Here is a 54744-nt window from a genome sequence, read left to right as displayed (position 1 = left end):
TTGCCGATCCCGCCCCCGTGCTGCAGGCCGTCATGGGCAACCCGGTACTCGCTCATTCCTTCAGCCTCGATGGCGTCATCACCGTCGTCGATGCGGCCAACGGCCTCTCGACGCTCGCCAACCATCCCGAAGCCGTCAAGCAGGTCGCCGTCGCCGATCGCGTGCTGATCAGCAAGACGACGCTTGCCGATGCGGCGACGCTGGAGGCGGTGAAACGCGAGATCGCCGCGCTCAATCCGCGCGCCCTCGTCTCCGATGTCGATACGCCCGGCCTCGTCGGCCCCGACCTGCTGGCCAACGGCCTCTACGATCCCGGCAGCAAGATTCCCGACGTCCGCCGCTGGCTGCATGACGAAGCGCATGGCCATGCCGGCCATCACCACCATCACGAGCATGACCACGGGCATGATCACCACCACCATGAGCACGGTCATCACCATGAGCGCGGCCACCAGCATGCCCATGACGTGACGCGCCACGACGCGACGATCCGCTCCTTCAGTATCGTGCACGACCGCGCCATCGACCCGATGGCGCTCGACCTGTTCGTCGATCTCTTGCGCTCCGCCCATGGCGACAAGCTGCTGCGCATGAAGGGCATCGTCCAACTCTCGACCAATCCGGATCGCCCGGTCGTGCTGCATGGCGTGCAGAGCGTCTTCCACCCGCCGGAGCGGCTGGCCGCCTGGCCGGACCCTGCCGATCGCCGCACGCGGCTCGTGCTGATCACCAAGGATCTGCCTGAAGCCTTCGTGCGCGACCTCTTCGACGCCTTCACCGGCACGCCGAAGATCGACCGGCCGGATCGGGCGGCCTTGGAAGACAACCCGCTCGCGGTTCCGGGTTTTCGGTTCTAGAGGGCGGCCGCCAGCGAGGTCCGCCGGGAGGAAAGGAAGTTTCGCATGGCAAAGCTCGTCTATGCCTTGAACCAGTCCCTGGACGGCTATGTCGATCACATGGCATTCGCGCCCGAACCCGCGCTCTTTCGCCATTTCATCGATGACGTGCGCGGCCTCGCCGGCAGCATCTACGGCCGCCGCATGTACGAGGTGATGCGCTACTGGGACGACGATCACGCCGAATGGGACGCGGAGAAACATGCCTATGCAGAGGCGTGGCGCAGCCAGCCGAAATGGGTCGTATCACGCTCACTGACATCAGTCGGACCGAATGCCACGCTCATCGCTGGCGATCTCCCAGCGGCAATCAACGGCCTTAAGACACAGCTGGACGGGGTGATTGAAGTGTCCGGCCCTGAACTGGCGCAAAGCCTGACCGACCTTGGCCTTGTCGATGAATACAGGATGTACCTGCACCCCTTCGTGATCGGAAGCGGGAAACGGTATTTCTCCGGCCCGCGACCGCCGCTGCGCCTTACGGCTAGCGACCGCATCGGCGAAAACGTTATCCGGCTGACCTACATTCCCGCATAATTGTGCGAAGCCTCCGAAGGCTCAGATCTTCTTGCGGATCAGGAAACGATGCCCGGCTTCGACGCGCTCGCTGGCTTCCAGCGCGTGGCCATCCTCATGGCAGAAATGCGGGATATCGATCACCGCAAGCGGGTCCGTCGTCTCGACCCAGAGGCTTGCACCGGCGGCCATTGTCGACAGGCGTTTGCGCGTCTTCATCACCGGCAGCGGACATTTCAGCCCGCGCAGGTCATAGACCTCGGCTTCGCCTGCCGCCGTCATTTCTGCCAGAACTTCCAGAACGGCTTCTTCGCGGCCTCTTCAACGACCTGCTGGCCCGCCTCGCCGCCCGCAACGGGAAGGGTGGCAACGGCCTCAGTGTTGGTCGCAACGGTTTTATTGGCGGCGATGGCCGTTTCGCCGGCCTTCACCGGCTGCTGGCCGTTCTGGAAGGCCGCCTGCCCGGCGTTCTCGGTTACCACAGGCCGGGCCTCTTCAACCCTGCGCGGCTGGCTTCCTCCGGTCAAAGTTTGCCAGAAGGACTTCTTTTCCTTCTTCTCGACGGCCGCCATGCCGGGATTTTGTTCCGGCACCGGCAGGGCGCCCTCGCCCTTGGCCAGCTTTTCCGCCTTTTCGGCGGCGACATCGGCGGCAAAATCGGCGGCGGCCTTGTTCTTGGCTTCCTCGGCTTCGCGCACGGCGCGCTCGGCGGCTTCGACCTTGCGCTGCTCGGCCTCTTCGGCCTTGCGCTTCTGCTCGGCGATCTCGCGCTCGGTCATCAGCTTGCCGGCATCGAGCGAATTGCCCGTTGGCGCATAGGCGAGTTCGCGGCCCTTGCGCTGGTCGGCGACGATCGCTTTGCGCTGCGCTTCCGACGGCTCGATCCACACCGTGCCGTTATATTTGCGCATCGCGGTGGCGTAGGACGCGGCATAGGTCTTGTTGTAGCTGGCGAGCGCGGATTCGAGCGCACCGGGGGTCGTCATGGCCGGGCAGGCGCCGCCGGCCGAGAACGGCTTGTCGGACTGCTGGTTGAAGACGTATTTCTTCTCGCAGACATTGACCTCCGGCGCCCGCTTGGTCACTTCGAAATGGTCGTAGCCGACCTTCAGCATCTTCCAGAATTCGATATTGGGATTGTCGCGATGCCGCGCCATGTTTTCCGCGGTCATGCGGAAGGGGAAGGCCTGCAGCTGGATCGTCGACTGGCCGCCGCCGAAGGCGTCGCGGGCGAAAGCGAAGATTTCCAGCATCTGCTCGTCCGTCATCGAATAACAGCCGGAGGACGAACAGGCGCCATGGATCATCAGGTTGGTGCCGCTCGCCTTCTGGGCACGGTCATAGCTGTTCGGAAAACCCGTGTTGATCGCGAGGAAGTAACTCGAATTCGGGTTCAAATTCGCCTTGGAGAGCGGATAGAACCCTTCCGGTGCCTGACGGTCGCCTTCCTTGGTCTTGGGTCCGAGCTTGCCCGACCAGGCACAGATCTTGTAATTGCGCAGCTGCTGGAACCGGTTCGAGCGATCGGCCTTCCAGACCTCCAGCCGGCCTTCTTCCTTGAAGATGCGCAGCATGATCGGCGAGGCGCGGTCCATATTCATGGCCGACATCTTCGACAGAACCGACGGCGAGAGCTGGTAATTGGTCTTGCTGGACACCCTCTTGAGATCGACATCGGCCTTGTCGAACGAGTCGAGTGTTTCATTCGTGCAGCCGGCGGCGGCAACGGCAAGAAGCGATACGGCGGCAAGAACAGTCAGGCGCATTAGAGAAGTCCGTCAACAATCGTCAGATCGCATGCCGTCGCGCCGGGCGGGCGGACGCGCAGTCGTAACCGGCTTATACTTCATAAATTCTTAACCGGAAATTCTTTCGCCAGGCTGCCGGAAACCCGCACCCGTCTCAAACACGGGGAATGTGGCCGAGATTTGGCAAGGGCGGCCCTCGGCCGCCCTTCGAAATATCGTCTCAGAGCTGGCGGCCGATGTTCAGGTAGCGCTGGCGGCGATCCTTGCGCAACTGGTCGCCCGGCTTGGCCGAGAGTTCCTTCAGCGCTGCCGCGATGACGTCGCCGGTGCGGCCGATCACGGCGGCGGGATCGCGATGTGCGCCGCCGACAGGCTCCTGAATGATGCCGTCGATGATGCCGAAGGCCTTCAGGTCCTCCGACGTGATCTTCATGTTGCTCGCGGCTTCCTTGGCGCGGGTGGAATCGCGCCAGAGGATGGATGCAGCACCTTCCGGCGAGATCACGCTGTAGATCGCGTGCTCCAGCATATAGACGCGGTCGCCGGTGGCGATGGCGATCGCGCCGCCCGAGCCGCCCTCGCCCAGCACGACCGAGACGATCGGCACGCGGATGTTGAGACACATTTCCGTGGAGCGTGCAATGGCCTCCGCCTGGCCGCGCTCTTCCGCGCCGATGCCCGGATAGGCGCCGGCCGTATCGATCAACGTGATGACCGGCAGGCCGAAGCGGTCGGCCATTTCCATGACGCGGATCGCCTTGCGGTAGCCTTCCGGACGGGCGCTGCCGAAATTGTGCTTGAGGCGCGACTTGGTGTCGTTGCCCTTTTCCTGGCCGATGATGGCGACGGCTTCGCCGCGGAAGCGGCCGAGGCCGGCCTGGATCGCCTCGTCCTCGGCGAACTTGCGGTCGCCGGCGAGCGGCGTGAACTCTTCGAAGAGCTGGCGCGCATAATCGAGGAAGTGCGGGCGCTGCGGGTGGCGCGCGACCTGCGTCTTCTGCCAGGGGCTCAGCTTGGAATAGATGTCGGCCATCGCCTCGCGGGCGCGCACTTCCAGCCGGCCGACCTCATCAGACGTGTCGATGCTCTCATCTTCTTCCTTGAGCTTCTTCAGCTCGTGGATCTTGCCTTCGAGATCCGAGATGGGCTTTTCGAAATCGAGGTAGTTGTGCATGAGATGCGTTTCCGATCGTTTGCTCAAACCGCGCCGGGCGGGTGTCGGCCAAAATGCGGCCAGCCGCCAGCGAAGGGTCCTAATCCGGTTTTTTTGCCTGTTTGGCAAGAGGGTGATGGGTCTGAACGAGCTGGTGGAGCCGTTCTTCCAGCACATGCGTATAGATTTGTGTCGTCGAAATGTCCGAATGCCCCAGCAGTTCCTGTACGGCGCGCAGGTCCGCGCCGTTCTGGAGCAGGTGGCTGGCAAAAGCATGGCGAAGGACATGCGGCGACAGCGTCGCGGCGCGAATTCCCGCCCGGCCCGCCAGCGCCTTGAGGTCGCGGGCGAAGACCTGCCGCGCCAGGAAGCCTTCCTTGCCTTCGGACGGGAACAGGAACGCACCCTTCGCCGGATCGTCGCCGATCTCGGCCGCCAGCACCTCGCCATAGGCCTCCATGGCGGACACCGCAGCGCGCGACAGCGGCACCAGCCGCTCCTTGTTGCCCTTGCCCTTCACGACGAGGAAGCGCCCGGTCTGCGCGAGAACGCTCGCCGGCAGCGAGACGAGCTCGCTGACGCGCATGCCGGTCGCATAGAGCAATTCGACCAGCAGGTGCATGCGCCGTTTCATCAGAAGATTGCCGCCCGGCTCGGCCGCCTCCGTCTCCGCCCGTGAAATGAGGCGGGTGACATCATCGACGCTCAAGGTCTTCGGCAGCGAACGCCCTTTCTTGGGCGCATCGAGAATGCCCGTGGGATCGTCGCCGCGCAGGCCCTCGCCGTAGAGGAACTTGAAGAACTGCCGGAGCGCCGAGAGACGCCGCGCCTGCGAGGAGGCGGCAAAACCCTGTTTGGCGAGATGGCCGAGATAGGCGCGCAGGTCATCCGGCATCGCCTCGGTGAGACGCACATTGCGCTCGTTGAGGAAGGATTTCGCATCCTCGAGGTCGCGTTCGTAAGATTGCAGCGTGTTCACCGCTGCCCCCCGCTCGGCGCTCATCATTTCGAGGAAGGATTCCACCTGAAGCCCGGACGGATCCCTCATGGCTGCGGGTTCACCCGTTCGGAGGGAATGCGGATCGTCACCTCGCGCTCCGTCGGCTCGACGAAGGTCACCAGCGCCATCATCACGCCATAGACCGACCCGACGATCACGGCGCAGAAGAACAGGAAACGGAACAGGGTGGGCATGGCATTCTCCGGGGCGGATGCCGTTTATATTGCCTCGCCGCCCGTCGAGCGCAAGGCCGGGCATCCGCTGACATCCGGGATGAAGGCTGCGGCAGACTTGACGCTTCCGGTGCTTTTGTCGATACGGAAAGGGACGAAACCCCGGAAACACCAATGACAGAGCCGACCGACCAGGCCCCTCCCGCACTTGCCCCCACGCTTGCAAGTGAGGCCCGTGCCGCGCTCGGCAAACGCAACCTCGTGCTGATCGGCCTGATGGGTGCGGGAAAATCGGCGATCGGCCGCATGACGGCGCAGGCGCTCGGCATTCCCTTCGTCGATTCCGACCATGAGATCGAGCGCGTCTCGCGCATGTCGATCACCGACCTGTTCGCGGCTTACGGCGAGGCCGAGTTCCGCGCGCTGGAGACCCGCGTCATCAAGCGCCTCTTGCGTTCCGGCCCGCGCGTCGTGTCGACCGGCGGCGGCGCCTACATCAATGACAACACCCGCAAGCACATCAAGCGCGGCGGGCTCACCGTCTGGCTGAAGGCCGATCTTGACGTGCTCTGGGAACGCGTCAACAAGCGCGACACCCGCCCCCTGCTCAAGACGGAAAACCCGCGCCAGACACTCGAAAACCTCATGAACGCCCGCTATCCGGTCTATGCGGAAGCCGATCTCACCGTGATGTCGCGCGACGTGAAGAAGGAAACCATGGTGGAGGAGGTGCTGACCGCCATCACCGCCACCCGCAAACCCTGACGAGATGACCATGACCGCTTCTGCCACCGCGCGCCGCACCGTGCGGGTCGAGCTTGCCGACCGCTCCTACGACATCCTGATCGGCCCCGGCCTGATCGCCGCCGCCGGCCGCGAGATCGCCAGCCGCCTCAAGGGCCGCAAGATCGCCGTCGTCACCGATGAGAACGTGGCGCCGATCTATCTCGACAATTTCCTGGCCGCGTTGAAGGTGGAGGGCATTGATGCCGTCTCGCTCGTGCTGCCGGCCGGCGAGAAGACCAAGAGCTTCGAGCATCTCATCAGCGTCTGCGACAGCGTGCTCGCCGCCCGCATCGAGCGCAATGACGCCGTCGTGGCGCTCGGCGGCGGCGTCATCGGCGACCTCACCGGCTTTGCCGCCGGCATCGCACGCCGCGGCTCGCGGTTCATCCAGGTGCCGACCTCGCTTCTGGCGCAGGTCGATTCCTCCGTCGGCGGCAAGACGGGCATCAACTCGCCGCACGGCAAGAACCTCATCGGCGTCTTCCATCAGCCCGACCTGGTTCTGGCCGATACCGACGTACTCGACACGCTCTCGCCGCGCGAATTCCGCGCCGGCTATGCCGAAGTCGCCAAATACGGGCTGATCGACAAGCCGGACTTCTTCGCCTGGCTCGAACAGAACTGGCAGGCGGTCTTTGCCGGCGGTGAGGCGCGCATCGATGCCATCGCCACGAGCTGCCAGGCGAAGGCCGACGTGGTCGCCGCCGACGAGCGGGAAAACGGCCAGCGCGCTTTGCTCAATCTCGGGCACACCTTCGGCCACGCGCTGGAAGCCGCCACACAGTATGACAGCGCCCGCCTCGTGCATGGCGAGGGCGTGTCGATCGGCATGGTGCTCGCCCACCAGTTCTCCGCCCGCATGAACCTTTGCAGCCCAGATGACGGCAAGCGCGTCGAAAAACATCTGCGCGAGGTCGGCCTGCCGACCACGATGGACGAGATTCCCGGTGGTCTGCCGCCGGCGGAAAAACTGATGGACGCCATCGCGCAGGACAAGAAGGTGAAGGGCGGAAAACTCACCTTCATCCTGACGCACGGTGTCGGCCAGTCCTTCGTTGCCGATGATGTGCCGCAATCCGAAGTCGTCGCTTTCCTGAAGGAAAAGCTGCCGAAATGACCGTCGAAGCGCCCGCAGCACTCGCTCCCTTCCCGTGGCTGCTGATATCAGTCGTTCTCGTCCTGATCCCGCTTGCCATCCTGCTTTTCCGGGTCCGGGTCCGGGTGCCGCTTGCCACGCTGTGGCGCACGCATCAGGAAGCGCGCGAGGCGGAGGGGGAGCGCCGGCAGGCCGAAAGTGCCGCAGCAAAGCCGGACCGTGAAAAACTGCTCGGCATGCTCGATCTCGACGCGCTCGAAGTCTCCGACATCATGATCCACCGCACGACCATGCGCGGTCTCGATGCCGACGATCCGCCGGAGGAGATCGTCAAGGCCGTACTGGAAAGCCCCTATACGCGCATGCCGCTCTGGGCAGGCTCGGTCGACAATATCGTCGGTGTCGTGCACGCCAAGGATCTTTTGCGCGCACTTGCGGAACCGGGCGTCGAGCCGAAGAACCTCGATATCACCAAGGTCGCGCAAAAACCCTGGTTCGTGCCGGATACGACGACGCTGAAGGAACAGCTCGCCGCCTTCCTGCGCCGGCAGGAGCATTTCGCAACCGTGGTGGACGAATATGGCGAGGTGCAGGGCGTCGTGACGCTTCAGGATATTTTGAAGGAAATCGTCGGCGACACCTCGGACGAGACGGCCATCGACCTGCAGGGCGTGCGCCGCGAGGCGGACGGGTCGCTCGTCGTCGATGGCAGCGTGGCGATCCGCGATCTCAACCGCGCCTTCGGCTGGGCCCTGCCGGACGAGGAGGCGACGACCATTGCCGGCCTCGTCATCCACGAATCGAAATCGATCCCCGAGGAGCGCCAGGCCTTCACCTTCCACGGCAAGCGCTTCATCGTCATGAAGCGCGTGAAGAACCGCATCACCAAGCTGCGCATCCGCCCGGTCGAACCCGAGCCGCCGAAACCCTGATCACCAGCGTATCGGCTCGCCGGGTGCTGCGACTTCGACGGCAAGGGCATGCAGCCCGGCATCGAATTCCGCCTTCACCAGATCGTTGATCGCCCGATGCCGCGCCACCCGGCCCATGCCGACGAAGGCGGAGGCGACGATGCGCACGCGCATATGCGTCTCGCCCTCGCCGTCGAACTCCGGCTTGTGGCCGGCATGCAGGTGGCTCTCGTTGATGACCTCGAGCCTATCAGGCGAAAAGGCCGCTTCGAGCTTCCCGGTAATGCTGGATTTCATGGACATGAGCGAACTTTCGGCGGCCGGAAAATCACGCGCCGCAACGCAACAAAATAGTTTCACAAAGCCAGCAACAATCCGCTTTGTCAATTCTTGTGGCGGTCTCTTCGCACCCCCATAATGTGCGCCATGAAACTCGATTCCAAATACTTCGACCGCATCCGCACGAAGCGGCGCGTGGAGCGTCCCGAACGCTCCGCGCCGACCTGTCAGTGGGATGGCTGCGAGGAAAGCGCCAAACACCGCGCCCCCGTCGGCCGCAATGCCGACGGCCAGTATTTCATGTTCTGCTTCGAGCACGTCAAGGAATACAACAAGGGCTACAACTACTTCTCTGGCCTCTCCGACGGCGAGATCGCGCGTTATCAGAAGGAGGCCATCACCGGCCACCGCCCGACCTGGACGATCGGCGTCAACAAGGCTGCCAAAAACGGACCGGCGCAGGGTTCGGCGCGCTCCGGCACGGCCGGGGCAAATCAGCGCATCCGCGATCCCTTCGGCCTTTTCAACGAGGGCAAGGGCCGCCGCCCGCAGATGGAACCGCGGGCGCGAAAGCTGAAGACGCTGGAGGCCAAGGCCTTCGACACGCTCGGCCTTTCGGCCAATGCGACAGGCGACGACATCAAGACCGCTTACAAAACACTTGTCAAAAAGCATCACCCGGATGCAAATGGCGGAGATAGAGGCTCGGAGGAGCGTTTTCGCGCGGTCATCCAAGCATATCAATTGTTAAAGCAGGCCGGCTTCTGCTAGAGCATTCGGCGGCCGGGCGGAATCGCCCGGTATCGTCCTTCTGCGGTCAAGCAAAAGGCATGGTCGGCGAGCACTAAGGTATTGGGGTGGAGGAGAACCCGCCGCCCGCGGAGACGTGATGAGCAAGATGGATCTCGATATTTCCAACCTCCCCGATACGACTGTATCTGTCCGGGAGGTTTTCGGCATTGATACGGACCTGCGTGTCCCGGCCTATTCCAAGGCGGACGCCTATGTGCCGGACCTCGACCCGGACTACCTGTTCGACCGGGAAACGACGCTGGCCATTCTCGCCGGCTTTGCCCATAACCGCCGCGTCATGGTGTCCGGTTACCACGGCACGGGCAAGTCGACCCATATCGAGCAGGTCGCCGCCCGCCTCAACTGGCCCTGCGTGCGCGTCAACCTCGACAGCCATGTCAGCCGTATCGACCTCGTCGGCAAGGACGCCATCGTCGTCAAGGACGGCCTGCAGGTCACCGAGTTCAAGGACGGCATCCTGCCCTGGGCCTACCAGCACAATGTCGCGCTCGTCTTCGACGAATACGATGCTGGCCGCCCGGACGTGATGTTCGTCATCCAGCGCGTGCTGGAATCCGCCGGCCGCCTGACGCTGCTCGACCAGAGCCGCGTCATCCGCCCGCACCCCGCCTTCCGCCTGTTCGCGACCGCCAACACGGTCGGCCTTGGCGATACGACGGGCCTCTACCACGGCACGCAGCAGATCAACCAGGCACAGATGGACCGCTGGTCGATCGTCACCACGCTGAACTACCTGCCGCACGACCATGAAGTCAGCATCGTCGCCGCCAAGGTCAAGCGCCTTTCCGCCGGCAAGGAAGGCCGCGACACGATCTCGCGCATGGTGCGCGTCGCCGATCTCACCCGCGCCGCCTTCATCAACGGCGACCTGTCGACGGTCATGAGCCCGCGTACGGTCATCACCTGGGCCGAGAACGCCGAGATCTTCGGCGACATCGCCTTCGCCTTCCGCGTCACCTTCCTCAACAAGTGCGACGAACTGGAACGCACGCTGGTCGCCGAACTCTACCAGCGCGCCTTCGGCATCGAGCTGAAGGAAAGTGCCGCCAACATCGTCCTGGAGGCGACGGCCTGAGGCCCGGTAAAGCGCATGGCAGCTCGCGGTGACAATTCGAAGCCGAGACCGGGCGGCGTGGTCGACATGGAGCCGTTCCGCCGTGCGGTGAGCGGTTGCGTTCGCGCCGTGGCCGGCGACGGCGAGGTGGAGGTTTCCTTCGCCAACGAACGGCCCGGCATGACCGGCGAGCGCATCCGCCTGCCGGAACTCTCCAAGCGGCCCTCGCCGACCGAAGTCGCGATCACCCGCGGCCTCGGCGATTCGATGGCGCTGCGCAAGGCCTGCCACGACGCCCGCATCCACGCGACCATGTCCCCGCAGGGCGCCGATGCCCGCGCGATCTTCGACGCCGTCGAGCAGGCGCGCGTCGAAGCGATCGGCTCGAACCGCATGCAGGGCATGGCGCAGAACCTCAACGTCATGCTGACGGAGAAATACGCCAAGGCCAATTTCGGCGCGATCACCCGCCAGGCCGATGCACCGCTCGAAGAGGCGGTCGCGCTCATCGTGCGCGAGAAGCTGACCGGCCAGGCCCCGCCCGCCTCCGCCGGCCAGGTGCTCGATCTCTGGCGCGATTTCATCTCCGACAAGGCCGGCAAGGACATGGAAGGCCTCGCGGCCGCCATCAACGACCAGCAGGCCTTCTCGCGCGTCGTGCGCAACATGCTCGCCTCGATGAACGTCGCCGAGCAGTATGGTGAGGATGAAAACGAGCCGGACGACTCGGAAACGCCCGAGGACGAGAACCAGCCGCGCAGCGACGAGCAGGAAGACAACAACAGCCAGGAAGATGCCGGCGACGACTCAGCACCCGCCGACGAGAACGAGACGTCCGACGAGCAGATGGACGAAGGCGAGATGGATGGCGCGGAGATTTCCGACGACGACCTCGTCGACGACGATGGCGACGAGACGGAAAAGCCCGGCGAGGTCCGCCGCCCGAACCAGCCCTTTTCCGATTTCAACGAGAAGGTCGATTACGGCGTCTTCACCCAGGAATTCGACGAGACGATCACGGCTGAAGAACTCTGCGACGAGGCAGAACTCGACCGCCTGCGCGCCTTCCTCGACAAGCAGCTCGCCCATCTGCAAGGGGCGGTCGGCCGCCTCGCCAACCGCCTGCAGCGCCGCCTGATGGCGCAGCAGAACCGCGCCTGGGAATTCGACCTCGAAGAGGGTTATCTCGACAGCGCCCGCCTGCAGCGCATCGTCATCGATCCGATGCAGCCGCTCTCCTTCAAGCGTGAGAAGGACACGACCTTCCGCGATACGGTCGTGACGCTGCTCATCGACAATTCCGGCTCCATGCGCGGCCGGCCGATCACCGTTGCCGCCACCTGCGCCGATATTCTCGCGCGCACGCTGGAGCGCTGCGGCGTGAAGGTCGAAATTCTCGGCTTCACCACCAAGGCGTGGAAGGGCGGCCAGTCGCGCGAGAAGTGGCTGGGCAGCGGCAAGCCGCAGTCCCCCGGCCGTCTCAACGACCTGCGCCACATCATCTACAAGAGCGCCGATGCACCGTGGCGCCGGGCGCGCCGCAACCTCGGCCTGATGATGCGCGAGGGCCTGCTCAAGGAAAACATCGACGGCGAGGCGCTGATCTGGGCGCATGACCGCCTGCTCGCCCGCCCCGAGCAGCGTCGTATCCTGATGATGATCTCGGACGGTGCGCCGGTCGATGATTCGACGCTCTCGGTGAACCCCGGCAACTATCTGGAACGACACCTGCGCGCCGTCATCGAGCAGATCGAGACGCGCTCGCCGGTCGAGCTTCTGGCCATCGGCATCGGCCATGACGTGACGCGCTACTATCGCCGCGCCGTCACCATCGTCGATGCGGACGAACTGGCCGGCGCAATGACCGAACAGCTCGCCTCGCTCTTTGCCGACGAATCGACCGCCCGCCGCCCCGCCGGCCGCCGCCGTGCCGGCTGAAGGGGCGCAAAAGCGCCGCAACGGAAGCCTCCTGTGGGGCCTCTCCATCCTCGCTGTCAGCGCAGCCCTCTCGCTGCCGTTCATTTCCCTTGCCGCGGCCGAGACCATCGACCTGCCCGTCTCTAGCCGCGCCTTCTCCGAATTCGCCATCGGCTCGGACAAGCGCCTCTTCGGCAAGCTCGAATTCCTCGGCGGCCTCAGCTACTCCTCCACCAACCCGCTGCTTGGCGCCGTCTCGGCCATCCGCTTTCGCGAGGATCACCAGACTTTCGTCGCCGTGCTCGATACCGGTCACTGGCTGACCGGCCGCGTCGAGCGCGATGCCGGGGGAAAGCTGAGCGGGCTTGCGGACCTGAAGGTCCGCTCGATGTTCAACAGCGCCGGGCAGGACGAGAACGTCAAATACCAGATGGACGCGGAGGGACTTGCCATCGGCAAGGGCGAAGTCTTCGCCAGCTATGAGGTGTTCCACCGCATCGACGCCTATCCCGATCCGGGCTTCATGGAGGTAGCCCCCTCGCGCAGCCTGCCGCTCCCATTCCCCCGCAATGAGATGCGCAGCAATCGCGGCATGGAGGCGCTGGCGATGTCGCCCGAGGCCGGGCCGCTCGGCGCAACGCTGGTGACCGTCACGGAGCGCAGCCTCGATGCCGACGGCAATGTTCTCGCCGCCGTACTCGATGGCCCGCTCAAGGGCACCTTTGCGGTGAAGCGCAACGATCCCTGGGACATCACCGACGGCGCCTTCCTGCCCAACGGCGATCTCCTGCTGCTGGAGCGCCGCTTCCGCCTGTCTGATGGTGTGGGCATGCGCATCCGCCGCATCGACGGCACCAAAATCCGTCCCGGCGCGGTGGTCGATGGCGAGGTGTTGATCGATGCTGATCTCAGCCACCAGATCGACAATATGGAAGGCCTAGACGTTGTGACGATGGCGCAGGACGACATCCGCCTCGTCGTCGTCTCCGACGACAACCACTCGATCCTCCAGCGCAACCTGATGCTGGAATTCCGCCTGCCGCAGGCAAAATAAAAGCCGCCGGCACGAGGCGGGCGGCTCCCATTCTCAAGACTTCGATTAGGCCTCAGGCCGGCTTTTCGATGCCCGGCATCGGCTTCAGCTTGCTCATCAGCGCGCCATAGGGCAGCAGCATCACGATACCGACGAGCACCTTCACGCTGAAATCACCGAGCGCCCAGGAAATCCAGCGCGGGGCTTCCGCGGCGAGAACACCGAGGATCGGCGCCCATTCGATCGCGAAGGCATCGTTCGGGCCGAAGGCCGAAAAGACCGGTGCGAAGGCGAAGGAGAAGAAGATCACGGTATCCAGCACCGAGCCGAACAGCGAGGCGAAGAGCGGCGCACGCCACCAGGTCTGCCGGCGCAGCTGGTTGAACACCGAGATATCCAGGAGCTGGCCGAACAGGAAGGCCGAGCCGGAGGCAATGGCGATACGCGGCGAGGCGACGGCAAAGGAGAAGACCACGGCGACCAGGAAACCGGCGGCAACGACGCGGCGTGCGACACGCGGGCCGAACTGGCGGTTGGTGAGGTCGGTGATGAGGAAGGCGACCGGATAGGTGAAGGCACCATAGGTCAGGAGGTCGCCGAGATTGATACCCAGCAACTCGCCCGAAAGCGGATACTGCACGAGCACGTTGGAGGCGACGACGACGGTCGTCATCAGGAGGACGTAAAGAAGGGTAATGCGGTTCGCTAGCATTTTTTTATCCTGGGTGATGCCACCAGTTGGAGTGCTCTAGACAATTCCGAAGCGATGCCTCGCCTGAAATTGCATGATATCAGCGCAAAGCATTGAGGCCTGCCCGGAACCCGGTCAAGCCTCAATGAAAACGATCTGGCTAAGGCCTGAAATCAGGCGGCAGCAGCAGCGGTCTTCTTGGCGATCTGGCGGCGCAGCAGACGAGCGCGCATCGACAGTTCGTTTTCTTCAGCCTTCAGGAGGAAGGCATCGAGGCCACCGCGGTGCTCGACGGAACGCAGAGCAGCAGCGGAAACGCGAAGACGGAAACGCTGGCCGAGGGCGTCGGAAATCAGCGTGACACTGCACAGGTTCGGCAGGAACCGGCGCTTCGTCTTGTTGTTTGCGTGGCTCACATTGTTGCCCGACTGGACGCCCTTGCCGGTCAATTCGCAACTACGGGACATGGTACACCTATTTTTTCTTGGTTCTGGACAATACGTCTCCGGCACCGAAACCGGCCGCAGTCCATCTGGCCTTTTTGAGAAGTCGCGGTTCTATAGTCACACTCGCCAGCGGCGTCAAGCCAAACCTGCCGTTCAGCCTGAATTCAGTTGCCAAAAGCCATGATTTGCAGGCAATAGCAACGATATCGGGATTGGGCCGCGGCGTAGAATCGCCGCATTGGCCGATTAGGCGGAGCGTCTCAATGGGAGTCGTCAGGATGAACGGGCAGAGTTGGATTGCGGGTGCGGCCCTGTCGCTTCTCACTGTGATGAGTGCTGTGCCCGCGTCCTCGGCCGAAATCGAGCACCGCACGGATTACAGCATCCGCCTCTCCGGCCTGCCGGTCGCGACCGCAACCTTCCGCTCGCAGTTCAACGGCGACCGCTACAAGATTTCCGGCAGCATGCAGTCTGCGGGCCTTGCCGATATTTTTTCCAGCACGCACGGCTCGACGACGGTTTCCGGCGTCGTCAGCCACGGCCGGCTGCACGCCACCAGCTATTCCGTCGATTACAAGAGCGGCAAGCGCAGCCGCGCCATCGACGTGACCTTCCGCAACGGCAATGTCGTCACCGCCAGCATGACGCCGCCGCGCAAGAAGCCGAAGAACTGGGTCGCCGTCTCCAAGGCCGACATGCGCGCGGTTCTCGACCCGATCTCCGGCCTCATCATTCCTGCCAGCGGCCGCGTCTGCCCCAAGACGCTGCCGATCTTCGACGGCGAGTCCCGCATGGACCTGAAGCTCAGCTCCAAGGGCACGAGACCCTATTCCACCAAGGGCTTTGCGGGCGACGCCGTCGTCTGCGGCCTGCGCTTCGTGCCGAAATCCGGCTATCGCAAGGGCCGCGACGACGTGGAATATCTCCGCAAGCTGAGCACGATGGAAATCTGGTTTGCCAAGGCCGACGGGGCAAATGTATATGCTCCCGTCTATGTGAAGATTCCGACCTCGCTCGGCCCTGTCACCGTCTCGGCCACGCGCTTCGGCGAATGACATTGCCCTAGGGGGTCTCGCCCCTTGGAGTGACCGGCCTTGAAGACGCGTGCAACCCTGATCGGCTTTACGGCGATCCTCATGTGGGCGCTGCTCGCCCTCTTCACCGCCGCCTCGGGAAAGATGCCGCCGTTCCAGCTTTCGGCCATCTGCTTCCTGATCGGCAGCCTGCCCGGTCTTTTCGTGCTGGCGATGCGACCTAAGCGCATCGCGAATCTCAGCCAGCCGGCAAAGGTGTGGCTCACGGGCATCCTCGGCCTGTTCGGCTATCACTTCCTCTATTTCACGGCGCTGCGCAACGCACCGGCCGTCGAAGCGAGCCTGATCGCCTATCTCTGGCCATTGCTCATCGTCACAGGCTCGGCGCTTCTGCCCGGCGAGACGCTGAAGTGGAACCATGTGCTCGGCACGCTGCTCGGCCTTGGCGGCACCGCGCTCATCGTCGGCCGCAACGGTTTCGATTTCGACAGCGCCTATCTCATCGGCTATGGCGCCGCCTTCCTCTGCGCCTTCACCTGGGCCGGCTATTCGCTCGCCACCCGCCGTTTCGAGGCCGTATCGACCGATGTCGTGACCGGTTTCTGCCTGGCCACCTCCATCCTCTCGCTCATCTGCCATCTGATGCTGGAAACCACCGTCTGGCCGCAGACGAGCTTCGAATGGCTCGCCGTCGCCGGCCTCGGCCTGCTGCCGGTGGGTGCCGCCTTCTATGTCTGGGATTTCGGCGTGAAAAACGGCGACATCCAGATTCTCGGGGCCGCAAGCTATGCCGCGCCGCTGCTTTCGACGCTGGTGCTGATCCTCAGCGGCTTTGCCGAACCGTCCTGGAGCATCGGCCTTGCCTGCCTGCTCGTCACCGGCGGCGCGGTGCTCGCTGCCAAGGACATGATCCTTCGCAGGCGCGCCGTAGCGGCCTGATCCCTAGAAGCGGTCTTTTCGCGCCCGTATCTCGGCAAAGACATCCGCATCACCTGCGGTCTCCATGCCGAGATGACGGCGGATTGCGGGATCGGCGGCGCGCAGGAACGGGTTGGTCGCCTTTTCAAGGCCGATCGTCGTCGGCGCGGTGAAGGTTCCGGCCGCGCGCTGCTTCTCGATTTCGGCGACGCGGCTTGCCAGTGCGGCATTGTCCGGATCGATCGTCAGGGCAAAGCGGGCATTGGAAAGCGTATATTCGTGCCCGAAATAGACCACCGTATCATCCGGCAGCTTTGACAGGCGGCTCAATGCATCCCACATCTGCGCCGGCGTGCCTTCGAAGAGCCGGCCGCAGCCGAGCGCAAACAGCGTGTCGGCGGCAAAGAGCAGCTTCTCCTCCGGCAAGTAGAAGCAGATATGGCCGAGCGTATGGCCGGGTGTCAGAATGACCTCCACGCGCCGGCCGGCGAATTCGAACACGTCGCCGCCATCGACCTTGCGATCGATTCCGGGAATACGCGGCGCCTCTTGGGCAGGTCCGATGATCTCGGCGCCGAAGCGCTGCTTCAGCGCCAGATTGGCTTCGACATGGTCGTTGTGATGATGGGTGGTCAGGATATGGCTCAGCGTCCAGCCGCGATGTTCCAGCGCATCGAGGATCGCCTGCTCCTCCGGCGCGTCGATGCTGGCCGTCGCACCGGAAACCGGATCGTGCAGCAGCACGCCGAAATTGTCGCTGCGGCAGGCAAAGAGGTCGATTTCCAACGGGGGCATGGCTTGGTCCTCGCATAAGGCGTTCGGGTTCGGCGCGAATGTAAGGCAATCGACCTTGAAGTCCACCGGGCCATCGCTAACATCTTCCCCATGCATGCAGACATTGTCGACCTCAGAGAATTTTACCACTCGCCGCTCGGCCGCCTCGCCGATCACTCGATCTCCATGGCGCTGGCCTCGCTCTGGGCGCGCCTGCCGGATGAGCGGCTGGTCGGGCTGGGTTATGCCGTGCCCTATCTCGAGCGCTTCCGCGCCGATACCGAGCGCACCTTCGCCTTCATGCCCGCCGGCCAGGGCGCGGTGAACTGGCCGCCGTCGGAGCTTTCCTCGACGGCGCTGGTCTTCGACGAGGAACTGCCGCTGCCGGATGCCTCGGTGGATCGCGTGCTGATGGTGCATTCGCTGGAATTCGCCGAAAACCCGCGCGAGACGATGAAGGAACTGTGGCGCGTGCTGGCGCCCGGCGGGCGGCTCGTCATCGTCGTGCCGAACCGGCGCGGTGTCTGGGCACGCATGGAGCACACGCCTTTCGGTTCGGGCCGGCCCTATTCGCGCGGCCAGCTCACGGCTTTGCTGCGCGAGACCAATTTCACGCCCGGCGCCAGCGCCGAGGCGCTGTTTTTCCCACCCTCGAAACTGCGTAGCGTGCTGAAGCTGCGCGGCGTCTTCGAGAAGATGGGGCGCATGCTCTGGCCGATGTTTTCGGGCGTCATCGTCGTGGAGGCCCAGAAGCGGCTCTATCAGGGCCTGCCCGTCGCCGCCCGCGCTTCACGCCGCGTCTTCGTGCCGGTGCTCGCCCCGCAGGGCGTGCCGACGACGCGCGACCGCGCAAAACGCTGATCCCCTCGACAAAGCCGGGCCTGCCCGCTAGAGCGGACGGGACCACGGCAAGGGAAGACAACGCATGACGGATGGACATTTCGACAAGATCACATTGATCGGCATCGGCCTCATCGGCTCCTCCATCGCGCGCGCCGTCAAGGCGAAGGGCCTCGCCAAGACCGTCACGATTTCCAGCCGCAGCCAGGAGACGCTGGACCGCGCGCAACAATTGGAACTCGGCACCGACTATGTGCACGATGCCGGCAAGGCCGTCGAAGGTGCGGACCTCGTCATCGTCTCGGTGCCCGTCGGCGCCTCGGGCAAGGTGGCGGAGGAGATCGCCCCACATCTGAAGCAAGGCGCCATCGTCACCGATGTCGGCTCCACCAAGGCCTCTGTCGTGGCGCAGATGCTGCCGCATATCCCCAAGGGCGTGCACTTCATTCCCGGCCATCCGCTCGCCGGTACGGAGCATTCCGGCCCCGATGCCGGCTTTGCCGAACTTTTCCAGGGCCGCTGGTGCATCCTCACCCCCGTGCACGGCACGGACAAGGACGCCAAGCGCAAGCTCGCCGCCTTCTGGGAGGCGCTGGGTTCCAAGGTCGACGAGATGGATACGGAACACCACGACAAGGTGCTCGCCATCGTCTCGCACCTGCCGCACATCATCGCCTATAACATCGTCGGCACGGCCGACGATCTGGAGACGGTGACCGAATCGGAAGTCATCAAATATTCGGCCTCGGGTTTTCGCGATTTCACGCGCCTGGCCGCCTCTGACCCGACCATGTGGCGCGACGTCTGCCTGCACAACAAGGACGCGATCCTCGAAATGCTCTCGCGCTTTTCGGAGGACCTTGCCTATCTGCAGCGCGCCATCCGCTGGGGCGACGGTGAAAAGCTCTTCGACCTCTTCACGCGCACCCGCGCCATTCGCCGCTCGATCATCGATGCCGGCCAGGATACCGCCGCACCGAACTTCGGCCGTCCGGTCGAAGACAAGAAGGGCTGACTTCAAAAGGGCGGGATGAAGGCGATCGGGAAGAGCCCGAGATAGACCGTCCCGTCCTCGACCTTCAGCTTGACCACCGCCCGGTCATTGCCCTTCGACAGGCCCTTGATGGCCTGCGCAACCCGCGCCGCCGTCTCGGCAATTTCCGGAAACGCCTCGGAAATCCGGTCCCGCCAGACGGTGATACCCGCGATGTCGAGATCGAGCGTGCCGGAGAGAGTGCCGTCATCGCCGACCTTCAGCGGGCCGGACAGCGTCATCACCTTGCCATCGCCGAGATCGAGCGACAGCCGGCGCAGTTCCGCACTTGCGCCAAGCGGCGCATCGGCCGGCGGCCCCTCGGTGGAAATCCACCGGGCGGCATCGGCGATCGTCATATCGACGGCGACATCGAGCGGCGGCAGGACGCGGTCGCCGAGATCGAGCGAGAGCGCATCGAACGAGGCGGCAAGATCGAGCGCCTCGCCGGATCGGCGGATATGCTTTTCGCCATGGGTGGCGGCAATACCGAGCGAAATACCCTCGGAGGGCACGTTGAGCCTGCCCTTCAGCCCGTCATAGGCGACCGAGGCATGGTCGAGACCATTGGTCCAGGCCGTGGCGCTGGCATGCAGCAGGTCCCAGTCCGCATCGAAGACCAGATCGGGCGTGATGCGCACCTGTGCGGGGCCGTCGAGCTCCAGCACCGCATGTCCCGGCCGATAGACCTGCGCGGCCGAGCGCAGCGCACCGAACGTCGCCGACAGGCCCGTCGCCCGATCGTCGAAGGCGACGGAATCGCAAAACAGGCCGATGCGGAAGGGGAAGCCGCGCACGTCGAGATTGCTGCACGAGGCCGAATGCAGCCCCTGTTCGGACGCGGCAAGCTGCCGATCGAGCGTCGTCTTCACCCAGCTTGCGGCATAGAACCACCCACCCGTATAGAGCGCCAGGACGACAAGGACGGCAACGGCGAGCCGGATCAGTTTGCGCGTGACGCCAGAAGCGTCCGTGCGGCTTGACGATGCCATGATGTTCTCCAATGGTGGCGGATGTGATTTGCCCGCTTGCGCGACAAAGCTGGCAATTGCGGCGGCTTTTAGAGCTGTTGCAGCAAAAGTGTGAAGCGGTTTTGCGTTTGCAACGGCAACAGACGGAGAGTTGGTGTTCGTGACGGTGGATATGAACGAATTCTGGGTGTTCGGCTACGGATCGCTGATGTGGAATCCGGGATTCGAATTCGAGGAACGGCAGCCCGCCCATCTCTTCGGTTTCCGCCGCTCGCTCTGCGTGCGCTCCTGGGTCCATCGCGGCACCGAGGAGAAGCCGGGGCTCGTGCTGGGCCTCGACCGCGGCGGCTCCTGCCGCGGCGTCGCTTTTCGCGTCGCGCTGGAAAACCAGGAAGCCGTGACCGACTATCTGCGCGAGCGCGAGCTGGTGACCCATGTCTACAAGGAGCGCACCCTGCCCGCGACGCTCGGCGACGGACGGCGCATCACGACCCTCGCCTATATCTGCGACCGCGCCCATCACCAGTTCGCCGGCTCCCTGACGGTCGAGGAAGCCGCCACGACCATAAGCTCCGCCGTCGGCAAGTCAGGCCATAACATCGACTATGTGCGCAACACGCTGGCGCATCTGCGCGAAATGGGTATCCGCGACCATTGGCTGGAGGATGTCGGCCGCAAGGCGGATATGCTCATCAACCGCGCGACGGCCTGATCAGGCCGCCCGCGCCTTCAGCTCCGCCAGCCGTGCGACGGCCGTCGGCGGCAGCGGCAGCGTCGGGTTCGACTCGGCGGTCTCGACCAGCAGGCGGTCGCTTGCCGTTTCCATGACGTCGATGAGATGGGCGAGGAAGGCATCCGGCTCCATACCCGGCTGGATCGCCGGCAGGATCTGCACCTTGAAATGGCCGGGATACCGAAGGGTGGTGCGCCTCGGCCAGAACAGGCCGGGATGCATCACGACAGGCACGACAGGCACCTTGAGGTCCCGGTAGAGGCGGGCGATGCCGTATTTGTATTCGGGGGCAGCCCCCGGCGGACGGCGCGTGCCCTCGGGATAGATGATGAGCTGGCGCCCGGTGCGCATCTCGGCCCTGGTGCGCGCCATCATGGCCGCCATCGCCTTGCCGCGCGCCCCGCGATCGACCGGCACCATGCGCTGCTTCTTCAGATACAGTCCGAACAGCGGAATCCATGTCAGTTCCCGCTTCAGGATATAGAGGGGATCATCAAGCCAGGGCAGCGGCGCATAGGCATCCCAGAAGGACTGATGCTTCGGCGCGAAGATGTAGGCCCCCTGCGGAATGTTCTCCATCCCCTCGACCTCGAAGGTCGTGCCGACGATCTTGGCGAAGAGCCAATGGTTGCTGCGCGCCCAGTTCTTCGCGATGACGAAAGCCTTTTTGCGCGGCAGCAGGAAATAGGCCGGCGTCATGACGATCATCTGTCCGATGAGGTTCATGTAGAAGAGGGTGTTGAAGAGCACGGAGCGGAGAGCGATCATCGGGCGGCCTGTCTGCGGAACGGTCGTTTTCGCCTACACGATATTGCCGGACGGGGAAACTCCCGTCGACCGAAGTCAGCTGCCCGACATGCCCGCCAGATCGCCCCTAAGGCCCGACCAGGTGCGTGCCCCTGCCATGGCGCGCAGGCGCGCCAGCGTATATTTCAGATATTCCGACAGCATGGCCTTCACGACGCCCGGCTGGCGCAGCCAGTTGCCGTTCCTCAGATCGGTGTTGACGACGGGATAGGCGATGAACTGCGTCTGGGGATCGCTGACCTCCAGCTCCAGCAGGCTGCGCGGCATGTGGTAGTTGTTGGTGACGACCAGCACCCGGCGGAACCGGTGATCGTTGATCCAGCGGGCCGTCTCGTTGGCATTGCCGATCGTGTCCACGGCATCGTAGCCGATATCGACGCAGCATTCGAAAAGGCTCGACGAGGTCTGTGTAAGCTTGCGCAGCTGGTTGCCGCTCGTCGTCGGGTTGACGCCCGAAATCAGCAGCCGCTCGCCGGCCCCGCGCTTCAGAAGCCCGATCGCGTGATCGATCCGCTGGTAGCCGCCGGTCAGCACGACAATGGCATCCGCCTTCGGATCGCGCGGCGCTTCGAGTGCGGCGACCGTCTCGGCGAAATGCAGGAAGCCGGCCAGCAGAACGGCGGCGCCGAGGATGAGGAGGGCAAGCAGAACGCGCACGGCGATCCGGACGGGGCCCTTGCGTCGCCGCCCCTCCGCCTGTGGCCGGGTGCCGTCCGACGGCCCCGTCTTTGCCCGTTCCAAGCCGCTCATGATTCCGTCCATAGAATCCGATTGCGGCAACGGCGAGCCCGTTTCACGGCGATGGTTCGGCTGCGGCAGATCATGTGTCGGGCAGCTGGTCGGTACGCGACGGGTCGGAGCGGATCTGGTCGATCTCGTGGATCGTCCGCATCACGGTGAAGCGGGCCGTCAGCGTGGTCAGGAGCGCGATGACGACGATGGTCGCGGCAATGCCGAGATAGCCTGTCAGCCCCATCGAGAAGGAGCCGAACAGCGCGGTCGCCTGATCGCTCTGCGGTGTCGCGATAGAGCGCCCCTGCCAGAAGCCTGCAACGGCAAAGAACAGCGCCGCCAGTGCCCCGCCGGCGATCGAGCCCTTGAGGCTGATCTTGAGAAAATGCTTCTGGAATTCCGAGGCGACGAAACCCGCCTCCGCGCCGACGAAATGCAGCACCTCGACGATATGGCGATTGCCCGACAGGGCACCGCGCGTTGCAAACACCACCGTCAGCACCATGGCCGAGAAAACCAGCACCAGCACGCCCGTGCCGATGAAGGCCGTCGTGCGCGCCATGGCGACGAGACGATCGACCCAGGTGCGATGGTCATCGAGGAAGGCCTGCGGGACCTTGGCCGTCAGCGCCTTGCGCATAGCGGCGAAATCCGGTGGGCTCTGCTCGTCGATGGTCACGATGACGAGGCGCGGCACCGGCAGTTCGTCGAGGTTCAATCCCTCGCCGAGCCAGGGTTCGAGCAGGCGGGCGGTGGCCTCGCGGTCGACGATCGTGCCGTCGCGCGTGCCGGAGAAGGTGAGTGCGAGATCGCGCACATCCTTCAGCGCCTGCTCCATGTCCAGATTGTCGTCGGGCTTGATCTGGATGGTGATCTCGCGGGAGATCTGGCTCTGCCAGCTCGCCGCGGTGGCGCGCACCATGCTGACCGCACCGAAGGTGAGGCAGGCGAGGAAGGCCATGATGGCGATGACGGCCATCAGCGCATTGCCGGAGACATTCGACGGCGGAACGATGGGCGCGGTCGGGCGCACCTTCATTTCCGGCCGGCGGGCGGCTTGGCCTTCCTGAGCGGTCTCGTGGGGGGCGTCAGTCATAGATGTCGAGCCGTCCCTGCGAGAGGATCATGCGCCGCGCCTCCACCTGATCCATCAAAGACAGATCGTGGGTCGCGATGACGACGGCCGTGCCGAGCCGGTTGAGCTCGAGGAACAGGCTCAGCAGGCGCTGCGCCATCGGCGGATCGACATTGCCGGTCGGTTCGTCGGCAAGCAACAGCTCCGGCCGGTCGATGAGCGCGCGGGCAATCGCCGCGCGCTGCTTTTCACCACCGGAAAGAACCGGCGGCAACACGTTGATTCGCTCGCCGAGCCCGACCCATTTCAGAAGCTCCAGCACATCGGCCTTGTAGCTCGATTCGTCCTTGCCGCGCACACGCAGGGGCAGAGCGACATTCTCATAGGTCGTCAGATGGTCGAGCAGACGGAAATCCTGGAAAACGATGCCGATGCGCCGGCGCAGCATGGGCAGCTCGTCGCGCGGGATGGTGGAGACTTCGCGGTCGAAGCTGCGGATGATGCCGCGGGTCGGCTGGAGCGACAGGAAGAGGAGGCGCAGCAGCGTCGTCTTGCCGGCACCCGACGGGCCGGTCAGGAACTGGAAGGACCGGCGCGGAATATCGAAGGTCAGGTCGCGGAGGATTTCCGGCCCCATCCCGTAGCGCAGTCCGACATTTTCGAAGTGAATCAAGGGTCAATCCGGTTTCTAAGAGCGTTCGCCTGAGCGCCTGGCGCCATCCTAGCGGATGTCGCAGAAGAAAGCGGCTCTTTCACGGTCAGGTTTCCGAAGCATTAACCAGTATGGTTTACGTTTCGTAAGGATTTCATTCAATGCCCGACTTTTCGCGGATGATTTTGCGCGGAAACGGGAAGCGGGGAGTTCGCGATGAACGCCTTCAGAGCAAGACGCGAGGCGAAGGGCCGGATCGACCTCCTGCCGCCCGAACCGAAGATGCCGGTGGAAAAACACGCGCGCCGCGCGCCGGCTCGGCTTGAAGTGGTCGATGCTGATTTCGTGGTGATCCGCAACGCCACCGCTCGCACCTCCAACGACAATGTGCGCCCGCAACATACAGCACAGGCACCCGTTACCGTACAACAGATGCTGCTGCGCATCGCCGTGGCCGTTGCGAGGCTCTGTGAGGCGAGTCTCCAGCTGCTCTCCGGCCGCGCCTTTGCCGGCCTCGTCGCCACACTCTTCGTCTTCGTCTTCGCCTATGCCGGCGGGTTGACGGCGTTGCGCGCGGCGCTGCCGACCGGCAGCCCCGAAGCCGCGCTCCGCATCGCCGACGTCATCACAACCATCGACGACCGCAACGGCATGAAGGTTCTGGCCGTCTATGGCCGCCTGCACAACGGCACCGAGACGGCGCAGGCCGTGCCGGCGGTCGATATCGTCCTCGAGGGCGCCGGCGAGCCACTGCACCGTCGCGTGGCGCTGGAAACGGGCACGCTTGCCCCCGGGGCCAGCGAACACTTTGCGCTGCGCATACCGCACAGCGGCGGAAAAGTACCGAAAGTCTCGGTTTCGCTTGCCGCCGAGGGTGCACCGGTCAACTGACTGTGCTAAGCGGCACCTTTGTTTCTGCGCAGATCGCGGCCCGTTGAGCCCCTGCGCCACCAAGGAGCCGCCTCGCGATGCAGATTGTCCGCGGAAAGAAGATCGAAACGCTTTATGACGCCGGGCAGATCGCCAAGCGCAACGAAGAGCTTGCCGCTGAGATCGCCGCCGGCCCGACGAGCGACCTGCTGGTTATCGCCGTCCTCAAGGGTTCCTTCATCTTCGCCGCCGACCTGACGCGCGCCCTGCACGCCGCGGGCCTTGCCCCGGAAGTCGAGTTCATCACGCTTTCCAGCTATGGCACCGGCACGGTCTCGCAGGGCGTCAAGGTCACCAAGGACATCGACAGCGACGTGCACGGTCGCGATATCCTCCTGATCGACGATATCCTCGAATCCGGTCGCACGCTGAGCTACGCCAAGGAACTGATGTACGAGCGCGGCGCGCGCAACGTCACCATCGCCGTGCTGCTCGACAAGCGCGAGAAGCGCAAGACCGATCTTGAGGCCGATTATGTCGGCTTCGAATGCCCCGATCATTTCGTCGTCGGCTACGGCATGGACGTCGCCTATGCCTTCCGCGAACTGCCCTTCGTCGGCGTCGTGACGGGCGACGCGGAGTAAGCGCCTCCAATTTCCCCTATCGGCCGTTTACCGATCGACAAGGAAAGTCTGGTCTTTTCAGGTAAGCCGCTGCGTCGGAATGAACCGGTTCGCAGCGCAGCACTTGGATGTCGTGCATCTGACGATGCGCACGGGACACGGGCCGGATGGACGGCCGAAGGGGAACCGATGGCGAAGATTCTGATCACCGAAGACGAGGATTCGCTGCGCATCTTCGTGGCGCGCGCCTTGCGGCTGGACGGCCATGAGACCGTCGAGGCGCCGGATGGTGCGGCCGGTCTCGATGCCCTCACCGACGGCGGCTTCGACCTTCTGCTCTCCGATATCCGAATGCCCGTCATGGACGGCATCGAGCTTGCCCACAAGGCCTCCGCGGCCCATCCGGCGCTCAAGATTCTGCTGATGACCGGCTATGCCGACCAGCGCGAACGCGCCGACGACCTTTCGCAGAAGATCGTCGATGTCGTCAGCAAGCCCTTCAGCCTGCCGGACATCCGCCGCGCCGTCGCATTGGCGCTCGCCGCCTGATCCTTCGATAGATACCGGGCGTGGCTGAACTCAGCGAATGCCGAGCAGTCGCTCCAGATAATCCCGCTCGAAGCCCGGCGACGTGCCGGTGCCGAGCCGGCGGCGGATCTCGTCGAGAATTTCTCGCGCGCGCTGGATGTCGATTTCCTCAGGGATCTTCGTCGGACCGCCGAAATCGGGGCCCTGGCCATTGACGTTGCGCTCGCGGCCAAGCGGGTCGCGGCCATTGCGGCCGGCCTGCGGCATGCCTTCGCCCGGTCCCTGTCCTTCGCCCATCGCCTGCATTTGGCTCATCATGCTCTGTGCGCCCTGGCGCAGCGCTTCCAGCGCCCGGCCCTGGCTGCCGACCGCGGGCTCACCCTGACCGTCGCCAAGCGCCTCGGAGGCGCCCTTCATCTCGCGGCCTGCCTTGCCGAAACCTTCGCCCGGATCGAGGCCCATGTCCTTCAGGCCCTTCTGGACCTCGCCAAGCTGCTTGCCGAGCCCATCCTGCTGCGCCTTGAGGTTTTTTAGTGCCTGCTGCAACTGTTCGGCGGTCATTTGGTCCGTCGAGGGCTGGCCCGCACCGTTGTCACCGGGCTGCTGCTCGCCTTCCTCGCCCGGCTGCGGATCGCCGCGCTGCTGGCGATCACGCAGAGCCTGGTCGAGCTTGAAGGTCTCCTCCATCAGCTTCTGCTGCTGCTGCATCAGCTGGCCGAGCTTGTCCATCTGCTGGCGCATGGCGTCGTTCTGCTGGCCCTGCTGCCCCTGCTGCGGACGACCGGCCTGCAGGTTGTTCATCATGCGCTGGAGTTCGGAGAGCATCTGCTGCGCCTGATCCTTGGCGCCGGAGCGGGCCAGATTCTCGATCTGGTCCATCATGCGCTGCAGATCCTGCTGGCGCAGCACCTGGCCCTGCTGCTGGGCGTTCTCACGCATCTGACCATTCTTGGCCGCCTGCTTGGCAAGCTCCTGCATATAGGCCTGCATCGCCTCACGCAGTTCCTTCATCAGGCCGGCGATCTCTTCATCCGAAGCATTGCGCTCCAGCGCTTCCGACAGCGCCTTCTGCGCCTCGCGCAGGCGCCGGTCGGCAAGCGAAAGATTGCCGTCTTCGATACCGAGCGCGATCTCCCAGAGATAATCCGCCGTCTCGCGCATCTGATCGTCGGTGCGGGCAAGCTTCATGCGCGCGGCGGCCGATTGCAGCAGCAGGTAATGCGTGAGGTTCGGGATCGTCTCTTCCGGGCGGATCGTCAGCGCCTCGTTGAGCGCGATCGCGAAGGGAAGCTGATTGGCGTCGAGCGCGAAAACCTGCCGCTGTTCGGCAACGGCGGCGGCAAGCGGCTCGAAGAAGGTCTTGGCCGGCAGGATCATCTCGATCGGCTGGCTGCGCCCCTCCTGCCCCGCCGCATCCTTGGCGACCAGCGTGATCTTCACGCGCTTGCCGGAGAGCGGATGTTCGGAGAGGTTACGGCTCGTCGTGCCCTTGGCCTCACGCGCGCTGCGGCGCGGCAGGTCGAGGCGGTATTCCGGCAGCGGATAGAGCGGGCGCGCATCCTTGGCTTCCTCGACCGGCACGATTTCCGCCCGGGCCTCCTGAAGCCCGTAGTCGTCCTTGGCGATGAAGCTGATTTCGAGGGCAGCAGCGACAGTCTTCTTCGGAATGCCGTCGAAGGCGATTTCCGGCACGCGGTCGGGAATGACGCCGAAGGTCCAGGCCCGGTCACCGACCTTGAGCGTACCGTCCTTCAGGATCTTGTAGTGCATGGTCTTGGCGCCGGCGACAGCCGCAACCTCGGCCTTCGGTGGGCTCTTGGTGCCGTCGGCCTTCTCACCCTTCGGCTTGTCTTCGTCGGAACGGATCGCCGTCACGTCCTTCTCGCCCGTCACCTGATAGCTGACCGCCTCATCGCCGCTGCCGCCGGTCACGCGCACGGTGAGTTCGCTGAACTGCGGAATGCGGATCTCGCCCTTGGCCGGTTCCTCCGCAACGCCCTGTCCATTACCGGTCAGAAAGACCGGTGCACGCGACGTATGCGCCGGCGGCGTCACCCAGGCGTCGATACGCACATCCGGCGCCGATTCGGCCGGCGCGCGGAAGGACACCACGTCGGTCAGCAGGCCGCCACGATTGGAATAGGAGAAGGCAAAGGCGATGACGACGAGAAGCACCGGAATGGCACGCAGCGCATGGCGGTCGTGGCGGGCGATATCGGGCTCGGGCGCGCCGATATGCAGCGAACCGACGAGCCGCGCCATGCGGGCCTGATGCTCGCGCCACAGCGCTTCCGCAAAGGCATCGCCGCCCGCCGGCCTGTCGTCCTGCACACGGATCGCCTGATGGGCGAGCGCATTGCGCGTTTCCAGCATGCGGTAGGCATTGTCGGTGGAGGGCCAGACGAGCCCGCGCAGCCGCAGGAGCAGGGCGCCGAGGCCGAGCGCGAAGGCGACGAGCGTCGCGATATGCAGCCAGGCCGGCACATAGCGGAAATAGCCGAACCAGGTCAGCGCGAGGAAGCCGGCGACGAGCAGAAGGACAGGCAGGAGCCGCGGGGCGAGCGCTTCGACATAGAGAACGGTCTGGGCGGCAAGGCGTTTGCCCGCAAGCCGGCGTGCCAGCGGATTGCCGCTCACCCCCGCCTTGCGCTGCTTTTCAATCGCCATTGTTCGCTGCTCTCCGCATGATGTCACGGCTTGAAAGATAACACGCTTTGTGGCGAAGACGAGGGCGCGCGCAAAATCGTGAACGCGCGCCGCAGCTTTGTCAGGCAAGCCAGGCCGGAATCGAATCGAGACCAATCAGGTCGTCGTAGGAAAGGCGCGGTCGGACGACATGGAATTCCGCGCCGTTGACCAGCACTTCCGGGATCAGCAGACGGCTGTTGTAGGTGCCGGCCTGCACTGCGCCATAGGCACCGGCCGAACCGACAGCCATGAGATCGCCCGGCTTCGGCTGCACCATCTCGCGATCCTGCGCCAGATAGTCGCCCGTCTCGCAGACCGGGCCGACGACATCGGCGCGGATGCGCGGCGCGTTCGCCGCCGAGATGACGACCGGCTGCACCTCGTGCCACGCTTCATAGAGCGTCGGGCGGATGAGGTCGTTCATGGCGGCGTCGACGATGACGAAGGTCTTCTCGCCGCCATCCTTCACATAGATCACCTCGGTGACGAGGATGCCGGCATTGCCGACGATCATGCGGCCAGGCTCCGTGACGATCTTGCAGTTCAGCCCCTTGAGCTGGTTCTTGACGATCTCGGCATAGGCATCCGGCAGAGGCGGCGGCGTGTTGTCCGTCTTGTAGGGAATGCCGAGACCGCCGCCGACATCGACGTGATCGATCGTGTGGCCATCGGCGCGCAGCGTATCGACCAATTCGCGCAGCAGCTTGAAGGCGTCTTCGAAGGGCTGCAACTCGGTGATCTGGCTGCCGATATGCATATCGATGCCGGTGACCTGAATGCCCGGCAGGCTGGCGGCACGCGCATAGACGGTGCGGGCGCGTTCCCAGGAGATGCCGAACTTGTTTTCCTTCTTGCCCGTCGAAATCTTGGCATGGGTGCGGGCGTCGACATCGGGATTGATGCGGAAGGAGACATGCGCGACCTTGCCGGCCTTGACGGCGCGGGCGTTCAGCACGTCCAGTTCCGGCTCGGATTCGACGTTGAAGCAATAGATGCCAGCGTCCAGCGCCAGATCCATCTCGCGCGGCGTCTTGCCGACGCCGGAGAACATGATGCGCGAGGCAGGTACGCCGGCAGCGAGCGCCCGGCGCAATTCGCCTTCCGAGACGACATCGATGCCGGCGCCGAGCTTCGCCAGCGTCTTCAGGACCGCCTGGTTCGAATTCGCCTTCATCGCATAGCAGACCATGGCATCGACGCCGTCGAAGGCCTTGGAGAAGACTTTGTAGTGACGCTCCAGCGTGGCCGTCGAATAGACGTAGAAGGGTGTTCCGACCGCCTTGGCGATTTCAGGAACCGGCACGTCCTCCGCATAGAGAATGCCGTCGCGATGCTCGAAATGGTTCACGGTTGCTGATCTTTCAAAGAAGGGGATCGAGAACGAAGGGCTTGTCTTCGACCTGCTCGACCTTCTTGCCGTCGGCATTCGTCTTGAAGACCGGCTTGGCGCCACCCGGCAGGTCGAGATCGCCCTTGCGGCCGCAGGCGGAGAGAACCGCCACGGAAAGGCCAAGCACAAGAGCCAGCCGGCCGATATCGCTACGTGTCATGAAACGTTCCCTGGAATTGCCGGTAGGGCTCCATCCTTAACGAATTCGCCCGCCCTTGTGCACCCTTAATCTGATGATGAGCCCTCACAAGCCCTTTGATCAGTTCCGCTGCCGCCACCAGGCGATCTGCTTCCTGACTTCCGACGGCGCCGTGCCGCCATAGCTCTTGCGGCTGGCGACCGAAGCCTCGACCGTCAGAACGTTGAAGATGTCAGATGTGATCGATGCATGGATCGCCTGAAGCTCTTCCAGCGTGAGTTCGGCGAGGTCGCAGCCCTTGCTTTCGGCGAGCGCCACGGCGCGGCCGGTGACATGGTGGGCATCGCGGAACGGCAGACCCGCCTCGCGCACCAGCCAGTCGGCAAGGTCGGTCGCGGTTGAGTAACCGGAACCGGCAGCGGCCTTCATCCTGTCGGTGCGGATGGTCATGTCGCGCACCATGCCTGTCATCGCGGCAATGGCGAGCTCCAGGCTCTCGGCAGCATCGAAGACCTGTTCCTTGTCTTCCTGCATATCCTTGGAATAGGCGAGCGGCAGGCCCTTCATGACAGTGAGAAGCGCGATCAGCGACCCGTTGATGCGGCCGGTCTTGGCGCGCACCAGCTCGGCCGCGTCGGGGTTCTTCTTCTGCGGCATGATGGAGGAGCCGGTGGAAAAGGCATCCGACAGGCGGATGAAGCCGAACTGCGGCGTCGACCAGATGACGATTTCTTCCGCCAGGCGCGACAGGTGAACCGAAGCGATGGCGGCAATCGACAGGAATTCCAGCGCGAAGTCGCGATCGGAAACCGTATCGATGGAGTTGCGCGTCGGCTCCCGGAAACCGAGCGCCTTGGCCGTCATGTGGCGGTCGATCGCGTAGCCGGTGCCGGCAAGGGCGGCGGCACCGATCGGGCTCTCATCAAGATGCTCGATGGCGTGGCGCACACGCTGACGGTCACGGCCGAACATTTCGACATAGGCCATGCAATGATGACCGAAGGTCACGGGCTGCGCCGTCTGAAGATGGGTAAAGCCGGGCATGACGGTCTCGGCATGCTCTTCCGCGCGGTCGAGGAAGGCAGCGATCAGGCCCGTCAGCGTCTTCTCGGTCTTTTGCAGCTCTTCCTTCACCCACAGGCGGAAGTCGAGCGCCACCTGGTCGTTGCGCGAGCGCGCGGTGTGCAGGCGGCCGGCGGCGGGGCCAATCAGCGTGGCAAGCCGCGCCTCGACATTCATATGGATGTCTTCGAGCTTGCGCGAGAATTCGAAATTGCCGCTTTCGATCTCTGACAGGATCGTGTCGAGACCGTGAACGATCTTTTCCTTATCCTCGGCCGAAATAATGCCCTGATGGCTAAGCATTTCAGCATGCGCCTTTGAGCCGCGGATGTCCTGGGCATAAAGCTTCTTGTCGAAGCCGATGGAGGCATTTATCTCCTCCATGATTGCATCCGGTCCCGAGGCGAAGCGGCCGCCCCACATCTGGTTCGAGGATTTCGTCTCGGAAGTGCCGTCTGCCATGGGTGCCTGCCTGGAAAAGTGTCCTGGAGAATGAAATGTCAGTGAAGAAGACCCTCGGCCTGCCGGCAGGAAAGCTCATCGCCATTGCCGGCCTTGCCGGACTTCTCGCCGGTGGTGCTGCGATATACGTGAAGGAGAGCCTGTCTGGCAATGCCACGGGCGCCGTCGCGTCGGCAGATCCCGCCGCCTGCCCGCTCGCTGCCGCCAAGGCCGAGGCCATCACGCCCTTTTCGAAGGGCCAGGTCGCCGCCATGCGCACGGTCGACGAACACCGGGCGCTGCCCGACCTTGTCTTCGACGGTCCCGACGGCAAGAAGAAGACGATCGCCGATTTTGCCGGCAAGACATTGCTCGTCAACCTCTGGGCGACTTGGTGCGTGCCCTGCCGTGAGGAAATGCCCGCCCTCAACGCGCTGCAGAAGGACCTCGGCTCCGACAAGTTCGAGGTGGTCGCGATTAACATCGACACCGGCGACGACGAGAAACCGAAGACCTTCCTCGACGAGACCAAGGTGCACGATCTCGGCTATTACCGCGATGCCTCGATGGGCGTCTTCAACACGCTGAAGAAGGAAGGCCTCGCCTTCGGCCTGCCCGTGACGCTGCTGATGGACGACAAGGGCTGCCTGATCTCGGCCATGAACGGCCCTGCCGCCTGGGACAGCGAGGACGCCAAGGCGCTGATCAACGCCGCGCTGGCAAGCCCGAAGAGCTGACCTCACGCCGCCACGTAGACCCGCGGCCGGCGGATCTGGAGAAAACCCGCTTCGCCCTTGCGATGCGGGAATTCCGGCGCGGTGTCGAATTCCACCGGCTGGCCGCTGCCGGTCATCGCCAGCACGCGGCGCGAATCCGGCCGGTCTATGACGCGCACGATCTTCGCCGCGATGCCCTGCCCATCCTCGCGCCAGGTCACATCGGCTGGGCGGAACAGGATCTGTCCACCGCCATCGGCAACGCCGTCAGCCTCGAAGGCGATATCCTCGACATAGGCCTTGCCGCCGCGGATATCCGCATCGAGCCGGTTGGCGTCACCGAGGAAATTCATCACGAAAGCATCGGCCGGGTTGCGGCACACCGCCTCCGGCGTGCCTTCCTGCACGATCCGGCCCTTGTTGAGGATGACGACGCGATCGGCGAGATCGAGCGCCTCTTCCTGGTCATGCGTCACGAAAAGCGTGGTGATGCCAAGCTCGTCATGGATTTTCCGAAGCCAGCGGCGAAGGTCGCGGCGCACGTTTGCATCGAGCGCGCCAAAAGGCTCGTCGAGCAGCAGCACGCGTGGATCGACGGCAAGCGCACGGGCAAGCGCCACGCGCTGGCGCTGGCCGCCGGAGATCTGGCCGGGGAAGCGATCCCTGAGGCCGCTCAGCTGCACGAGATCGAGCAGTTCCTTGACCCGCTCGGCAATCGCCTGCGGCGAGCGCTTCACCTTGGAGACCTTCATGCCGAAGGCGATGTTCTCGCCGACGGTCATATGCGGGAAGAGCGCATAGTGCTGGAAGACGAAGCCGACGCCGCGATCGCGCACGGGGATATCCGTCGCATTCTCCGCGCCGAAATAGATCGCGCCGGCATCGGCATATTCGAGGCCGGCGACCATGCGCAGGATCGTCGTCTTGCCGGAACCGGAGGGGCCGAGCAGCGCGACCAGCTCGCCGCTTTCGATATCGAGCGAGACGCCGTGCACAGCGCGGAAGGTCTCGAACTCCTTGACGACGTTGTCGAGGCGGATTTTCACGGTTTGACCTCCGGAGTAATGCTGTCGGCGCCCGCAAGAGCGGAGGGACGCTGGACGCGGCCCGCGCCCTGCCGCTCCAGCGCCACCTTGGCGACGAGCGTGACGATGGCGAGGCCGGCGAGAATGGATGCGGCGGCAAAGGAGCCGGCCGCGTTGTAATCGTGATAGAGCAGCTCGATATGCAGCGGCAGCGTGTTCGTCTGGCCGCGGATATTGCCCGAGACGACGGACACCGCGCCGAATTCGCCCATCACGCGCGAGTTGCACAGCACCACACCATAGAGCATCGCCCATTTGATGTTCGGCAACGTGACGGAGAAGAAGGTGCGCCAGCCGCTGGCACCGAGCGACGCCGCCGCCTCCTCCAGATCGCGCCCCTGCGCCTGCATCAGCGGGATCAGTTCGCGCGCCACGAAGGGTGCCGTCACGAACATGCTGGCGAGCACGATGCCCGGCAGAGCGAACAGGATCTTGATCTCCGCCGCCTGGAGCGCATGGCCGAACAGGCCCTGCAAGCCATAGACGAAGAGATAGGCAACACCCGCGACGATCGGCGAAACCGAGAAGGGTATCTCGATGATCACGGTGAGCAGCCGCTTGCCCCAGAAATCGTGTTTGGTGATCGCCCACGCCGCCGCGACGCCGAAAGCGGTATTGATCGGCACGGCGATCAGCGCGGTGATGACCGTCAGCAGGATGGCGTGGCGGGTATCCGGATCGGCGATCGATTTTCCGAAATAGACGATGCCCTTGGAAAACGCCTCGACGCCGATGACGACGAGCGGAGCCACGATCATCAGCCCGACGAGCAGGAGAACGATGGTCAAGAGAACGCGACGGAAGACCGTGTTGTCGCCGACACGCGGCGGCTTGCGTTTGCCATGATGCGTCATGATCAGCCCCTCGCCGTGTAGCGCTGGGCGCGGGCCTGCATGAGATTGGTGATGGCGAGCATGACGAAGGCCGTCAGCAGCATGACGGAGGCAATCGCCGCCGAAGCCGGATAGTCGTATTCCTCCAGCCGGATGAAGGCGAGCAGCGCCGTGATCTCCGTCGAGAACGGTTGGTTGCCGGCGATGAAGATGATCGCGCCGAACTCGCCGAGGCTACGCGCGAAGGAGAGCGACACGCCCGCCAGAAGCGCCGGCGTCAGAAGCGGCAGGATGACGCCGAAAAAGATCGAGAGATCGCTCGCCCCAAGCGTCTGCCCCGCCTCCTCCAGCGCCGGGTCAAGCTCCTCCAGCACCGGCTGCACCGTGCGCACGATGAACGGGATGCTGGTGAAGCTCATGGCAACCATGATGCCGAGCGGCGTATAGGCGACCTTGATGCCGATGAGTGACAGGGGGCCGCCGAACCAGCCGTTTGTGGCAAACAACGTGGTCAGCGCGATGCCCGCGACGGCCGTCGGCAGGGCGAAGGGCAGATCGACCAGTGCATCGACGAGACGGCGGCCGGGAAAACGGTAGCGTACCAGCGCCCAAGCGAGTGACATTCCAAAGAACAGATTGAACACCGTGGCAACGAGCGCGCAGGTCACCGTCACGCGATAGCTGGCGACGGCGCGGTCCGACGAGATGATGCGCCAGTAATCCTCCGGCCCGAGGCTTGCCGCCTTGAAGACGAGCGCGGCCAGCGGCAGCACCACGATGATGGCCACATAGACGAGGGTGATGCCGAGCGCGAGCGGCAATCCGGGCAGTACACGCCGTCTCAAAGCGCGCGTCCTTTCTCAAGCAAATCCAGGAAAAGTGCGAAGCGGTTTTCCGTACGGATTGCGCTTTCCTTTTCATGCACCAACCGGCGGGATTTCGCCCGCCGGTTGTTCGAAAACAACAATGGATGGAATCAACGGCTGCCGTAGATCTTGTCCAGCGTGCCGCCTTCGGCGAAATGCTCTTCGGAAATCTTCTTCCAGCCACCGAACACGTCGTCGACATTCACCAGGCGGATTTCCGGGAACTGGTCCTTGAACTCGGCGGCGACCTTCTCGTCATGGACGCGGTGACCGAATTCGGCGGCGATCTTCTGGCCCTCGGGCGCATAGAGGAAATCGAGATAGGCCTTTGCCAGGTCACGGCTGCCATGGGCATCCGCCACCTTGTCGACCACGGCGACCGGGAATTCAGCGAGCAGCGAAACGGAGGGCACGACGCTCTGGAACTTGTCCTCGCCATATTGCTTGGCGATCGATTTGGTCTCCGCTTCGAAGGTGATGATCACATCGCCGATCTCGCGCTCGACGAAGGTCGTCGTTGCCGCGCGGCCGCCGGTGTCGAAGACCGGCACGTTGTCGAAGATCTTGGTGATGAAGGCCTCGACCTTGGCCGGATCGTCCTTGAAGGCTTCCTTGGCATAGGCGGTGGCCGCCAGATAGGTGTAGCGCGCATTGCCCGAAGTCTTTGGGTTCGGGAAGACGACCTTCACGTCATCACGGGCCAGATCAGACCAGTCCTTGATGTTCTTCGGATTGCCGGCGCGAACGAGGAAGGACGGGAAGGAGTAGAACGGTGAGGCATTGTTCGGGAACTTCTGCTGCCAGCCCTCGGCAACGAAACCGTTCTTCACGAGGAAATCGATGTCGGTGACCTGATTGAAGGTCACGACGTCAGCTTCCAGGCCTTCGACGATGGCGCGCGCCTGCTTGGAGGTGCCGCCATGCGACTGGTCGATGGTGACGCCGGGATGCGCCTTCACGAAGGCTTCGTTCTCGGCAGCAAACAGCTCGCGCGCCACGTCGTAGGACGCGTTCAAAAGCTTGTCGGCGGCATACGCGGCGGGAGCAGCGAGGCCGAAAAGGGCCACGCCGAGAAGGAGCAAACGTTTCATCTGAAATCCCCGAATGAAATTGAATTTGCGCCGACAATAGCGGCGGGATCAACACCATCCGAGGCATGACCTGTCACCACACCGGCGACAGGCGAAACATTTTTCCGCGAAAGGCTTTAGACGAGGAATCGCGTAGAGTTAGCGGGTCGGAACCGGGACCTCGCCGCGGTAGTCGTAGAAGCCGCGGCCGGACTTGCGGCCGAGCCAGCCGGCCTCGACATATTTTACCAAGAGCGGGCACGGGCGATACTTCGAGTCGGCAAGGCCGTCATGCAGCACCTGCATGATGGAAAGGCAGGTATCGAGGCCGATGAAATCGGCGAGCTGCAACGGGCCCATCGGGTGGTTGGCGCCGAGCTTCATCGCGGTGTCGATGGCCTCGACCGAGCCGACGCCTTCATAGAGCGTATAGATCGCCTCGTTGATCATCGGCAGCAGGATGCGGTTGACGATGAAGGCCGGGAAATCCTCGGCGACGGTGATCGTCTTGTCGAGCGCCGTGACGAATTCCTTGGCGGCCGCGAAAGTCTTTTCCTCGGTCGCGATACCGCGCACGAGCTCGACCAGCTTCATGACCGGAACCGGGTTCATGAAATGGATGCCCATGAAGCGCTCCGGCCGATCGGTGGCGGAGGCGAGGCGCGTGATGGAGAGCGACGACGTGTTGGTGGCGAGGATCGCCTCCGGCTTCAGCACGGAACAGACCTGCGCATAGATCTTGCGCTTGACGGTCTCGTCTTCCGTGGCGGCCTCGATGACGAGATCGGCATCCGAGAGATCGTTGATATCGGAGGAGCCCTTGATCAGGGCCATCGCCTTCTTGCGCTCATCTTCCGTCATCTTGCCGGAGGAAACCTGGCGGGCGAAATTGCCGTTGATCGTGGCAAGACCGGTTTCGATGCGTTCGGGCGACAGATCGTAGATATGGACCTTGTAGCCGGCAACGGCCGCGACATGCGCGATCCCGCACCCCATCTGGCCTGCACCCACAATACCGACGTTCTTGATCATAGCGCTCATCGCCCCGTCATTAGCGCCCGCAGCGCAGGCAAAAAAACACCGGGCCGGTCAAGCCGGCCCGGTGAAGTGATAAAGGCACGCGACGACTTTTTCCAGTGAAATCATCGTCGCAAAAGCCTCGACCTTAGGTGAGGCTCAGAGCGCCTTCTGCAATTCCGGCAGGGCTTCGAAGAGGTCTGCGACGAGGCCGTAGTCGGCGACCTGGAAGATCGGCGCCTCCTCGTCCTTGTTGATCGCCACGATGACCTTGGAGTCCTTCATGCCGGCGAGGTGCTGGATGGCACCCGAGATGCCGCAGGCGATGTAGAGCTGCGGCGCGACCACCTTGCCCGTCTGCCCGACCTGCCAGTCATTCGGCGCATAGCCGGCATCGACAGCCGCACGGGAGGCGCCGACGGCGGCACCCAGCTTGTCGGCAACCGGGAGGATGACCTCCTGGAACTTTTCGGACGAGCCGAGTGCACGACCACCCGAGATGATGATCTTGGCGGAGGTCAGTTCCGGACGATCCGACGAGGACAGTGCATCCTTGACGTGGGTCGACAGGCCCGGGTTCGCTGCGGCCGGGATGGTTTCGACTGAGGCGCTACCGCCTTCCGGAGCTGCGGCGAAGGACGCCGTGCGAACGGTGATCACCTTCTTGGCGTCGGTGGACTGCACCGTCTGGATCGCATTGCCCGCATAGATCGGACGCTTGAACGTGTCGGCAGAGACGACCTCGACGATTTCCGAGACCTGGGCGACATCGAGAAGAGCGGCAACGCGCGGCAGCACGTTCTTGCCGACGGAAGTCGCGGCCGAGACGATGGCGTCGTAGTTGCCGGCGAGCGACACGATGAGCGCCGCCAGCGGTTCGGCGAGGTTGTTGCCGAGGCTTGCATCGTCGGCGAGCAGGACCTTGGAGACGCCCGAGAGCTTTGCCGCGGCATCGGCAGCCGCCTTGGCACCCGAACCGGCGACGAGCACATGCACGTCGGAACCGATCTTGCTCGCTGCCGTCAGCGCCTTGGCGGTCTGGTCGGAAAGGGTTGCGTTGTCGTGATCTGCCAGAAGAAGAATGGCCATGTTCGTAATCTCCTCAATTCTTCCTTACAGCACGCCGGCTTCGTTCTTCAGCTTGTCGACCAGTTCGGCGACCGACTTGACCTTGACGCCCGCCTTGCGGCCCGACGGCTCCTCGGTCTTCAGCACCTTCAGGCGCGGGCTCGTGTCGACGCCGAAATCGGCCGGCGACTTCTTGTCGAGCGGCTTCTTCTTCGCCTTCATGATGTTCGGCAGCGAGGCATAGCGCGGTTCGTTCAAGCGCAGGTCCGTCGTGACCACGGCCGGAAGCTTGACCTCGATCGTCTGCAGACCGCCGTCGACTTCGCGGGTGACCTGTGCGCTGCCCGAACCGATCTCGACCTTGGAAGCGAAGGTCGCCTGCGCCCAGCCAAGCAGAGCCGACAGCATCTGGCCGGTCTGGTTCGAATCGTCATCGATCGCCTGCTTGCCGACGATGATGAGGCCCGGCTGTTCGGCCTCGGCCACACCCTTGAGGATCTTGGCGACGGCGAGCGGCTCGACAGCGTCTTCCGTCTCGACCAGCACGGCGCGGTCGGCGCCCATGGCAAGCGCGGTGCGCAGCGTCTCTTCGGCCTTGGCAGGACCGATCGACACGACCACCACTTCCTCAGCCTTGCCGGCTTCCTTCAGCCGCAGCGCTTCCTCGACCGAAATCTCGTCGAACGGGTTCATCGACATCTTGACGTTCGCAAGTTCGACACCAGAGCCATCCGCCTTAACGCGGATCTTTACGTTGTAGTCAACAACGCGCTTGACTGGGACCAAGATCTTCATGGCTTCCTTCCTTCATATGCCCGCGAGGGAAAATGCGCCTTTCCGGGGCGTCCTGATTGTCGGTTGGCGACATCGATACGTGTTTTTTTCCCAAATACAATGCATCACGGGCCCTCCCCTCGTGAAAACGCAGGCGTTATAAATTACCTTTACGTTCACGTCAATTTTCACGTCATTGCCGTCCCCAATGGGTCGGCGGGACGGAAGGCTGCGCGGCGGTTTCCTCCACGGGCGCTGGTGCTGCCTCCACATGCCGCACCGCCTTGGGCGTTACGATCGTGCGATCGAAGAGCGGCACGCCGCGCCGCCTGAGCACGAGAACCAGCAGCGCGCCGGCGACAATGCCGCCGACATGGGCACCCCAGGAGACGCCGCCGTCCCTGTTGACCGCCAGCATGTAGAATTGCTGCGCGATCCAGAAGGCGAGCGGAATGACCGCCGGCAGCGGCAGGGGAATGCGGAAGAACACCAGCACCCAGACGCGCACTTTGGGATGCAGCAGGAAATAGGCGGCCACCACGCCGGAAATCGCCCCCGACGCGCCGATCAGCGGCGCCTCGGAATCCGGCTGCACGAGACCGTGCACCAGGGCGCCGGCCGCGGCACACAGGAGATAGAAGATCAGATAGCGGAAATGCCCCAGCGCATCCTCGACATTGTCGCCGAACACCCAGAGGAACAGCATGTTGGAGGCGAGATGCATAAAATCGCCGTGCAGGAAGGCATAGGTGATGTAGGTCGTATCCTCCGGCACCAACACGAGGCTGGGCTCGAGATCGGCAAAATCGAAGACCACGGCCGGGATATAGCCGAGACCGACCACCGCCGCATCGGAAAAGGCCTGCGTCGCAACGAGCCCCGTCACCAGCCAAACGACGACATTGATCGCGATCAGGCCGATCGTGACATATTGCACCTTGATGTATTTCAGGGCGTTCGCGTCATGCAGCGGTATGAACATGGATCCCCTTCCCCAAGGTCTTGGCGGACGAGCTTACCTGTTCTGCCCCGGAACCCACAATATGTCCGTGCGACCCTTGTCGTTCACGAAGCGCGCGGCGACGAAGAGGAAATCCGAGAGCCGGTTGATATAGGCGACCGCCGATGCCGACACCGCCTCGCCCTCGCTCTCCTGCAAGGCGACGATGCGCCGCTCGGCCCGGCGCGCGACGGTGCGCGCCAGATGCAGCGCCGCCGCCGCCGGCGTGCCGCCCGGCAGCACGAAGGAGCGCAGCGGCTCGAGATCGGCATTGAGCATGTCGATCTCATGCTCCAGCCGGTCGACCTGCGACGGCACGATGCGCAGCGGCTCGTAATCGAGTTTCTTGCCGGTCTCGGGCGTGGCGAGATCGGCCCCCAGATCGAAGAGGTCGTTCTGGATACGGACGATCATCCGGTCGAGATCGGGGTGATCGGCAAGGTGCTGGCGCACGAGGCCGATGCAGGAATTCGTCTCGTCGACCGCGCCGTAAGATTCGACGCGCAGGTCGTGCTTCTTGCGGCGCGGACCGGCGACGAGGCCCGTCGTGCCGTCATCGCCGGTCCGCGTATAGATCTTGTTGAGCTTGACCATCAGCCGCGCCCGCCGCCGGTGATCCACAGCGTCAGCATGATCAGCACGATGGCGACGGCCTGCAGCAGGACGCGCGCCTGCATCAGCTTGTTGGATGTGTTGCCGCTGCCGCCCTTGGCCATATTCACGAGGCCGCGCACGAGCACGATGACGACGAGGCCCATGACGAGCAGGGTCATGAAGGTGAGGAAGGAAGACATGCCAACGATCCGGTTTGATTTCTGTCAGCCCTATTCACATAGGGCATTTCACGCAAAGTGCACGTCTTTTGCGGCAAAAAGCCTGCGACGCCGCGCCGCGTCAGCCAAGCCGGCCGATGATGCGATAGAAAAGCCCTGCCGGCAGCAGCTTCTTGAGCAGCACGCCCTGTTTTGCCGGCCTCGTGACGACATAGTGCGGCCGCGGCGCCTTCGCCATCAGCGCATGACGCAACACCGCATGCACCGCCTCCGGTCCGAGCTTTCCGCGCGCCGGTTTTGATTCGCCGCGTAGGCGCTGGAGCTGCCGGCGATACTCTTCCGCATGAACCGAGTTTTCGAGATCGATGTTCTTTTCGATGTAATGCAGCGCATTGGCCGTGAAGCGAGAGGCGATCGGTCCCGGCTCGATCAGGCTGACATGCACGCCCGAGCCCTTGAGCTCCATGCGCAGCGTCAGCGACAGGCCCTCCAGCGCGAATTTCGAGGCATTGTAGGCGCCGCGCCAGCGATAGGGCACGATACCGAGGATCGACGAGCACTGCACGATGCGGCCATGGCCCTGGCGACGCATGACCGGAATGACCCTCCGCGTCAGGTCGTGCCAGCCGAAGACATTCGTCTCGAACTGTTCGCGCAGCACCTCGACCGGCAGGTCCTCGACGGCCCCGGCCTGGCCATAAGCACCGTTGTTGAACAGCGCATCGAGCCGTCCGCCGGTGCGCGCAAGAACCGTCTCGGCAAGTGCCGCGATAGTATCCGGCCTGGTATAATCCATCAGCAGTGCTTCGATGCCGTCTGCCTGAAGGCTCGCAAGGTCCTCCTCGCGCCGTACGGTCGCAAAGACCCGCCAGCCCTCGGCCTTCAGCGCGCGCGCGCAATAGGCGCCGATGCCGGAGGAGCAGCCGGTGACGATGATGCTTCGCGTCGTTTCTGGAGAAGACATGGTCATTTCCTGTACAAATCCGCCTTCGTTTCCCATATTCAACTGCAACAGACAATGAGAGTGCGGCCGGGCAACGGCCGTGAAGGGACTGGACATTGCCGATGCCGACCGCCATCCGACTAACCTACAAGGTCGTCTTCGATGCGATCTGGCATTTTTCCGAGGATGACGGCTGGGCGATGGGCAGCCATGTCGCGCTCTCCACGCTGCTGGCAATCTTCCCCTTCCTGATCTTCGGCACCGCCCTTGCTTCCTTTCTCGGCGCCGACCAGTTCGCCGAAACAGCGGTGCATCTCATCTTCGACACCTGGCCGGAATCGATCGCCGCGCCCATCTCGCGCGAGGTCGTCGCCGTCCTCACCATCCCGCGCGGCGGGCTTTTGACCGTCTCCGTGCTCGCCGCCGCCTATTTCGCTTCAAACGGCGTGGAGGCGCTGCGCATCTCGCTCAATCGCGCCTACCGGGTCGCCGAAACGCGCTACTGGTATGTCACGCGCCTCGCCAGCCTCGGCTTCGTCATCGCCAGCGTGCTGGCGCTTGCCGTCATCAGCATCGTTCTCGTCGCAGCACCGCTCGCCGTGCGCGCCACCGGTGACTGGCTGCCCTGGCTCACCTATGTCTATTCCTGGGTGGAAAGCTGGGGCCTGTTCGGCACGATCCTCGTTTTGTTCATCGGCCTCCTGATCGCCCATCTCTGGCTGCCGGCCGGCCGGCGCAAGATTGCCGACGTTCTGCCGGGCATCGTCCTGACATTGCTGGCCTGGGGCGTCGGCGCTTATACCTTCGCCTCCTATCTCGCGACCTTCGCCAATTACGTCTCGACCTATGCCGGCCTCGCCTCGATCATGATCGCGCTGGTCTTCCTCTACATCGTCGGCGTGATCTTCATCCTAGGCGCGGAAATCAACGCGGCACTCCTGAAATACCGCGTGAAGCACATCATTCTCGACAAGATCAGGGGTGTGAAGAAGCCCGCACCCGTCGTCGACGATTCAATGGAAGACGAAGCCATAGCCCGCGAGCAGGGCGCGAAGACCGGCCGGTGAAACCCCTTTTTCCCGATAGGCGGCGATGCCGGTATCCTGGTTGCTCTTGGAGAGTTTTCGCCCATCCGGCCCCGGCACAAGTCCGTGGTGGCGATAGGCCGGCGTCGGCAGCGCAAGCAGGCTCTGCAACAGCCTGTGCACGGAGGTCGCGTGAAAAAGGTCCTGCCCGCGCACCACATCCGTGATGCCCTGCTCCGCATCGTCGAGCACCACGGCAAGGTGATAACTAACCGGCGCATCCGGCCGCGACAGGATGACATCGCCCCAGCGCGCCGGCCAGGCCGGCACGATGCCCGTCTCACCCTCCGGCCCCGCGCCGGCCTCCGACCAGTCAAGCCTATCCGGTGCGAGCGCCAACGCCTTGTCCATGTCGAGCCGCCAGGCATGCTGCCGCCCCGCGGCAATCCATGCCAGCGCCTCTCCCCGGTCAAGCTTCCGCTCCTCCGTCGGATAGAGCGGCGCACCGTCGGGATCGCGCGGCCAGACCCCTCCCGCGGCCTCATGTGCCTCAACCCGCGCCCTCACCTCGCCGCGGCTCAGAAAACCCGGATAGAGCACACCCATCTTCTTCAGGCGCTCCAGCGCGGCACCATAGAAGGGTAGATGCTCCGACTGCCGGCGCACCGGCTTTTCCCAGTCGAGCCCGAGCCAGGCGAGATCCCGATAGATCGCCGCCTCGAATTCGGGCCGCGAGCGCGCGGGATCGATGTCTTCGATGCGCAGCAGGAACCGCCCGCCGCAGGCTGCGGCGAGATCGTGGTTCAGGATCGCCGAGAGCGCATGGCCGAGATGCAGCAGCCCGTTCGGGCTCGGCGCGAAACGGAAGACACGCGGTTTTGACAAAGGATTGCGCATGAGGTCTTCTGCCATGACGAGGCGCGCACGACAACAAAAGGGCGGCTCACGACAATGCAATTGCACATGATCAGAACGGACGCGGATGTCGCGGCAGGCCTCGTCGACCTTGCGCTGATCGACGCACGCCTTTTCACCGTCATCGACAAGGCCGGCCCCGTGCCGCTGCGCCGTCTTTCGCCCGGCTATCGCGGCCTTGCCGGCATCATCGTCGCGCAGATGGTGTCACGGGCAAGTGCCGACGCGATCTGGCGCCGGCTGGAAGAGACGGCGGGCGACATCACGCCCCACCACATGCTCGGCCTTTCCGACGCGGACTGCCTCGCCATCGGCCTGTCGCGTGCAAAGGCCGACACGCTGCGCCGCGCTGCCGAAAGTGTCGATCGCGGCGAACTCGATCTCGACGCCATCTGCCACATGGAAGCCTCCGCCGCGACGCGAAAGCTGACTGCCATCAAGGGCATCGGTCGCTGGACGGCCGATGTCTACCTGCTGTTCTGCGCCGGCCATCCCGACATCTTCCCCTCCGGCGACGTCGCGCTTCAGAATGCGGTTGCCCACGCATTCGGGCTTGGCATGCGCCCGACCCCGCAGGAGCTCGACGCCATCGCCGAAAAATGGTCGCCCTGGCGCGGCGTTTCGGCCCGGCTTTTCTGGGCCTATTATGCGCGGGAAATGCGCCGTGAAGTCGCGCCGGTGCTGGAAGCATGAACCCGCGACAATCGATCGTTTCCGCTTTTCCATTCCGGCTTCACAATGCTGTAACAACGGGCCTAATATAGAAGGGCAGATGCCGAATCGATCAGGAGAAGCCCTTGACGATTTCTGTTTCACCACAGGCCCTGCCAGCACTCGTACTGAATGCTGACTACCGGCCGCTGAGTTATTACCCCTTGTCGCTTTGGTCCTGGCAGGACGCGATCAAGGCCGTGTTTCTTGACCGCGTAAACATCATCGCCGAATACGAGCATTCGGTGTCTTCGCCGAGTTTCACGATGCGCCTGCCGAGCGTCGTGTGCCTGAAAACCTACGTGCAGCCCTCGCGCCACCCGGCATTTACCCGGTTCAACGTGTTCCTGCGCGACAAGTTCGAATGCCAGTACTGCGGGACACCCGACGACCTGACCTTCGACCATGTCATCCCGCGCGCCCATGGCGGCGAGACGACCTGGCAGAATGTGGTCGCCGCCTGCTCCCCGTGCAATCTGAGAAAAGGCAGCAAGCTGCCGAAGCAGGCGGGCATGCACCCGCATCAGAAGCCCTACCAGCCGACGGTTCAGGATCTGCACAATAACGGGCGACTGTTTCCACCCAACTATCTGCATGAAAGCTGGATGGACTATCTCTACTGGGATGTCGAACTGCAACCCTGACGCAGTCCACGCAAGACCGGGGGACGGCCTTGCGGCGACGGCACGCGTTCGAAACGGGTTGCGGGCATCACGCTTTCGCCGACCGCACGCCCTTGAAGGCGATCGCGGCGAGGATGAGGCTTGCGATCACATTCCAGCCGGCAAAGGACAGGCCAAGCAGCCGGAACGACGCTTCCGTGCAGGACGGACCATGCTTGGTGTTGATATCGGAGAGCAGGTCACCGGCATTCTGCGTCACACCCTGCGCCGTCGTCGCGCAGGTCGCCGGCCCCTCCCAAAAGCCCCATTCGACACCCGCATGATAGACGCCCATGCCGGCGCCGACGAGCATCATGATGCCGGCAATGGCCAGCAGCAGCCGCGTCAGCCAGACCGGGCCGTTGAACAGCGCCGAAAGCAGTGCGGCAACGGCAACGGGGATGCCATAGTAGTAGGGGTCACGCTGCAGAAGGCACAGCGCGCAGGGAATGTAACCGCCGATATGTTCGAAGGCGAGCGCACCGCCGACGGTCGCGGCCATGCCGAGCGAAAGCAGGCCGGCGGAAGCCTTGCGGGAGAGGTCGAGGGAAGCCGTCATCAGGTCCGTCCAATCGGGCCGGCGGGGATACCGGCGAAACGGCGCCGAGTTCTATCAGGTGACGCTGTATTGTAAATCACCGCACGGATAAGTGATCATGCCATCAGCCCCATTTGCCGGTTGCCGCCCGGCAAAGCATCGTGTAAACGGCGATGGCTTCGGTGCCGTGCCCCATTGGCGGAACTGGTAGACGCGCTCGACTCAAAATCGAGTTCCGAAAGGAGTGCTGGTTCGATTCCGGCATGGGGCACCAAAATCATCACATCCTTGTTCGGATTCGTGCGGTTCTACCGTCGGAAAATCGCGCCTTTTAGGGCGCGGCTGCGAAATCTCCAGCCCCCTGAGAAAAAATTCGTTTTTTAGCGGGAACAAATTTTGCAGAGCCGCATTTATTGTGTGCAACTGCAGACACCCCCGGATGCGGTTGTGAGGGGGACCCGAGAGCGATGTGCACGCTCTTGGGTCTCAACCATTTCAGGGGTACGTCTTCACAAAGAACGGCCGAACAGCTCAGAGGATGAAGTCGGTCTCGACGAGCTTCAGCGACGTATCGAGCACGACCGTGAAGTCGGCCTTGCCGTTTCCATCGGTATCCCCATGGATGAACGTATCGCCGTTCTTGATCTCATAACGCAGCTCACCGGCCTTGTTGTGGAACTTCTGCGTGCCAATGAAATCGAAATCCTGCAGTCCTTTGGCGGTACTCGCGTCAAAGGCGCTGAGATCGATCTTGTCCTTCTGCGCCCGGCTAAAATCGAAGATCTTGTCGGGCGCGGTCGCCAACGAATCCGTCTTGGAGCGGAAGACGAACGTGTCCTGACCGCTGCCACCATAGAGCTTATCGGCACCAGCGCCGCCTTCCAGGCGGTCGTTGCCGGCATCTCCCTTGAGCGTATCGTTGCCCGCATCACCCTTCAGCTTATCGTTGCCGTTGCCGCCGATGAGCATATCGACACCGTTGCCACCCGATATCGTGTCGTTGCCGTCATAGCCGTAGAGCGTGTCGTCGCCGTTGCCGCCCCAGAAAATGTCGGCATATTTCGTCGCCTTGATGGTGTCGTTGCCCGAAAGGAAGGCATTGAGGAAGGTCGTCGTGTTGCCGCTGTCGATGGCTCTCGTCAGCGCCGGGCCTGAAAGCGAAAGACCGGTAATGTCGAGTACTTTCGCACCCTCGGCGATGACCTTGAAGGAGTTAAGCGTGCCGGCGGAGATGCCGACGACTTCCTTGCCCTGGTATTTGTAGACCAGTCCCTTGCCGAGCAGGGTCATCGACGTATCTTCGCCGACATTCCAAAGCTTGATGTAGGTCGACTTGAAATCCTCCTTGTCGAAATCCAGGATCGACTGAAGTTTCTCGGAAACGAATTCGTTGAAATTGGCGCCGGACTTCGAGGTGAAGCCGCTAATATTGATGGTGCTCATATGCTATCCCCGGTTGCGATATTCAGAGGTCTAACCGCAATACGCCTTCGGCAGCAACGTCCATTCCGGGGCGGATCTGTCCGACTTCGAAACAGTCCTAATTCTCCCTTAAGCCGCACCGAACAAATGCCGCAGGCCCGCGTTTCCTTCCGTTAACCCGACCAAAGGAGCGCGTCATGGTTTTCAAGGAAGCCACTTTCAAGGGCAAGAAACCAGAACATGCCGAGCCGCCGCATCCCGCCTGGCTCGAAGCGCATGTGGCGGATGCCCTGTCCGTCGCCGGCGACGTGGATGCCTCCGACGTTACCGTCACCTGCAAAGGGCGGCGGATCATCCTTTCCGGCAGTGTCGGATCGGCAGAGGAGGCCGAGCGCGCCGTCACCATCGCGGCTTCGGTGAAGGAGGTCGAGGAAGTCGATAACCGCCTCGCCTGGCCGTAACCCTGCAAAAAGCGGCCCATTGCCGACGCCCACTCCGAAATGCTAGTTGCAGTGCAGCAAACTGGAGTGGTGCGGATGCTCTCGGAGAGATCGACCTATGATGCGCTGTACGGGGATTTCCGCTGGGATATCCCCGAACGGTTCAACATCGGCACGGCCGTCTCCAACGTTTGGGCCGCCCGCGAACCGGATCGCGTCTGTCTCCAGCATTTCCTGGCCGATGCCGCTCCCCTCTCCATGACCTACGGCGAACTCGCCGCCCGCTCCGACGCCTTCGCGGCGGCGCTTGTCGCCGAGGGCGTTAGGCAGGGCGACCGCGTGGCGATCCTGTTGCCGCAGGGTTTCGAAACGGTCATCGCTCATGTCGCGATCTACAAGCTCGGCGCCATCGCCCTGCCGCTGGCGCTGCTGTTTGGCACCGATGCGCTGCTGTTCCGGCTGAAGAATGCCGAGGCCAAAGCGATCGTGACGAACCGCTTTGGCGCCGAACGCCTGGGACCGATCCGTGGGGAATTGCCGACGCTCGATCTTGTTGTGACGACGCAGCCGTCGAGCGATCCAGCGGCAAAATCCTTCCAGAACCTCGTCGAAAGCCATGCCGGCCCCTTCGCCGCCGTTGATAGCGGGCCGGACGATCCGGCGATGATGATCTACACCTCGGGCACCACGGGGCCGCCGAAGGGCGCCTTGCACGGCCACCGCGTGCTGCTCGGCCATGTGCCGGGCTTTCAGATGCACCACGAATTCCTGCCGCAGCCGGGCGACCGTATCTGGACGCCGTCCGACTGGGCCTGGGCGGGCGGGCTGCTCAACGTGCTGCTGCCGGCGCTCTTGCTCGGCGTGCCCGTCGTCTCCTCGCCCGGGCAGAAATTCGATCCCGACATGGCCTATCGCATCATGCAGGACATGGATGTGCGCAACGCCTTCATTCCGCCAACGGCGCTGAGGCTGATGAAAACAGTTGCCAATCCGCGCGAAAAATACCGGTTGAACCTGCGCACCATCGGCTCGGCGGGCGAATCGCTCGGCCGCGAGACCTGGGAATGGGTGCGCGATACGCTCGGCATCACGATCAACGAATTCTACGGCCAGACCGAGTGCAACATCGTGCTCGGCTCCATCGGCAAGCTCGGCGTGTCCCGACCGGGGCCGATCGGCAAGGCCGTCCCGGGCCATGTCGTCGCGATCATCGACGCGGACGGCCGGGAAGTACCGCGCGGCACCGTCGGGCAGGTCGCCGTCAAGCGGCCCGATCCGGTGATGTTCCTCGGCTACTGGAAGAACGGACAAGCGACCGCGGAGAAATTCATCGGCGACTGGATGACGACAGGCGATCTCGGGCGCATGGACGCGGAGGGTTACGTCACCTTCTTCGGCCGTGACGACGACGTGATCACCTCCTCGGGCTATCGCATCGGGCCGAGCGAGATCGAGGATTGCCTGGCCGCCCATCCCGCCGTGCAGCTCGCCGCCGCCGTCGGCAAGCCGGATCCGGTGCGCACGGAGATCGTCAAGGCCTATGTGATGCTGCGCCCCGGCCAGACACCCTCGCCGGCACTGGCGGTGGAAATCCGCGAATGGGTAAAATCGCGGCTCTCCATGCACGAATATCCCCGCGAGGTGGACTTCGTCGATTCGCTGCCCTTGACGACCTCGGGCAAGGTCATCCGCCATCTGCTGCGCAAGCGCGCGGCGGAGGAGACGCCTTTCGCCGCCTGATGCGTTGCGCTAACGGCGGGCGAGCGACCGGATCTTGTCGCGCAGCAGGCGCGCCACGTTGCGGGTGTTGCGGTAGAGGTGCAGCTGGGCCGCCACCTGGCGCACGTCGCGGTCGCGGTTCTGCTGCAACCCGACGACCAGCGTGCCCATATCCTCACGCTCTTCCCAGAAGCGGCTCATGACAGGATGATCCGGCACGGCGCAGGAATCCGAGCGCGCGATATTGGCGTCGTCGAGATGCCATTCGGTCAGCTCGGCCACCAGAAGCTTGCCGGGTGAATATTTTGCGAATTCCTCGTCATAGGCCGTCTTCCACGTATAGGCCTCGCCGCCCATCATGAAGACGATCATCGAGGCGATGGCGCGGCCGTCGAGATCGAGCGTGTGGATGCGCACGCCGTCGGTCTCAGCGAGATTGCTGATCGCCTCGCGAGCAAAGGCGGCGCGGTAGCGGTCGTTGATCATCGCCGTGCGGCCACGGCCCTTCCAGCCCCCGGCCTCGAGCAGCAGGAACTCTTCCATGCGCAGCCGGATATCGGCGGGCTGGCGGGCGACATTGTAGCTGAGCAGACCCATGCCATCGAGCTTGCGCCATTGCCGGCGCAACTCGCGAAAATGCTCCGGCGACATGGCCTTTTGCAGATAGGTCTGGCCGTCGAGCAGGCTGTCCAGCATCGGCCGGCGGTAGGTGTCGGTTACCGTGACGGGGAGGTTCCGGCCAATCGCGACAGCGCGGATCAGCTGGGCGAAGGCGCCGTTGAGGCGCAGATCCGGCAGGACGAGAATGGCCGGCAACCCGGTATTGGGACCGCCCATCACCTCCAGGAAATTGTCGAGCGTTTCAGCCGCCTCCTCCGCATCGACCAGCGGCGTGCCGAGGGGACCGAACGGGTTCGACCAGGCGCGCAGGATGCTGGAGCCGATGGAGAAGCCCGGCTTTTCGACGGAGAACGGCATGAGGAAGCGCATGCGGCTGCGCCCTCCCGCCTCGTCGCGAATGACCGAGAGGCGCACCATGCGGTCTTCCAGGCGCGGCATGGCGGGCGCCAGGAAGCGGCCGGTGAAGAAGACGTTCGGCTCCATCACGCGGTTCGACAGGAAGTCGAGTTCCTGCTGCAACTCATAGCCGGCCGTCGCGGGATAGATGGCGAGCGAACGGCCGGGGCGACCGACGGCGAAGCGCTGGTCGGCCGGCGGTTGCGCCAGCGGCGGGGCGGGCGGAATGGCGGCCTGGGCGCGGCCGGCGGCGATCGTGTGGTCGAAGCCGTGACTATCGGTCATGGTGGTCCGTCCCATTGGCAAGTTTTGCCGTCACCGGATCGGCGAAGGCGAAGAGAAGGATGGAAAGTTTTCGCCGCACGGCGATGTGCAGCAGCAACGCCTCGACGACCATGGCGCCGGCCGTGGCGGAGGCCGCCCCGACGAGGCCGAAGAGCGGAATGAGCGTGACGTTGAAGGTGATGTTGGCGGCAAGCGCCACGGCGTAGACGGCGACGCAGAGCTTCTGCTCGCCGCACATCGTCAGCAGCACCTCGCCCGGCCCGACGAGCGCCTTGGCGAGAATGCCGGCAAAGAGGATGAACATCAGGCCCCAGCCCGCCGTGAAGGCCGGGCCGAACAGCGACAGCAGGAGATGACCAGCTGCCAGCACGGAAAGCCCGACGGCCAGCGACGGCCAGAAACTCCAGCGCGCCGTCTCGCCGGCAAAACGCGCCAGCCCCACACGGTCACCGGCTGCAAACATCGCGGAAAAGCGCGGCGCGGCCGCGGCCTTCACCGAGAAGAACACGAAATGCACCAGCGCCATGGTCTTGGCAGCGGCGAAATAGATGGCGACGCTTTCCGGGTCGAGAAACAGGCCGACCACGATGACGTCGGAATTGGTGAGCAGGAAGCCGAAGCCCTCGATCAGGAAGATCGGCAGCGCCGCCTTGATCCAAAGGCCGAATTCGACCTTGTGCGGCCCGGCAAGATAACGCTTTCCGAGCCGGCGCACGATGTTGAAGAACTGCGCAACCGTGGTGAGATAGGTGGCGGCCAGCGCTGCCACCATCGCCGTCAACGCCGTATGCGGCTCGCCCACCCACACGGCAAGGACCATGAAAACGAGGATGAGCAGCGGGCGGACGATATAGGTCGGGCTCAGCGCCACGACGGCCCAGCTATGGGCGCGCGCGGTGCTTTCAAGCACGTCCCCGAGCGCGATCATCGGCATGCAGAACAGGCCGACGAAGAGCGGCACGACATAGTAATCGGCAACGTGGTCGCGGAAGAACCAGAGTGTCAGGAAACCCGCCACCGCGAGCGCCGTCGACGAAAGCATGGCGAAGATACGCGCCGTCGAGGTGAGGCCGCGGATTTCCGCATAGGCGCTGCGGCCGACATAATCCGGTAGAAAGCGCACGACCGTCGTGTGGAAGCCGAGACAGGACATGTCGCCGAAAATGACGACGATCGCCCAGACGAAAACGAAGATGCCGTATTCGAACTCGCCCATCACACGGGCGAGGATGATCTGCGAGATGAAGGCGATGGCCGCACTGGCGACGCGGATGGCAAAGGCGATCAACGCCATGCGTTGGGCGAGGTTGCGCGGATCGTCGCTGGCGAGAATGGCCGCGACAGCGCGCAACAGAGGCTCCGCCTTGCCGCGAAGGCTCGATGGCAGCAACCTCTCCGCCGATTGAATGACCGCCATCAACACAGGAACCCGAACGCAAAACTCTACCAGCGTCAGTCTTGTCAGATCAGGGTTAACAAACGGTTGGGTCGGCGCCGGAGGCTCTTGCCAGCTCGAAAAGAAAATGCCGCCCGAAGGCGGCATTTTGCATTTCCATTTCCATCAGGCCTGTTCGAAGGCGCCGTGGCAATGTTTGTACTTCTTGCCCGAGCCGCAGGGGCAGGGTTCGTTGCGCGAAACGTGGCCCCAGGTCGACGGGTCGTTCGGATCGCGGTTTTCCGCGGCAACCGCCATGAAGCCACCGCTGCCTTCGCCGAAATCGTCCTCGCCGGTCGTGCCGTCGATGTGGTGGCCTTCCATTTCCGGCGGCACCGGAGCCGGGCTGTCGGCGGCCTGGCGCACCAGCTCGACGCGCATCAGCTGCGACGTCACGGTCTGGCGCAGGTTCGCCAGCAGCGCCTGGAAGAGTTCGAAGGCCTCAGCCTTGTATTCCTGCAGCGGGTCACGCTGGGCATAGCCACGGAAGCCGATGACGGAGCGCAGATGATCGAGATTGACGATGTGCTCGCGCCACAGCATGTCCAGCGTCTGGAGTAGCACGGAGCGCTCGACATAGGTCATGATCTCGGGACCGAAGCGTTCCGCACGGTCGGCGGCGGCGGCATCGGCGGCCTTGTGCAGGCGCTCCAGAATGTCCTTCTCGTCGATGCCTTCCTCAGCCGCCCAGGCTTCGATCGGCAGGTCGAGGTTCAGCTGTTCGAGAACGCCCTTCTTGAGGCCGGGAACGTCCCACCGCTCGGCATAGGCGTTTTCCGGGATGCTCAGGCGAACGAGGTTCTCGACCACTTCATTGCGCATGTCGGTGACGATCTCGGACAGGTTCTCGCTGTCCATCAGTTCGATGCGCTGCTCGAAGATGACCTTGCGCTGGTCGTTCAGCACGTCGTCATACTTCAGAAGGTTCTTGCGGATGTCGAAGTTGCGGGCTTCGACCTTCTTCTGGGCGCGCTCCAGCGCCTTGTTGATCCAGGGATGGACGATCGCCTCGCCTTCCTTGAGACCCAGCTTCTGCAGCATCGAATCCATGCGCTCGGAGCCGAAGATGCGCATCAGGTCATCCTGCAGCGACAGGAAGAACTTCGAGCGGCCCGGGTCGCCCTGACGGCCGGAACGGCCGCGCAGCTGGTTGTCGATGCGGCGGCTTTCGTGACGCTCGGTGGCGAGAACGTAGAGACCGCCGCCGGCAAGCGCCTTTTCCTTGAGCTGCTTGACCTCGGCGATGATCTGATCGCGCTTGGCATCACGCTCCGGGCCCGGCTCCATCTCGGCGAGATCGCGCTCGAGGCGCATTTCGAGGTTGCCGCCGAGCTGGATGTCGGTGCCGCGGCCGGCCATGTTGGTGGCGATCGTCACCGCGCCGGGAACGCCGGCCTGCGAAACGATATAGGCTTCCTGCTCGTGGTAACGGGCGTTGAGGACCTGGAAATCCTTGAAACCGGCCATGCGCAGACGCTCGGCGAGATATTCGGACTTTTCGATCGAGGTCGTGCCGACGAGAACCGGCTGGCCCTTCTCGCGGGCGTCCTTGATCTCCTGGATGATCGCCTTGTACTTCTCCTCGACGGTCCGATAGACCTCATCGTCCTCGTCAAGACGCTGGATCGGCAGATTGGTCGGCACTTCGACGACTTCGAGGCCGTAGATGTTGCCGAATTCCTCGGCTTCCGTGGAGGCCGTGCCGGTCATGCCGCCGAGCTTGGAATACATGCGGAAATAATTCTGGAAGGTGATCGAGGCCAGCGTCTGGTTTTCCGGCTGGATCGTGACCTTTTCCTTGGCTTCGAGCGCCTGGTGCTGGCCTTCCGAATAGCGGCGGCCCGGCATCATGCGGCCGGTGAACTCGTCGATAATGACGATTTCGTCGTTGCGGACGATGTAATCCTTGTCGCGGGTGAAGAGCTTGTGGGCCTTCAGTGCGTTGTTGATGTGGTGGACGATGGCGACGTTCTCGACGTCATAGAGCGATTCGCCCTTGAGAAGACCCGCCTGACGCAGCAGGCCTTCCAGCTTCTCCGTGCCGACTTCGGAGAAGTTGGCCGAACGCTGCTTCTCGTCGATTTCGTAATCCGCCTCATCCAGCAGGGGGATATAGGCGTCGATCGTCGTGTAGAGGTCGGAGCGATCGTCGAGCGGGCCGGAGATGATCAGCGGCGTGCGCGCTTCGTCGACGAGGATCGAGTCCACTTCGTCGACGATGGCGAAGAAGTGGCCGCGCTGCACCATCTGGCCGCGCTCGTATTTCATGTTGTCGCGCAGATAGTCGAAACCGAGTTCGTTGTTCGTCGCGTAGGTGATGTCGGAAGCATAGGCGGCGCGGCGCTGGTCGTCGTCGAGGCCATGCACGATGACGCCGGTGGTGAGACCCAGGAAGCCGTAGATCTTGCCCATCTGGGCGCTGTCGCGGCTGGCGAGATAGTCGTTGACCGTCACGACATGCACGCCCTTGCCGGCGAGCGCGTTGAGATAGACGGGAAGCGTCGCGACGAGCGTCTTGCCTTCACCGGTCTTCATTTCGGCGATCGACTTCTCGTGCAGGATCATGCCGCCGATCAGCTGGACGTCGAAAGGACGCAGGCCCAGAACG

At 63.7% G+C, this 54744-nt stretch carries 57 protein-coding genes, 1 tRNA gene and 1 pseudogene (2 of these 59 only partly in view); 24 read left to right on the top strand and 35 right to left on the bottom strand.

The genetic code is table 11. From position 1 onward, the window contains the following. Both AC27VQ_RS21465 and AC27VQ_RS21460 read left to right on the top strand, forming a co-directional pair. On the top strand, nucleotides 1-857 hold the 3' portion of the coding sequence (locus AC27VQ_RS21465; RefSeq protein ID WP_488717880.1) for a CobW family GTP-binding protein. 316 nt of this gene lie to the left of the window's left edge; only the last 857 of its 1173 coding nucleotides appear in the window; its start codon lies off the left edge, out of view; its stop codon occupies nucleotides 855-857. 45 nt (nucleotides 858-902) lie between these two features. Beyond that, on the top strand, nucleotides 903-1433 hold the full coding sequence (locus tag AC27VQ_RS21460; protein WP_488717879.1) for a dihydrofolate reductase family protein: 531 nt from the start codon (nucleotides 903-905) through the stop codon (nucleotides 1431-1433). A gap of 21 nt (nucleotides 1434-1454) precedes the next feature. Here AC27VQ_RS21460 and AC27VQ_RS21455 read toward each other — a convergent pair whose 3' ends face one another. The 5 genes from AC27VQ_RS21455 to AC27VQ_RS21435 form a co-directional block, all read right to left on the bottom strand. Next, nucleotides 1455-1694, bottom strand: a complete 240-nt coding sequence (locus AC27VQ_RS21455) for a sulfurtransferase TusA family protein (protein ID WP_488717878.1) — start codon at nucleotides 1692-1694, stop codon at nucleotides 1455-1457. Continuing rightward, nucleotides 1691-3178, bottom strand: a complete 1488-nt coding sequence (locus AC27VQ_RS21450; protein WP_488717877.1) for a L,D-transpeptidase family protein — start codon at nucleotides 3176-3178, stop codon at nucleotides 1691-1693. The genes AC27VQ_RS21455 and AC27VQ_RS21450 overlap by 4 nt, the downstream gene beginning before the upstream one ends. 202 nt (nucleotides 3179-3380) lie before the next feature. Then, on the bottom strand, nucleotides 3381-4334 hold the full coding sequence (locus AC27VQ_RS21445; RefSeq protein ID WP_244764027.1) for an acetyl-CoA carboxylase carboxyltransferase subunit alpha: 954 nt from the start codon (nucleotides 4332-4334) through the stop codon (nucleotides 3381-3383). A gap of 79 nt (nucleotides 4335-4413) precedes the next feature. Beyond that, nucleotides 4414-5361, bottom strand: coding sequence for a site-specific tyrosine recombinase XerD (gene xerD / locus AC27VQ_RS21440; RefSeq protein ID WP_488717876.1), 948 nt, complete (start codon nucleotides 5359-5361; stop codon nucleotides 4414-4416). Further along, nucleotides 5358-5507: a hypothetical protein gene (locus AC27VQ_RS21435; protein ID WP_488717875.1), complete on the bottom strand. Its 150-nt coding sequence runs from the start codon at nucleotides 5505-5507 to the stop codon at nucleotides 5358-5360. Before AC27VQ_RS21435 ends, xerD begins: the two co-directional genes overlap by 4 nt. Before the next feature lie 153 nt (nucleotides 5508-5660). On the opposite strand from AC27VQ_RS21435, the gene AC27VQ_RS21430 reads away from it, so the two are divergent. The 3 genes and pseudogenes from AC27VQ_RS21430 to AC27VQ_RS21420 form a co-directional block, all read left to right on the top strand. Further along, complete coding sequence (locus tag AC27VQ_RS21430; protein ID WP_313522204.1) at nucleotides 5661-6251, top strand: shikimate kinase; 591 nt, start codon at nucleotides 5661-5663, stop codon at nucleotides 6249-6251. A gap of 10 nt (nucleotides 6252-6261) precedes the next feature. Next, the gene (gene aroB / locus AC27VQ_RS21425) at nucleotides 6262-7389 is read left to right on the top strand and encodes a 3-dehydroquinate synthase (RefSeq protein ID WP_488717874.1); all 1128 of its coding nucleotides are present in this window, start codon (nucleotides 6262-6264) and stop codon (nucleotides 7387-7389) included. A gap of 188 nt (nucleotides 7390-7577) precedes the next feature. Then, nucleotides 7578-8300, top strand: a pseudogene (locus AC27VQ_RS21420) (transporter associated domain-containing protein); the annotation flags it as partial. On the opposite strand, the gene AC27VQ_RS21415 reads toward AC27VQ_RS21420, so the two are convergent. Beyond that, nucleotides 8301-8582, bottom strand: a complete 282-nt coding sequence (locus tag AC27VQ_RS21415; protein ID WP_488717873.1) for a BolA family protein — start codon at nucleotides 8580-8582, stop codon at nucleotides 8301-8303. Nucleotides 8583-8696: 114 nt separating this feature from the next. On the opposite strand from AC27VQ_RS21415, the gene AC27VQ_RS21410 reads away from it, so the two are divergent. The 4 genes from AC27VQ_RS21410 to AC27VQ_RS21395 all read left to right on the top strand — a co-directional run bounded on the left by AC27VQ_RS21410 (nucleotide 8697) and on the right by AC27VQ_RS21395 (nucleotide 13396). After that, entirely contained in the window at nucleotides 8697-9329 is a 633-nt protein-coding gene (locus AC27VQ_RS21410) for a J domain-containing protein (RefSeq protein WP_313522198.1), read from the top strand. Between the two features lie 118 nt (nucleotides 9330-9447). Further along, entirely contained in the window at nucleotides 9448-10446 is a 999-nt protein-coding gene (gene cobS, locus AC27VQ_RS21405) for a cobaltochelatase subunit CobS (RefSeq protein WP_421592647.1), read from the top strand. Between the two features lie 15 nt (nucleotides 10447-10461). Beyond that, nucleotides 10462-12363: a cobaltochelatase subunit CobT gene (cobT, locus tag AC27VQ_RS21400; protein WP_421592648.1), complete on the top strand. Its 1902-nt coding sequence runs from the start codon at nucleotides 10462-10464 to the stop codon at nucleotides 12361-12363. Nucleotides 12364-12409: 46 nt separating this feature from the next. Further along, entirely contained in the window at nucleotides 12410-13396 is a 987-nt protein-coding gene (locus tag AC27VQ_RS21395) for an esterase-like activity of phytase family protein (RefSeq protein ID WP_488717890.1), read from the top strand. A 52-nt stretch (nucleotides 13397-13448) separates the two neighbouring features. Here the strand turns inward: AC27VQ_RS21395 and AC27VQ_RS21390 are convergent, their stop codons facing one another. Both AC27VQ_RS21390 and rpmB read right to left on the bottom strand, forming a co-directional pair. Further along, nucleotides 13449-14087 (bottom strand): VUT family protein, encoded by a 639-nt coding sequence (locus tag AC27VQ_RS21390; RefSeq protein WP_488717872.1) that lies wholly within the window; start codon nucleotides 14085-14087, stop codon nucleotides 13449-13451. A 152-nt stretch (nucleotides 14088-14239) separates the two neighbouring features. After that, complete coding sequence (gene rpmB / locus AC27VQ_RS21385; RefSeq protein WP_244764018.1) at nucleotides 14240-14533, bottom strand: 50S ribosomal protein L28; 294 nt, start codon at nucleotides 14531-14533, stop codon at nucleotides 14240-14242. Nucleotides 14534-14841: 308 nt separating this feature from the next. Between rpmB and AC27VQ_RS21380 the strand changes: the two genes are divergently transcribed. Together AC27VQ_RS21380 and yddG are read left to right on the top strand one after the other, a co-directional pair. After that, a complete protein-coding gene (locus AC27VQ_RS21380; protein WP_488717889.1) occupies nucleotides 14842-15567 on the top strand; it encodes a DUF3108 domain-containing protein in 726 nt (241 codons plus the stop codon). A gap of 39 nt (nucleotides 15568-15606) precedes the next feature. Further along, nucleotides 15607-16485 carry an aromatic amino acid exporter YddG gene (gene yddG, locus AC27VQ_RS21375; protein WP_488717871.1) on the top strand — a complete coding sequence of 293 codons (879 nt, stop codon included), beginning with the start codon at nucleotides 15607-15609 and terminating at the stop codon, nucleotides 16483-16485. A gap of 3 nt (nucleotides 16486-16488) precedes the next feature. On the opposite strand, the gene gloB is transcribed toward yddG, so the two are convergent. Continuing rightward, nucleotides 16489-17259 carry a hydroxyacylglutathione hydrolase gene (gloB, locus tag AC27VQ_RS21370; protein ID WP_488717870.1) on the bottom strand — a complete coding sequence of 257 codons (771 nt, stop codon included), beginning with the start codon at nucleotides 17257-17259 and terminating at the stop codon, nucleotides 16489-16491. Nucleotides 17260-17349: 90 nt separating this feature from the next. Here gloB and AC27VQ_RS21365 point away from each other — a divergent pair, with 90 nt between their 5' ends. Further along, nucleotides 17350-18099 carry a class I SAM-dependent methyltransferase gene (locus AC27VQ_RS21365; protein ID WP_421579853.1) on the top strand — a complete coding sequence of 250 codons (750 nt, stop codon included), beginning with the start codon at nucleotides 17350-17352 and terminating at the stop codon, nucleotides 18097-18099. A gap of 64 nt (nucleotides 18100-18163) precedes the next feature. Next, nucleotides 18164-19093, top strand: coding sequence for a prephenate/arogenate dehydrogenase family protein (locus AC27VQ_RS21360; protein ID WP_488717869.1), 930 nt, complete (start codon nucleotides 18164-18166; stop codon nucleotides 19091-19093). A 2-nt stretch (nucleotides 19094-19095) separates the two neighbouring features. On the opposite strand, the gene AC27VQ_RS21355 is transcribed toward AC27VQ_RS21360, so the two are convergent. Further along, a complete protein-coding gene (locus AC27VQ_RS21355; RefSeq protein WP_488717868.1) occupies nucleotides 19096-20103 on the bottom strand; it encodes a DUF2125 domain-containing protein in 1008 nt (335 codons plus the stop codon). Between the two features lie 139 nt (nucleotides 20104-20242). Here AC27VQ_RS21355 and AC27VQ_RS21350 point away from each other — a divergent pair, with 139 nt between their 5' ends. Next, nucleotides 20243-20794: a gamma-glutamylcyclotransferase gene (locus AC27VQ_RS21350; RefSeq protein ID WP_488717867.1), complete on the top strand. Its 552-nt coding sequence runs from the start codon at nucleotides 20243-20245 to the stop codon at nucleotides 20792-20794. Here the strand turns inward: AC27VQ_RS21350 and AC27VQ_RS21345 are convergent, their stop codons facing one another. From AC27VQ_RS21345 to ftsE, 4 genes are all read right to left on the bottom strand, one after another. Continuing rightward, nucleotides 20795-21583, bottom strand: coding sequence for a lysophospholipid acyltransferase family protein (locus AC27VQ_RS21345; protein ID WP_488717866.1), 789 nt, complete (start codon nucleotides 21581-21583; stop codon nucleotides 20795-20797). 75 nt (nucleotides 21584-21658) lie between these two features. Further along, nucleotides 21659-22372, bottom strand: a complete 714-nt coding sequence (locus AC27VQ_RS21340) for a YdcF family protein (RefSeq protein WP_488717865.1) — start codon at nucleotides 22370-22372, stop codon at nucleotides 21659-21661. A 70-nt stretch (nucleotides 22373-22442) separates the two neighbouring features. Continuing rightward, nucleotides 22443-23450, bottom strand: a complete 1008-nt coding sequence (locus AC27VQ_RS21335) for a cell division protein FtsX (RefSeq protein ID WP_488717864.1) — start codon at nucleotides 23448-23450, stop codon at nucleotides 22443-22445. Further along, nucleotides 23443-24102 carry a cell division ATP-binding protein FtsE gene (gene ftsE, locus AC27VQ_RS21330; RefSeq protein WP_117371900.1) on the bottom strand — a complete coding sequence of 220 codons (660 nt, stop codon included), beginning with the start codon at nucleotides 24100-24102 and terminating at the stop codon, nucleotides 23443-23445. Before ftsE ends, AC27VQ_RS21335 begins: the two co-directional genes overlap by 8 nt. 195 nt (nucleotides 24103-24297) lie before the next feature. Here ftsE and AC27VQ_RS21325 point away from each other — a divergent pair, with 195 nt between their 5' ends. The 3 genes from AC27VQ_RS21325 (at nucleotide 24298) to AC27VQ_RS21315 (ending at nucleotide 26123) form a co-directional block, all read left to right on the top strand. Next, nucleotides 24298-24972 (top strand): hypothetical protein, encoded by a 675-nt coding sequence (locus AC27VQ_RS21325; RefSeq protein ID WP_488717863.1) that lies wholly within the window; start codon nucleotides 24298-24300, stop codon nucleotides 24970-24972. Nucleotides 24973-25049: 77 nt separating this feature from the next. Next, nucleotides 25050-25595 (top strand): hypoxanthine phosphoribosyltransferase, encoded by a 546-nt coding sequence (hpt, locus tag AC27VQ_RS21320; RefSeq protein ID WP_488717862.1) that lies wholly within the window; start codon nucleotides 25050-25052, stop codon nucleotides 25593-25595. 168 nt (nucleotides 25596-25763) lie between these two features. Further along, on the top strand, nucleotides 25764-26123 hold the full coding sequence (locus tag AC27VQ_RS21315; protein WP_117371897.1) for a response regulator: 360 nt from the start codon (nucleotides 25764-25766) through the stop codon (nucleotides 26121-26123). Nucleotides 26124-26153: 30 nt separating this feature from the next. Here the strand turns inward: AC27VQ_RS21315 and AC27VQ_RS21310 are convergent, their stop codons facing one another. The 4 genes from AC27VQ_RS21310 to argH all read right to left on the bottom strand — a co-directional run bounded on the left by AC27VQ_RS21310 (nucleotide 26154) and on the right by argH (nucleotide 31843). Next, nucleotides 26154-28769, bottom strand: a complete 2616-nt coding sequence (locus tag AC27VQ_RS21310; protein WP_488717861.1) for a TIGR02302 family protein — start codon at nucleotides 28767-28769, stop codon at nucleotides 26154-26156. Nucleotides 28770-28869: 100 nt separating this feature from the next. Beyond that, nucleotides 28870-30138, bottom strand: a complete 1269-nt coding sequence (gene lysA / locus AC27VQ_RS21305; protein ID WP_488717860.1) for a diaminopimelate decarboxylase — start codon at nucleotides 30136-30138, stop codon at nucleotides 28870-28872. 13 nt (nucleotides 30139-30151) lie between these two features. Further along, a complete protein-coding gene (lptM, locus tag AC27VQ_RS21300; RefSeq protein WP_313522107.1) occupies nucleotides 30152-30340 on the bottom strand; it encodes an LPS translocon maturation chaperone LptM in 189 nt (62 codons plus the stop codon). Between the two features lie 99 nt (nucleotides 30341-30439). Continuing rightward, nucleotides 30440-31843 carry an argininosuccinate lyase gene (gene argH, locus AC27VQ_RS21295; RefSeq protein WP_313522105.1) on the bottom strand — a complete coding sequence of 468 codons (1404 nt, stop codon included), beginning with the start codon at nucleotides 31841-31843 and terminating at the stop codon, nucleotides 30440-30442. Nucleotides 31844-31878: 35 nt separating this feature from the next. Between argH and tlpA the strand changes: the two genes are divergently transcribed. After that, complete coding sequence (tlpA, locus tag AC27VQ_RS21290) at nucleotides 31879-32559, top strand: thiol:disulfide interchange protein TlpA (protein WP_421579844.1); 681 nt, start codon at nucleotides 31879-31881, stop codon at nucleotides 32557-32559. 2 nt (nucleotides 32560-32561) lie between these two features. Here tlpA and AC27VQ_RS21285 read toward each other — a convergent pair whose 3' ends face one another. The 11 genes from AC27VQ_RS21285 to AC27VQ_RS21235 all read right to left on the bottom strand — a co-directional run bounded on the left by AC27VQ_RS21285 (nucleotide 32562) and on the right by AC27VQ_RS21235 (nucleotide 41988). After that, nucleotides 32562-33584, bottom strand: a complete 1023-nt coding sequence (locus AC27VQ_RS21285; protein ID WP_488717859.1) for a sulfate/molybdate ABC transporter ATP-binding protein — start codon at nucleotides 33582-33584, stop codon at nucleotides 32562-32564. Further along, nucleotides 33581-34477: a sulfate ABC transporter permease subunit CysW gene (cysW, locus tag AC27VQ_RS21280; protein ID WP_488717858.1), complete on the bottom strand. Its 897-nt coding sequence runs from the start codon at nucleotides 34475-34477 to the stop codon at nucleotides 33581-33583. Before cysW ends, AC27VQ_RS21285 begins: the two co-directional genes overlap by 4 nt. A 2-nt stretch (nucleotides 34478-34479) precedes the next feature. Further along, a complete protein-coding gene (cysT, locus tag AC27VQ_RS21275) occupies nucleotides 34480-35301 on the bottom strand; it encodes a sulfate ABC transporter permease subunit CysT (RefSeq protein WP_488717857.1) in 822 nt (273 codons plus the stop codon). Nucleotides 35302-35432: 131 nt separating this feature from the next. Further along, nucleotides 35433-36413, bottom strand: coding sequence for a thiosulfate ABC transporter substrate-binding protein CysP (gene cysP, locus AC27VQ_RS21270; protein ID WP_488717856.1), 981 nt, complete (start codon nucleotides 36411-36413; stop codon nucleotides 35433-35435). A 138-nt stretch (nucleotides 36414-36551) separates the two neighbouring features. Beyond that, nucleotides 36552-37433: a 3-hydroxybutyryl-CoA dehydrogenase gene (locus tag AC27VQ_RS21265; RefSeq protein WP_421592668.1), complete on the bottom strand. Its 882-nt coding sequence runs from the start codon at nucleotides 37431-37433 to the stop codon at nucleotides 36552-36554. A 135-nt stretch (nucleotides 37434-37568) separates the two neighbouring features. Continuing rightward, the gene (locus AC27VQ_RS21260) at nucleotides 37569-38498 is read right to left on the bottom strand and encodes an electron transfer flavoprotein subunit alpha/FixB family protein (protein ID WP_488717855.1); all 930 of its coding nucleotides are present in this window, start codon (nucleotides 38496-38498) and stop codon (nucleotides 37569-37571) included. Between the two features lie 24 nt (nucleotides 38499-38522). After that, nucleotides 38523-39272, bottom strand: a complete 750-nt coding sequence (locus AC27VQ_RS21255) for an electron transfer flavoprotein subunit beta/FixA family protein (protein WP_488717854.1) — start codon at nucleotides 39270-39272, stop codon at nucleotides 38523-38525. Between the two features lie 172 nt (nucleotides 39273-39444). Then, a complete protein-coding gene (locus AC27VQ_RS21250) occupies nucleotides 39445-40233 on the bottom strand; it encodes a rhomboid family intramembrane serine protease (RefSeq protein ID WP_488717853.1) in 789 nt (262 codons plus the stop codon). Between the two features lie 33 nt (nucleotides 40234-40266). Further along, entirely contained in the window at nucleotides 40267-40845 is a 579-nt protein-coding gene (locus AC27VQ_RS21245; protein ID WP_488717852.1) for a cob(I)yrinic acid a,c-diamide adenosyltransferase, read from the bottom strand. After that, nucleotides 40845-41045: a twin transmembrane helix small protein gene (locus AC27VQ_RS21240; RefSeq protein WP_298102936.1), complete on the bottom strand. Its 201-nt coding sequence runs from the start codon at nucleotides 41043-41045 to the stop codon at nucleotides 40845-40847. The genes AC27VQ_RS21245 and AC27VQ_RS21240 overlap by 1 nt, the downstream gene beginning before the upstream one ends. Before the next feature lie 100 nt (nucleotides 41046-41145). Further along, nucleotides 41146-41988: an SDR family oxidoreductase gene (locus AC27VQ_RS21235; protein WP_488717851.1), complete on the bottom strand. Its 843-nt coding sequence runs from the start codon at nucleotides 41986-41988 to the stop codon at nucleotides 41146-41148. A 101-nt stretch (nucleotides 41989-42089) separates the two neighbouring features. Here AC27VQ_RS21235 and AC27VQ_RS21230 point away from each other — a divergent pair, with 101 nt between their 5' ends. After that, entirely contained in the window at nucleotides 42090-43034 is a 945-nt protein-coding gene (locus AC27VQ_RS21230; protein ID WP_313532281.1) for a YihY/virulence factor BrkB family protein, read from the top strand. Here AC27VQ_RS21230 and gluQRS read toward each other — a convergent pair. Then, nucleotides 42981-43904 carry a tRNA glutamyl-Q(34) synthetase GluQRS gene (gluQRS, locus tag AC27VQ_RS21225; RefSeq protein ID WP_488717850.1) on the bottom strand — a complete coding sequence of 308 codons (924 nt, stop codon included), beginning with the start codon at nucleotides 43902-43904 and terminating at the stop codon, nucleotides 42981-42983. The genes AC27VQ_RS21230 and gluQRS overlap by 54 nt on opposite strands. 45 nt (nucleotides 43905-43949) lie before the next feature. Here gluQRS and AC27VQ_RS21220 point away from each other — a divergent pair, with 45 nt between their 5' ends. Together AC27VQ_RS21220 and AC27VQ_RS21215 are read left to right on the top strand one after the other, a co-directional pair. Then, the gene (locus AC27VQ_RS21220; RefSeq protein WP_488717849.1) at nucleotides 43950-44600 is read left to right on the top strand and encodes a DNA-3-methyladenine glycosylase family protein; all 651 of its coding nucleotides are present in this window, start codon (nucleotides 43950-43952) and stop codon (nucleotides 44598-44600) included. A 104-nt stretch (nucleotides 44601-44704) separates the two neighbouring features. Beyond that, nucleotides 44705-45262 carry an HNH endonuclease gene (locus AC27VQ_RS21215; RefSeq protein ID WP_313532277.1) on the top strand — a complete coding sequence of 186 codons (558 nt, stop codon included), beginning with the start codon at nucleotides 44705-44707 and terminating at the stop codon, nucleotides 45260-45262. Between the two features lie 67 nt (nucleotides 45263-45329). Here the strand turns inward: AC27VQ_RS21215 and AC27VQ_RS21210 are convergent, their stop codons facing one another. Next, on the bottom strand, nucleotides 45330-45842 hold the full coding sequence (locus AC27VQ_RS21210) for a disulfide bond formation protein B (protein ID WP_488717888.1): 513 nt from the start codon (nucleotides 45840-45842) through the stop codon (nucleotides 45330-45332). A 165-nt stretch (nucleotides 45843-46007) separates the two neighbouring features. Here AC27VQ_RS21210 and AC27VQ_RS21205 point away from each other — a divergent pair. Further along, nucleotides 46008-46092 (top strand) — tRNA-Leu (locus tag AC27VQ_RS21205). 257 nt (nucleotides 46093-46349) lie between these two features. Here AC27VQ_RS21205 and AC27VQ_RS21200 read toward each other — a convergent pair. After that, nucleotides 46350-47261, bottom strand: a complete 912-nt coding sequence (locus tag AC27VQ_RS21200; RefSeq protein WP_488717848.1) for a calcium-binding protein — start codon at nucleotides 47259-47261, stop codon at nucleotides 46350-46352. A 176-nt stretch (nucleotides 47262-47437) separates the two neighbouring features. Here AC27VQ_RS21200 and AC27VQ_RS21195 point away from each other — a divergent pair, with 176 nt between their 5' ends. Together AC27VQ_RS21195 and AC27VQ_RS21190 are read left to right on the top strand one after the other, a co-directional pair. Then, nucleotides 47438-47701: a BON domain-containing protein gene (locus AC27VQ_RS21195; RefSeq protein ID WP_313532272.1), complete on the top strand. Its 264-nt coding sequence runs from the start codon at nucleotides 47438-47440 to the stop codon at nucleotides 47699-47701. Between the two features lie 75 nt (nucleotides 47702-47776). Next, nucleotides 47777-49420 (top strand): AMP-binding protein, encoded by a 1644-nt coding sequence (locus tag AC27VQ_RS21190; RefSeq protein ID WP_488717847.1) that lies wholly within the window; start codon nucleotides 47777-47779, stop codon nucleotides 49418-49420. A 9-nt stretch (nucleotides 49421-49429) separates the two neighbouring features. Here AC27VQ_RS21190 and AC27VQ_RS21185 read toward each other — a convergent pair whose 3' ends face one another. From AC27VQ_RS21185 to secA, 3 genes are all read right to left on the bottom strand, one after another. Then, entirely contained in the window at nucleotides 49430-50701 is a 1272-nt protein-coding gene (locus AC27VQ_RS21185; RefSeq protein WP_488717846.1) for a GNAT family N-acetyltransferase, read from the bottom strand. Next, entirely contained in the window at nucleotides 50691-52118 is a 1428-nt protein-coding gene (locus tag AC27VQ_RS21180) for a lipopolysaccharide biosynthesis protein (RefSeq protein ID WP_488717845.1), read from the bottom strand. The genes AC27VQ_RS21185 and AC27VQ_RS21180 overlap by 11 nt, the downstream gene beginning before the upstream one ends. 144 nt (nucleotides 52119-52262) lie before the next feature. Then, nucleotides 52263-54744: the 3' portion of a preprotein translocase subunit SecA gene (gene secA / locus AC27VQ_RS21175; RefSeq protein WP_488717844.1), read on the bottom strand. 236 nt of this gene lie beyond the right edge of the window; the window shows 2482 of its 2718 coding nt (coding positions 237-2718); the start codon falls outside the window, past its right edge — the gene reads right to left on this strand; its stop codon occupies nucleotides 52263-52265.

It is taken from the genome of Shinella sp. 20P9.1.1 (genome assembly GCF_057798995.1).
This window is presented reverse-complemented; position numbering and strand designations above follow the sequence as displayed.

What these genes read in the sequence shown, in the direction of transcription:
- AC27VQ_RS21315 (WP_117371897.1), top strand. Translation starts at nt 25,764, where the DNA reads ATGGCGAAGATTCTGATCACCGAAGACGAGGATTCGCTGCGCATCTTC.
- hpt (WP_488717862.1), top strand. Translation starts at nt 25,050, where the DNA reads ATGCAGATTGTCCGCGGAAAGAAGATCGAAACGCTTTATGACGCCGGG.
- lptM (WP_313522107.1), bottom strand. Translation starts at nt 30,340, where the DNA reads ATGACACGTAGCGATATCGGCCGGCTGGCTCTTGTGCTTGGCCTTTCC.
- AC27VQ_RS21260 (WP_488717855.1), bottom strand. Translation starts at nt 38,498, where the DNA reads ATGGCCATTCTTCTTCTGGCAGATCACGACAACGCAACCCTTTCCGAC.
- AC27VQ_RS21380 (WP_488717889.1), top strand. Translation starts at nt 14,842, where the DNA reads ATGAGTGCTGTGCCCGCGTCCTCGGCCGAAATCGAGCACCGCACGGAT.
- AC27VQ_RS21180 (WP_488717845.1), bottom strand. Translation starts at nt 52,118, where the DNA reads ATGGCGGTCATTCAATCGGCGGAGAGGTTGCTGCCATCGAGCCTTCGC.
- AC27VQ_RS21190 (WP_488717847.1), top strand. Translation starts at nt 47,777, where the DNA reads ATGCTCTCGGAGAGATCGACCTATGATGCGCTGTACGGGGATTTCCGC.
- AC27VQ_RS21435 (WP_488717875.1), bottom strand. Translation starts at nt 5,507, where the DNA reads ATGCCCACCCTGTTCCGTTTCCTGTTCTTCTGCGCCGTGATCGTCGGG.
- AC27VQ_RS21230 (WP_313532281.1), top strand. Translation starts at nt 42,090, where the DNA reads ATGCCGACCGCCATCCGACTAACCTACAAGGTCGTCTTCGATGCGATC.
- AC27VQ_RS21445 (WP_244764027.1), bottom strand. Translation starts at nt 4,334, where the DNA reads ATGCACAACTACCTCGATTTCGAAAAGCCCATCTCGGATCTCGAAGGC.
- cobT (WP_421592648.1), top strand. Translation starts at nt 10,462, where the DNA reads ATGGCAGCTCGCGGTGACAATTCGAAGCCGAGACCGGGCGGCGTGGTC.
- AC27VQ_RS21245 (WP_488717852.1), bottom strand. Translation starts at nt 40,845, where the DNA reads ATGGTCAAGCTCAACAAGATCTATACGCGGACCGGCGATGACGGCACG.
- AC27VQ_RS21250 (WP_488717853.1), bottom strand. Translation starts at nt 40,233, where the DNA reads ATGTTCATACCGCTGCATGACGCGAACGCCCTGAAATACATCAAGGTG.
- AC27VQ_RS21185 (WP_488717846.1), bottom strand. Translation starts at nt 50,701, where the DNA reads ATGACCGATAGTCACGGCTTCGACCACACGATCGCCGCCGGCCGCGCC.
- cysP (WP_488717856.1), bottom strand. Translation starts at nt 36,413, where the DNA reads ATGAAACGTTTGCTCCTTCTCGGCGTGGCCCTTTTCGGCCTCGCTGCT.
- AC27VQ_RS21430 (WP_313522204.1), top strand. Translation starts at nt 5,661, where the DNA reads ATGACAGAGCCGACCGACCAGGCCCCTCCCGCACTTGCCCCCACGCTT.
- AC27VQ_RS21355 (WP_488717868.1), bottom strand. Translation starts at nt 20,103, where the DNA reads ATGGCATCGTCAAGCCGCACGGACGCTTCTGGCGTCACGCGCAAACTG.
- AC27VQ_RS21195 (WP_313532272.1), top strand. Translation starts at nt 47,438, where the DNA reads ATGGTTTTCAAGGAAGCCACTTTCAAGGGCAAGAAACCAGAACATGCC.
- AC27VQ_RS21255 (WP_488717854.1), bottom strand. Translation starts at nt 39,272, where the DNA reads ATGAAGATCTTGGTCCCAGTCAAGCGCGTTGTTGACTACAACGTAAAG.
- AC27VQ_RS21340 (WP_488717865.1), bottom strand. Translation starts at nt 22,372, where the DNA reads ATGAGCGGCTTGGAACGGGCAAAGACGGGGCCGTCGGACGGCACCCGG.
- gloB (WP_488717870.1), bottom strand. Translation starts at nt 17,259, where the DNA reads ATGCCCCCGTTGGAAATCGACCTCTTTGCCTGCCGCAGCGACAATTTC.
- tlpA (WP_421579844.1), top strand. Translation starts at nt 31,879, where the DNA reads ATGTCAGTGAAGAAGACCCTCGGCCTGCCGGCAGGAAAGCTCATCGCC.
- AC27VQ_RS21365 (WP_421579853.1), top strand. Translation starts at nt 17,350, where the DNA reads ATGCATGCAGACATTGTCGACCTCAGAGAATTTTACCACTCGCCGCTC.
- argH (WP_313522105.1), bottom strand. Translation starts at nt 31,843, where the DNA reads ATGGCAGACGGCACTTCCGAGACGAAATCCTCGAACCAGATGTGGGGC.
- AC27VQ_RS21415 (WP_488717873.1), bottom strand. Translation starts at nt 8,582, where the DNA reads ATGTCCATGAAATCCAGCATTACCGGGAAGCTCGAAGCGGCCTTTTCG.
- AC27VQ_RS21310 (WP_488717861.1), bottom strand. Translation starts at nt 28,769, where the DNA reads ATGGCGATTGAAAAGCAGCGCAAGGCGGGGGTGAGCGGCAATCCGCTG.
- xerD (WP_488717876.1), bottom strand. Translation starts at nt 5,361, where the DNA reads ATGAGGGATCCGTCCGGGCTTCAGGTGGAATCCTTCCTCGAAATGATG.
- gluQRS (WP_488717850.1), bottom strand. Translation starts at nt 43,904, where the DNA reads ATGGCAGAAGACCTCATGCGCAATCCTTTGTCAAAACCGCGTGTCTTC.
- AC27VQ_RS21360 (WP_488717869.1), top strand. Translation starts at nt 18,164, where the DNA reads ATGACGGATGGACATTTCGACAAGATCACATTGATCGGCATCGGCCTC.
- cysW (WP_488717858.1), bottom strand. Translation starts at nt 34,477, where the DNA reads ATGACGCATCATGGCAAACGCAAGCCGCCGCGTGTCGGCGACAACACG.
- AC27VQ_RS21460 (WP_488717879.1), top strand. Translation starts at nt 903, where the DNA reads ATGGCAAAGCTCGTCTATGCCTTGAACCAGTCCCTGGACGGCTATGTC.
- AC27VQ_RS21200 (WP_488717848.1), bottom strand. Translation starts at nt 47,261, where the DNA reads ATGAGCACCATCAATATTAGCGGCTTCACCTCGAAGTCCGGCGCCAAT.
- AC27VQ_RS21345 (WP_488717866.1), bottom strand. Translation starts at nt 21,583, where the DNA reads ATGATCGCTCTCCGCTCCGTGCTCTTCAACACCCTCTTCTACATGAAC.
- AC27VQ_RS21390 (WP_488717872.1), bottom strand. Translation starts at nt 14,087, where the DNA reads ATGCTAGCGAACCGCATTACCCTTCTTTACGTCCTCCTGATGACGACC.
- AC27VQ_RS21325 (WP_488717863.1), top strand. Translation starts at nt 24,298, where the DNA reads ATGAACGCCTTCAGAGCAAGACGCGAGGCGAAGGGCCGGATCGACCTC.
- AC27VQ_RS21455 (WP_488717878.1), bottom strand. Translation starts at nt 1,694, where the DNA reads ATGACGGCGGCAGGCGAAGCCGAGGTCTATGACCTGCGCGGGCTGAAA.
- cobS (WP_421592647.1), top strand. Translation starts at nt 9,448, where the DNA reads ATGAGCAAGATGGATCTCGATATTTCCAACCTCCCCGATACGACTGTA.
- AC27VQ_RS21335 (WP_488717864.1), bottom strand. Translation starts at nt 23,450, where the DNA reads ATGACTGACGCCCCCCACGAGACCGCTCAGGAAGGCCAAGCCGCCCGC.
- AC27VQ_RS21265 (WP_421592668.1), bottom strand. Translation starts at nt 37,433, where the DNA reads ATGAGCGCTATGATCAAGAACGTCGGTATTGTGGGTGCAGGCCAGATG.
- AC27VQ_RS21235 (WP_488717851.1), bottom strand. Translation starts at nt 41,988, where the DNA reads ATGTCTTCTCCAGAAACGACGCGAAGCATCATCGTCACCGGCTGCTCC.
- AC27VQ_RS21240 (WP_298102936.1), bottom strand. Translation starts at nt 41,045, where the DNA reads ATGTCTTCCTTCCTCACCTTCATGACCCTGCTCGTCATGGGCCTCGTC.
- AC27VQ_RS21410 (WP_313522198.1), top strand. Translation starts at nt 8,697, where the DNA reads ATGTGCGCCATGAAACTCGATTCCAAATACTTCGACCGCATCCGCACG.
- aroB (WP_488717874.1), top strand. Translation starts at nt 6,262, where the DNA reads ATGACCGCTTCTGCCACCGCGCGCCGCACCGTGCGGGTCGAGCTTGCC.
- AC27VQ_RS21450 (WP_488717877.1), bottom strand. Translation starts at nt 3,178, where the DNA reads ATGCGCCTGACTGTTCTTGCCGCCGTATCGCTTCTTGCCGTTGCCGCC.
- rpmB (WP_244764018.1), bottom strand. Translation starts at nt 14,533, where the DNA reads ATGTCCCGTAGTTGCGAATTGACCGGCAAGGGCGTCCAGTCGGGCAAC.